Here is a 53,358-nt window from a genome sequence, read left to right as displayed (position 1 = left end):
TCGGCGCAGAGCGACAGCCTACCTCTGACTGCCGCCAATCTTTGCAACAGAGCCAGCCGGTCTTCCGGGAGAGGCCTGGGGTCTGCTTCGTCCGAGAACGGCCGGTACCCGAATAGGGCGATTTCGTCGAGAAGATGGGCGGTGGGAGAGGCTTCGTGATCGGGTTCGCAGGGATAGGGGCTATGCATTGTGACGGTCCTTGTGGATGTGCGCCGGGCACCGTGCCCGGCCTTCCGCGATCCCTCTGACCGGCAGGGCGGCGGGCGCATCTGCAGATGGTGAGGTTGTCCTTGTCGGACCAACCGGCTCTGCATGGACCGGAGCGAAGCGGAGAATGGCGAAGCGGCGGCTATTTTGCTTCGCGATGGAAAGGCGCAAGGCGCCACCTGGCCACAGGTGCGACAATCCTTGCGCCGCCGGAAAATAGCCGCCGCGCAGCCATTGCGCCTCGAGCCGCCTTGGCGGTCACTCGGATCGCACCCAAGAAGGCCGGGTGGTCCTGGCTTCCGTTCCAGCGGCCGGGCAGACAATTGCGTCCACCCAGCTGACCTGAACGCTCTTGCTATTCGCCCCGTTCGAAACGCAGCCGGTCATCAGGGTGGGTCTGGGCGAGCAGCTGCCGTGCCAGGTGCACCCTGCCAGCGTCGAGAAGGTCATCATTGAAGTCTCCGAGCCTTGGCGTGAGCCCAATCAGTTCGATTGCGGCCGCCTGTGCCCGCAAGGTCAGCCTCTCAAAGGCTGCATCGCCCGCGGCGTCCGCATCGCGTGCGACATAAAGGCGGACCAGGCCTGGCGGAAAGGCGATGGCGGCAAGGTGCGAGGACGACGTGGCGGCAGCTACGGGCATTCCGGGGAGTGCCTCGCGCAACGAAAGCATGGTCTCGAGCCCTTCGCCTGCCACCAGCACTCCATCAGAATCGCCAAAGCGGATGGCATGTCCCAGAATGTTGCCAAGGGCGCGGCGGGGCGATGTGACCTGCGCCTTGCACCTGCCCCCCGGATCGAGCCAGGTGCGGTGGATCCCGGTCTGAAGGCCGTCCAGGTCGGTCACCGATGCAATCAGCGCGGGAAAGGTCCGAGCGGTATCTGGCGCATCATCGTCAGACAGGCGGTAGTGGCAGCGCGGATGAAAGCGCAGAGCAGAAAGGCCGTGCAGCCGGGTGATGCCGCGCAGCGCAAGATAGCGTGTGCCAAGAGATCCAGGGACAGGCCGCGCGGCTTCGAACATTCGCCGTGCGGCAACCGACAAGCCAGTCGATGGCTTGTGGCTAGATACCCTGCTCCACTGCGGCAGCGGGTTTGATGGCGGCAGCAGCAGGAACCGGCGGGCTTCTTCGATGGCCTCACCCAGTCCGGCACACCGCTGGTTCAGCCGGATCAGATCAAGCAGGTCGCCATGTTCGCCGGTGGCAGCATCCACCCAGTTGCCAATGCTTCCGCTATCGGTCTGGTACAGGCGGACATACAGGCTGCGTCCGGGTTCGCCTGCGACATTCCCCACGATCCAGTAACGCCCCTCGCGTCTGCCGGCAGGCAGATAATGCCGGCACACTGCCAGTGCGCTGCCGGCAAGCTTCTGGGATATCTCAGCAGCCATGCTGTAATTGCGGGACATGTCGAAATTCCTTTCATTTCGTTGGATATGATCCTGCTCAAGGCACGGCCCTGGACGAAACCGGCATGCATTCGCCTCGGGCGAGCAGCTGCTGCGTTCGATAAAAGCCAGGGCAGGCGCCACAGAGCGGTCAGTTCGATCGGGCAGGGCAAGGTCGTTCTCCTCGACCCTCGTCCGTCCCCAGGCACTTGCGCTGCCCCTTCCGACGGGAAAGGGCAGCGCCATGCCGGTTTCACGCGATGCGGCTCAGGGTCAATGCACCCTGTCGAACAGCCGCTTGGCCCGGGTTTCCAGGTCGAGCCTCGCGTCCTGGTGCGGCTTGCTGCGCGCGAGCGCGGTTATGCCCTGCACGAAGTCGAAAACCGATTCCGGAGGCCGGCCTTCCTCGCAGAGAACCGTCTCGATGATCTTGCCGGTCTCGGACCTGGAAAAGCCGCGGGTCCGCAGGAACTGGCTGCGATCCTCATCGGTGCGCGCAACAATGCGCTCGCGCGCCGCTCGGATCCCGTTGATGAAGGGCTGAGGCGAGGAATTTGCGAAATTGAGCAGCGCCGGTGTTGCCTCATGCGCGAAGCGGTTCGCGGCATACTTGCTGTGGCGGATACTGATCTCCTGGAAGTCCTCGACACCCCACAGGTTCCGGTTCTGGCAGACTGCGCGCAGGTAGAAGCTGGCAATGCCGAGCGTTCGCGCACCCACTTCCGAGTTCCAGCAGTAAAAGCCGCGGAAGAACAGGTCGGGGGAGCCATCGGGCAGGCGTCCTGCTTCGATCGGGTTGAGGTCATCGACCAGAAACATGAAAACGTCGCGATCGGAGGCGTACAGGGTGGTGGTGTCGCGGCGGATGTCGACATGAGGGTTGTACATGCCGGTGGACCAGTCGAGTACGCCCGGTACCTTCCATCGCGTATCGCCGGTGCCATTGCCTGCGATGCGTTGCACCGCCTCGACCAGCTCGTGGTCGAATATGCGGCCATAGTCGGGCCCTGTGACGGCGCGAAGATCGATGCGGCTGCCAGAGACGCCATCGTCGGTCTCCAGTGTCTTGATCTGCTCGGTCCGGTTCGAGCTCAGGCCGTATTGCAGGTTGATCGCGGCAAGCGGGGCGGGAAGCTGGCGCAGATATGTGGCAGGGGCGCCCACCTGGGCTGCCAGCTGGCCAAAGCTCCAGTGGGTTGGCGTCACCGGGGCATCGGCACCTGGAAGCATGAGGACAAGGCGCTCGGGATCATCCCGGTTTGCCTCGACACGGATCGCGGCGGTCTCGACGACGCGGGTGCGACTGCGGTCCGTGCGGCGCCGCACGCTGGCGGCCAGGTCGTCGAGCGACAGAAACCTTTGGTCATCGGGCCTGGAAAACCATTCCGATGACACCCGGCCAACCCGCTCACCGCGCGACACATCGACTTTGTACCCAGCGCCTGGACGGGACTGCGAAGCTGTAAGATCTAAGTTCATGGCGATAACCTCCATGACGGGCAACCGAGAGCCTCTCTCTCGATCCTCAACCCGTCACGGCGAAGCCCCCACCTCTCACTCTATCTGAGCGATAGGCATGTCCCGCGCGACCAGCGCGGCAGGCTAAAAACAAAAGACCGCACCCTGAACATCAGGCGGCAATGCAAAAACCTGACCCGAGCAGGCGTAAAAGCCGGGGCCTGTCGGCTTTCAACGCCTGCGCTCGAAGCAGTGGCCACCGGTTCAGTGTGCAGGCGGGGCCCTTTGCATCACAAGGCCGCGCCCTCAGGAGCAGGCTGGTCAGCCTGCGGGAAAGAGCGCGCCCTCAGCCCCGCTCATCCGCAACCCCCTACCTCTTGTGACCCGACCGGATACGGACCAGTTCATCCCACTGGCCCGGTGCAGCTTGTGCCAAGCAGACGAGGCAGCGTGCTGCAGCCGGATCAGACCGCAGCGATCTGCTCGCGCAGGGCGTCGACCCAGTCGCTCACCGCCCTGAATGCCTGGTCGGTGATGCGAAGGTTGATCTTGCGATTATCGATTGGGTCCCGCTCGCGCTGCAACAGGCCCTCCTGGAGCATGCGGTCGATATAGCGCAGCGAAGTTGTAGAAGGGCGCCGTGCGGCGAGGCATGCACTGGTAACAGTGATGTTTTTCCCCTTCACATGTCCGACAAACAGCTCGAGCAGGATATCCCAGGCCGGATCCGACCATAGATGCGCCTCGGCAATCGCAGACCGCTTTGCCCGGAGCTTGAGATACCGGCTGGCGACCTCTGCGCGTTCCTGCCAGTCGCCGCTGGCCTGGGGATCGCTCTGGCCGGGTTGCGCCTCGCTCTCAGGCAGGAGGATCATGCAATAGAACTGGGTCATTGTTTTTTACCAAGCGTGTAAGGGCCCGATGATCGAGATAGACACCCGACACCATGCTGAGCAGCAGTGGCACGACCCAGAATGTCGCGATCGCTGAATACATCGTCGGGACAAAGTCGGGTGCGACCATGGTTGCCAGATGAGAAGTAACAGTCAGGAGCTGGAAAGCTGCGATCCACAAGGGCCAGAACCGGTCGCTGCGAAGCGCAAAAGCGTAGGCAGCGATCAGATACCCGGTATCGACTGTTAGCAGCGGCCAGTGTGTCTGGCGCCATTGGGTGTCGAAGCTCTGTGCAATCCAGGTAAAGAGCACCGCGACCACGAAAAGTCCCGCAGCCTTTTTGCCCTCAGCATCGCCGTACAGCCAGACGAAGCCGCAGCTCGATGATGCGAGCAGCCAGAAGATCATGGATATCATGGTCGCTGATCATCGCATCGACTGCGGCGAGGTCAATCTCGCACCGCCAGCTCTTGCGGCACCGCTGGCACCAGAGATCCGGCAAGCGGGGTTTCACCGGGGCAGCCGACATTCATCGGCGCCTGGTCACTGCGCAGCTTGATCGCGTTAAGGTGACCGACAAGCCTGACCATGCTGGCACGCGCCGAAATCAGGTGGCCGGTGCTTTCGTGAATGGCACGAAGCGCGATCTGAGAATCCCTGGCGGGTACCTCTGACAGCGCGTTGGCCTCAAGCATTGTCACCGAAAGCTTTGCCGCATCCAGGATGGCTAGGTCATAGCTAGCGAAAGACGAACGGGTATCCTCCGCGACGACGCGGACGGCATTGGCATCGATATGCATGATGTGTCTCCTGAAGGCACCCGAAAGGCGCCATGCGTGCGATCAGGGCATCAGGTCAGCTGAACACCTTGAGCGACCCACCCAGCACCAGCACGAATGCCAGGATATAGATCAGGGACAGCCCTGCGATACGCAGGATGACCATGGTCTTCTGGGGAGCATCCAGGTCTGACCTGATGCCGCCAAGCGGAGGGTAACCCAGTCTGGCCTGCCACTGACTGGCAGCGGCGGTGTCCTGAGGTCCTTCACTCGGCGCTCCAGGAAGTGACATGACTTTGGACTGCTCGGCAACGGCTGGCGTTTTGAGTTCAAACGGTTTGAATGCCCGTCCGGATTGTGGATCGAACACCCGTCGGGCAGCGGCCCTTCGATCCGGCGCCCCTACGATCGTCTTGGCACGGTGCAGATACTGATCGACAGTCATTGGCGTAAGCCCAAGCCGCTTGGCAATCTCCTTTGAGGTGTAGCCTTCGGCCACCAGGCGCAGGCAGTTGACCTGAGCTTCGGTCAGCTGTGCGCGCCAGTCTTCCAAGAAAATCCCCCGAACGCTGCCAAACCATCCGGTTTGGGAATCATTAACCTTCAATTCGGACATATCCGATTTGCGCTGCGTTGGGAATCGGCACGTGTTGGGCAGGATATACAGCTGCCGGATCAAGCCGGGCAGTCCAACTCGTTCCCACGGCACATGGGCACTCCAACAAAGATGAAAAAAGGTGCGAACCCCGAATCTCTCATATGCAATGGCACAGATCAGGCAGTGCAGGGCAAGTTGCCGCCAGATCAGTCGGCCCCAAGCCTGCGTTCGCAGACAGTGCGAACCAGCTGCTGAAGCAATGCGACGCGCTCGCTCAGCCAGTGCAATTCCTCGTCACTGATCTTGTAGTGCGGCGAGTAGCGTGCGTTGACATATGCCTGCCGGAGCAACTCGAAGCAGCGGCGACTGAAGCGATCATCGCGAGGCCAAGCTTCGATAAGCTCCGGCGCGATCTCCTCGGCATGGCCGCGCAGAAAACCGAGCTTGTGAGACTTCGGGCTGTAGAGAGTAAAAACGAGCATTACGCAGTGATACAGGCGCTCCGTGGCCTGATGCATTAAGAACGCGGTGTCCCGGGATTTGCCCTCTTGGACGAAAAACATAGCTCCTGATTTGGCGCTGTCTGCTTGCTCAAACCAGAAGTCAAAATGCTTCTCCGCCTCAGCACGCGCCGCGGCGGGCGCGAGTTTCGTCGGCCTTGCGAACGGAAAGCCCTCAGCCTCGTAAAGCGCGATGCCCTGCAAGGCGATGTCGGTGAAAAACGGCCGCCCCTGCTCGAGCTGTTTGTTCACATCCTTGAGGCTGTGGACGATGAAGCTGACCGGCGCGCTCAATGTGTGCGTGATCGACATCTCGCGCATCAGCCGGTCATCGGCAGTGGCCCAGTAGTCAACGACATCGGTCAGGCGCTCGTCGTTGACGACGACCAGCAGATCGTAATCGGACTTGTAGCCGCCGACCGGATCGTCGACCCAGTCGCCGCGGGCATAGCTGCCGTAGAGGATGACCTTGAGGATCCGGCCCTGCTTCTTCCACGGCGCAGTCGTGTTGCCGATTGCGGCGGCAAACTCCTCGAACAGGATGCGCACGGCGTCCTGCAGCTCCTGCTGCTTCTGACCGGGCAAATGATCGATATCGGTGCGCATAACTTCACCCTGTAGTCGATAGGCTGCGAACGCAAGGGGAGCGGCCGCCAAAGCCGGCAACTTCATCCAACTTGGATCAGTCTCGCACTGTGCCTTCTCACCATCTCCAGACAATTTTCTGAGGTACGAAGGTTTGCAGCTGCATGAAAAGTAGTGCCTTTTTCCCGTGGTGATTACCCGGTGATTGTCTACACCTAACAAGATGATCTCTAGGCTACGAAAGTCTTTCTAAATCAACCGTCTGCTTGCAAACATAGAAAAATGTGGTACTTTAGGTACTGCTTCGCTAGCTGAATTTTCGAGTATTTTTTGGCTAGCCGTTTTTGGCCTTCGATTGCCTTGGCTGGCCAAACAGGTTTGGCGTGAAAGCACTAAAGTTCACGGACGCGCAGAAGGCGTTCGTTATCACGCAGGAATAGAACTGAGGGCCGATTGCGGAAATCTGCCGCAAGGCAGGGATTAGCCAAGCTAACTTCTGCAATCGGAACAGGAAGAAGGTAAGCCTGCGGTGAGTACCGCGGCTCAGGCAGCTTGGCGCTGAACTTGGTGAGAGCGCCAGTTCCAAGGGAGCAGATGGCGAGTTGGCGCTGCGGGATATCGGCGATGCGGCCGAGCACATCGGTAAGCCAGGCCTGGGGATCAATATCGTTGAGCTTTGCGGTGGCGATCAGGCTGAGCATAAAGGCGGTGCGCTGGCCGCCGCGATCTGAGCCGGCAAACAGCCATGACTTTCTACCTTGGGCGATCCCTCTGGGTGCCCGTTCTGCTGAATTGTTCGAAAAGCATATACGGCCATCAACGAGAAAGGCGGTGAAGGCAGGCCATGCCTTGAGGATGTAGACGATGGGCTCGGCGACGGGTCTACTCTTGGAGAGCTTCGACCGGTTGTCGCGGAGCCATGCTTCGAGCCCGGCGAGGGTGCGCTGTGTTCCTGCCGGGCGGCGAGCCGCTCGGCCATTGATCGCGCGCTCGATATCAAGGATCGCATCGATCCTGCGGACTGCCTCGACGGCGATCGGCGAGATGACAGGTGCCTTCTTGCGGCGCTTTTTGAGCTGCGTGTCGAGATACACGAGCTCGAAGAAATAGCGGCGCGGATGGCTCCAACACATCGCAAGGAAACCGGGACCGAACAGTCCGCGCGGCGTGACATGGAACGGTGCTGGTGGTTGAGTGATCTTCTCGCAATCTCGGCACGAGAACTTCTCTCTGATGGTCTGAACCACCTTCCACTGGCGGGGGATGACTTCGAGCGTCTCGGTTACATCCTCATCCAGCTTGCTCAAGCGATCGGAACCACTGAATAGCCCCTAGATTTCTAGACGCCTTCTATCCTAATTTTGAGGACAGGAGGCAAAAATGGAGAAGCCCAATTTCAGTGATGAGTTCAAGCGTGATGCGGTAGCCCAAATAACCGAGCTTGGTTATCTGGCGGTGGAGGTTTCGCAGCGTCTCGGCGTCAGCCCGCATTCGCTGTATACTTGGAAGAAGCGGTTCGCCCGGCCAGCGTCTGGCGATACCAGCAAGGATGCCGAGATCCGGCAGTTGAAGCGCGAGTTGGCCAGGGTGACTGAGGAGCGCAACATCCGAAAAAAGACACCGCGTATTTCGTCAGGGATGCCAAGTGAGATACGCGTTTGTTGCAGAGCAACGTGACCAGTTCCCGGTTCGGTCGATGTGTTGTTGTCTGCGCATCCAGCCCAGTGGCTTTTATGCCTGGCAAAAGAGCCCGCTGAGCCAGCGGGCTCGAGACGGTGCCCGGCAAACGGAGATGATCCGTCACGCCTGGAACGACAGCGGCAAGGTTTATGGCTATCGCAAGCTGCATGATGACCTGCTGGATCAGGGCGAGAGGTGCTGCCCGAACCGCGTTGCTCGGTTGACAAGGCTTGCGGGCATCAAGGCGCAAATCGGCTACAAGCGCAGGCCTGGCACGCATGGAGGAAGACCGTCCTTGGCGGTCGACAATACTCTGGATCGTCAGTTCAACGTGGCGAAGCCCAACCGGGCATGGGTGACAGATATCACGTACATTCGCACCCTGGAGGGTTTTGCCTATCTGGCCGTCGTGATCGATCTTTATTCCCGCCGTGTGGTGGGTTGGTCGATGCAGAGCCGACAGACCACCGATGGGGTGCTGCAGGCACTGCACATGGCAGCAGGGCGGCGCAAACCCACGCATCGGGTGCTGATTCACTCGGATCAAGGCTCGCAGTTCATCAGCATGGACTGAGCTGCCTTCGTCCGCGCCCACAATCTTGAACACTCGATGAGCCCACGCGGCAACTGCCACGACAATGCCGTTGCCGAGAGCTTCTGGGGCAGGTGTGCATTCTCAACGTAGCATCGCACAGCAAATGTCAGGAGATGCGCGCAATAAGCTCCGCCCAAGCTTGCATCACCCGGGCCTTGCTAGCGTTGGCATCGATCTCCTTCCTTGCGTTGGTGCCAAGTCGGCCGAGCCGGGCTGGATCATCTGCAAGTTGGAGGACCGCATCGGCAAAGCCCTGCCCATCGCCCGGGGTAACCTGCAGTCCTGTCTGGGCCCGGTCGATGATCTGCGCCATTTCTCCTGTCGGCGCACACACCGCGATCATCGGGCGGCCAGCCGCCATGATCCCGTAGATCTTGCTCGGCACGATCAGGCCTTCCATCTCGGGGAGCAGCGATACCCAGTGGACGTCAGGCAGCGCCAGTGACAGGTTGAGCTGTTCGCGCGGCTGATAACTTTCAAACCGCACATTCGTGACGCTGGCCTCCGCAAGCCTCGCGCGCAGCATGTCGACGAAATGCCCCCCGCCAATAAACAGGAAGACGATGTCCTCCCGATCACGCAGCAGGATCGCCATCTCGATAAACGTCTCGATGTCATGCGCGCGGCCAAGATTTCCCGAATAGCCTATGACGAACTTGCCCTGCAGCCCCCACTGCTCGCGCAATGGATTGATGCCCTCAAGCGGTATGATGTGGCTGTCGTCGACAAAGTTGGTGAGGATCGCGATCTTGTTATCGGCGACGCCCTGGTCGCGCAGCAATTGCGCCATGCACTCGCCAATAGCGATATTGAAGACCGCCACCTTGAGGGACCAGTTGCGCAAACGCGTCAACAGCCAGCCGACCGTGCCGGGAAGGCCGACGCCGAGCGAGTTTGCCACCTCTGGATACAAATCTTGAAGCCAGTTGACGAGCTTGGCACCCCGGATCCTGGCGACCACCGCCAGCGGAATCGACAAGAGCGGAGGATCGGTCTTGCAGACGACGACATCGCCGCGCCGCATACGGATCAGCAGGAGCCAGGCTGCGCCGAGGTACATTCCCAGATACCGCCCCAACCGGGCCAGCATGCCCCGGCCCGATGGACCCAGGCTGGGCAGGCGGGTAACATGGATGCCGTCGATAACTTCCGAAGCAGGATATTGCGAACCACCGTCATAGCTGCGCTGGCCGGTGATGATCCGCACCGTGTGGCCCGAAGCCGACAGCTCGAATGCGACGTCGCTCAGAATCTGGCTGGTGGCGGAATGATCGGGATGGAAGTAGCTGTTGACGAACCAGATCGTCGGCTGGTCGCTGGTGCTGCGCATAGTGGATCAGACCGGCTTTCTGGCGACCATCACCATGCTCTTCCACAGATAGGGCATGCGGCCCACCCCGGAAAAACCTTCGATCAGGAAGCCACCCTGCTCCAGCAGTGTGCCGAGCGTCTTGCGGCTCCAGAACTTGATGTGCCCGCCATGCCACAACGGCGTATGGTGCGCGTCCCAGTGATCGGTCACAGAAAGCGCAAGGTTCTTGAGATATCCGTGATAGGGCGTCGTGACCACAAACCGCCCGCCTGGGCGCAGCGCATCCATGGCAAAGCGCACCAGATCTTGCGGTGTGTAAAGGTGTTCGACCACCTCGGTGCTGATCACCATGTCGAACAGACCGTCTGGCGCATCGGATGTCACAGGCGCCAGCGCGAAGTCCGCGGTCGCAAACCGAACTGCAGGGAAGTTCTTGCTCGCCAGCTTGATGCCCTCTTCATCGCCGTCCACGCCGACGATTGAGAAGCCGTGTCGTGCAATGTATTCCGTGACACTGCCATTCCCGCAGCCGGCATCCAGAATTTGTCCGGGTTTATGGGCGCGCACGATGTCGAGCACCGCGGGGCCTAGATACCCCGTGGAGTTGGGAACATCCTCGGTCCAGCCATAATCTTCGGTCTTTGCCATGGTTTCCCCAGTCTTCGCTTCTAGCCCGGCACGTTCTGCGAGGACAGATACCACTGATATGTTGATGCAATGCCGTCGCGCAGGCCGATGCGCGGGGCCCATCCAAACGACCGGAGCCGATCGACGCTCATCAGCTTGCGCGGAGTTCCATCCGGCTTGCTGTCGTCGCAGACGATGGTTCCTGAAAACCCGACCACATCGCACACCATCTGCGCCAGGTCGTAAATCGAGATATCTTCGCCCGACCCAACGTTGACGTGAACGGCGTCAGAGTAGTTCGCCAGCAGATGGACGCATGCATCCGCGCAGTCGTCGGCGTGCAGAAACTCTCGCAGCGGGGTGCCGGTGCCCCAGATCGTGATGTTCCGCGCCCCGGCCCGCTTGGCTTCGTGCGCCTTGCGAATGAGGGCGGGCAGGACATGGCTGCTGGTGAGGTCGAAATTGTCGCCCGGACCATACAGGTTGGTGGGCATCGCGGAAATATAATCGCGGCCATGCTGGCGCCGATAGGCCTGGCACAGCTTGATGCCGGCGATCTTCGCGATCGCATACCACTCGTTGGTCGATTCAAGCGGTCCGGTCAGCAGGGCCTCTTCGACGATCGGCTGGTCGGCAAGTTTTGGATAGATGCAGCTGGATCCCAGAAACAGCAGGCGGTTGACATCCGCTCGGTGGGCCCCCTCGATCACATTCGCGGCAATTGCCAGGTTGTCGTAAAGGAAATCGGCCGGATAGGTATTGTTGGCCAGAATGCCGCCAACCTTGGCTGCTGCCACGACAATGGCGTCAGGTCGGTGCATTTCGATCCAGCGCCGGGTCGCGGCCTGATCCATAAGATCAAGCTCAGAGCGACTGGCCGTCAGGATTTCGCAATCCCGCTCGTTGAGCTGACGCACGATTGCGCTCCCGACCATCCCGCGATGGCCGGCAACAAAAATCCGCTTCCCAGCCAGATCGAAATGCATCAGGCGCCCTTCATCACCTGGGCGTCCGCCATGATCTTGAGATCTGCCTGCACCATCTCGCGCGCCAGATCGCGCACCGATGTCTCGTGCTTCCAGCCCAGCTTGGCATGGGCCTTGGCTGGGTCACCAATGAGCAGTTCCACTTCCGTGGGGCGGAAGTACCGGGGGTCGACTTCAACCAGGCATGCGCCGGTTTCCTTGCAATAGCCCTTTTCGTCGACGCCTGTCCCGCGCCATTCGAGCACGATTCCGACATCCTCAAAGGCCCATTCGACGAACTTGCGCACTTCGGTGGTCTCGCCGGTCGCCAGAACATAGTCATCGGGCGTGTCCTGCTGCAGCATCAGCCACATGCCGCGCACATATTCGCGGGCATGGCCCCAGTCGCGCTTGGCGTCGAGGTTGCCGAGGTACAATTTGTCCTGCTTGCCCAGCTTGATGGCGGCGGCAGCGCGGGTGATCTTGCGGGTGACGAAGGTTTCGCCGCGCAGAGGACTTTCGTGGTTGAACAGAATGCCGTTCGAGGCATGCATGCCATAGGCTTCGCGGTAGTTCACCACGATCCAGTAGGAATAGAGCTTGGCGGCGGCATAAGGCGAACGCGGATAGAACGGCGTGGTCTCGCGCTGCGGCACTTCCTGCACCAGGCCGTAAAGCTCGGATGTCGATGCCTGATAGAAGCGGCAGGTCTTTTCCATGCCGAGGATGCGGATGGCCTCGAGCAGGCGCAGGGTGCCGATGCCATCGGCGTTGGCCGTGTACTCGGGCGTCTCGAAGCTCACCTGGACATGGCTTTGTGCGGCCAGGTTGTAGATTTCGTCGGGCCGGGTTTCCTGAACGATGCGGATCAGGTTGGTGCTGTCGGTCATGTCACCATAATGCAGGTGAAACCGCGAGTTTTCGATATGCGGATCTTGATAGATATCTTCGATCCGGCTGGTGTTGAACGAGGATGAGCGGCGCTTGACGCCGTGAACAATATAGCCCTGCTCCAGCAGAAGCTGAGCGAGATAGGCACCATCCTGGCCGGTGACACCGGTGACGAGAGCAGTTTTTGTCATTGGATTCCCATGAAAGACTGGAAGATCGCCCATGCGCAGAATGGAGAGGCAGGAGTTAGCGCGCGGGTGCTCTTAGCGGCTGGATTTTACGGTTTCAAGCACTTGTGAGACTGGGGTCAGGCGGCAAATGGTCGCACTGACACTTAGCAGGAGATGGCCTCCCGAAGGCAGGGGGCATCTATTTCGCTCCGAAACCATTGAGCATGACCATCACGGTCCTGAAGACGATCAACAGATCCAGCCAGTACGAAAAATTCTTGATGTAATAAAAATCATATTGGAGCTTGGCGCTGATATCATCCAGATTGGTCACGTGCCCCTGGTTAACTTGCGCCCATCCGGTAATGCCAGGCCGAACGATGTGGCGGTAAGAATAGAAGGGAAGCTCGCTTTCGTACCATTCGGACAGCGCGATCGCCTCTGGACGCGGGCCGATCCAGCTCATCTCGCCTTTCAGCACATTGATGAACTGAGGGAGTTCGTCAATCCGCGAGCGGCGCAGGAAACGACCCAGCGGTGTAATGCGGTCATCGTCTTTCTTGGTCATGGCAGCGTCGCGCGCATCTGTCGGTTGATTGGGGTCGGGGCACCGCATCGTGCGAAATTTGACGACGCTAAACGGCTTTCCGCCATAGCCCATGCGCGCCTGGCGAAAGAGTGCAGGGCCGGACGATTCCATCCGGATCGCAATGCCGACCAGCAGCATCGGCAAGGCCAGCAGCGGAATCAGCAGCAGGGTCACAAGCACGTCTGCAGCCCGCTTGGTCCGGGCATAATTGAGGCTGGGCAGAAGCGAGCCGAACATGTTCTCGGACATGTGCTCGATTCGCACGCGGCCGGTGAGGCTCTCGATCACCTGCTTGTAATGGTAGACGGGGATACCCCGCAGGGTGGCCTCCGCGATTGCGCGTTCCCACTCGTTGCTGTGATCGTAATGCAGGTCTGCAACCAGGATGGCGCGCTTGCCCGCTGGCACCGCGGGCGTGCTCAGGGCGATGGTAGGCAGGTGGCGGACGGAGCCAATCTGACTGATCCGCCCGCCCGGGACGATATGGACCTCGTAGGGAACCTGTCGCTCGGCCAGGATGGAGGCAAGGATCTGGACGCTCATTGTCGCGACAAAGTTAATGGTCAGGATGCTTGCGCTGTAGGGAAGGCGGGTCAACAGGATCACCGTCGCGATGACGCCGTAGCTCACGACATAGGTTGGCAGAACGTAGCTCAACTGGCTGGTGCCGGGAAATGCCGTCACCCGGCTCGCCATGAAATAGGCGACAAACGTTGCCACGCCAGCGCCGACGAGCGTGTTGAACGCCGTCGTGCTGTTGATAATCTGGAACGGATTGTCGTTGAAGTACACAATGCCCGGAAGCAGCACGGCCAGCGCTAGTGCGGCGATCGTCTGGACTCTCAGCGAGCGTATAGGCGAGATGCCGATTGTGGATTGCTGTGCCTGCCTGGCCATCAACATATCTTGATCTTTCAGTGCATTCGTGTGTCGCTTCGAGGCTGGTCGAAGGAGGCGATGCGACCCGCTTTACGCATAATCCTCGCAACCCTTGCCACCTTCTTTGGTGCAATGCAACATTACACCGCCGACCGGTTGCGCAGATCGGTCCAAAGGGGAGTGGCAACAGGCGCATAGCCGCGTTCCGGCTTGCCGCTGACCCGACTGCGGATCGGTTCACAGATATTCGGTTGAAACTCAATCCATGCCGTCATATGGCGCCTGCGTCTCACGCTGCAGTGCCCTGCGCGCTGGGTTTATGAAAGAGCTGAGTTATCCCCTTGAGCCAAGCGTTGAATAAGAACCACGGCCAGGTTGCGAGCGCTGGGTTGATCCTTTTGTGCTGCACCCTGGCATCCTTGAGCCTGTTCGGGGGCAGTTCACGTGTGGACGAGCCGTTGCTTCTGTTCGCTCGGGTCGGTGCGATCATCGGTGTGTGCGTAGCTTGGGTCCTGTTGAGCCGGGACCAGTTGCGCGTCGTGCGTACGCCGTTGCTGTTCATGTTGGCGCTCGCGATCATGATCACCGCGCAGTTGGTTCCGCTGCCTCCTGCGATCTGGCAGGCGCTGCCGGGCATGGATGAAGTGGTTGCGGCCAGCCGACTGGCCGGAACGATGGAAAACTGGCGTCCGCTCAGCCTTGCGCCTGCAGCGACCTTCAACAGCTTGATGAGTCTGTTGCCCGCCACGGCCATGATCTTGTGCTATGCATTGCTGGAAGAGCGCCACCGCAAGTCGTTGCCGATTATAATCGTGGTCATCGCCGCTCTCAGCGTGGTTGTGGCAGGTCTGCAGGTCGGCGGCATTTCGCAGCTCTATCATTATCGCATTACCAATATGTCGGTGCCGACAGGTCTCATGGCAAACCGCAACCATCAGGCGCTTCTCCTCGCCTTCAGTATCCCGGCGATCGCAGCCATCGCGATGAATCGCACCCGCGGCGCGGTCCCGCAGATGAGCGACTTGCTGGTCAGCGGACTTGCCTTCGTTGTGGTGCTGGCGATGATGGTGTCCACCGGATCGCGTGCCGGGCTCCTGCTCGCGGTGGTCGCCACTGGCTTGGCCGCGTTTTATGTCTGGTCGTTGCTCAAGGGCGGGGCCAAGCGCCAAGGTTCGCCGTCGCGCCTGGTCAATATCGGAGGAGCAGCGGTCCTGTTGGGGGCATTTGCGATCATCGCGGCCGCCATGGGGAGCGGCGGGAACTCGTTCACGCGGCTTGGCGAGGTGGAAGTAGAGGGCGATCAGCGCATGCAGGTGATCCCGCAGCTGATCGAACTTTCGCAGAAGTTCTTCCCGTTCGGCTCCGGGTTCGGATCGTTTCCTGACGTGTTCCAGATCATCGAGCCGGATGACCAGCTCAACACCGCCTATTTCAACAATGCGCACAACGATTTTGCCCAGGTGATCATCGAGGGCGGTGTGGTTGGCGCTGCGATAGTGATCGTCGGTCTGGTGATCGGCGTGCGTGCGAGCCTCCGTCTCGTTAGGGTGATCCGCACGCGCAGCCGCAAGACTTCTGGTGCCGAGGTTGGGCTTCTGCTAGTGGCGGTCGGGACCTTTATAACATCGGTGATTGCCAGCCTGTTCGACTATCCGTTGCGGACGCCGCTGATCGGGGGTCTGCTGGCGCTTGCGGGTTGTATTGTGTGTGACCGGCGGCTAAACGCCGGGCCTGTTGTTAAAGACATTGTGAGGTAACGTGCAGACATTCGGTTTTATGTTTCTGCGGAAGCCTCGGATAAGGGCGGGGCTTTGGCGTTGTGCGGTTTTAACCGCCGCCAGCCTGGCAATCGCCGGCTGTTCAGGGCCGCGCGTCTTCGGTGGTTCGCCGAATGTTTCGATCATGCCGGGCTCGGTGGCGCTTCCGGCACCATCGGCCGAAGATATCGCCTTTCAGCCAAGGCTGTATGCGATCGGCCCGTTTGACATGCTCGATATCTCGGTCTTCGGTTCCGACGAGTTCGACCTGGAAATCCAGGCCGACGCCGGCGGCAATATCGCGGTGCCGTTGCTCGGCAACATCCAGGCCGCAGGTATGACACCTAGCGAACTGGCCCGGTTCATTGAGACCGGATTGAGGGGACGGTATTTTCGCGACCCACAGGTGTCCGTCAACTTGAAGGAAACGCAAAGTCAGGTCGTGACGGTCGACGGGTCCGTAAGGCGCCCAGGCATTTTCCCTGTCACAGGCAGGATGACGCTGATTCAAGCGATCGCGCGGGCCGAAGGAACAACCGAGTTCGCGCGGGTTGAGGACGTGGTCATTTTTCGCACCGTCGGCCAGCAGAAGCTGGCAGGAATCTACAATCTGGGTGCAATTCGCTTGGGACGGTATGACGATCCCGAAGTTTTTGCCAATGATGTTGTTGTAGTGGGTGACTCTCCGCGTCGTCGCTTCCTCAAGGACGTCCTGACACTTGGCCCTGCGCTGCTGAGCCCCGTGATCCTGTTGTTGACACAGACAAGTAACAATTGAGCAAGCCGCTTGCTCACGTAGCAGCATAGCGCACGGATATCTTGATATGGCATCGACTGATTCACAAATCGCGCTCATGAAGCATGGCGACCCGGCGTTCGAGCCGCGTGCGACGAGCCCGATTAATCTTGTCGGATTGTGGCGCACCGTTATCCGGCGGCGCATCCTGATTGTCAGCATCGTGGCGGCGGCGATCGCTCTGGGGGCGATGATCACATTGCTCACCCCGAAGCAGTACACCGCGTCGGTTACGCTGGAAATCTCGAGACAGGAAAACCAGATCGTCGACGTTCAGTCGCTGCGCCCGGAAAGCGCGGGAACAGACCTGGAATTCTACCAGACGCAATATGCCTTGCTTGAAGCCCGCTCATTGGCTGTGCGGGTCGCCAACAAGCTGCGCTTGGCCAGCGATGCCTCCTTCATCGAACTGTTTGGTGTCGACGAAGCCGAACTTCTGTCCGATTTCGACAGCAAGTCGGTCGGCGAGATAAACCAGGTCAGGCGTGATCAGGCGGTGGAGCTATTGCTGGAGCATGTCGAAATTTCGCCGGTGCGCGGCTCGGCACTGGTCTCGATCAGGTTCACCAGTCGGGACGCGACGGTGTCCCAGCGGGTGGCAAACACCTGGGCGGAACAGTTTATCGCGGCATCACTGGCGCGCAAGTTTGACGCGACCTCCTATGCGCGTGAATTCCTGGAACGCCGACTGGCCGAATTGCGCGACCGACTTGAAGAGTCGGAGCGTCTGGCAGTGAATTATGCCCGCCGGGAGCAGATTATCCGCCTTCCGGGCGGAGGAAACACCGAGGGCGCAAGCAGCGGAGCGCCGACGCGTTCGCTGCTGGCGGACGAGCTTGAGCGCATCAACTCTGAACTGGCGCGCGCGACCGGCGAACGGGTCCAACTCCAGAGCCGGGCAGGCAGCAATGTGTCGCCGGCCGGGGATAACGCTTCGGCCGCTTTGGCCCAGTTGCGCTCCAAGCGGGCTGAACTTGCCGCGGAGTATGCCAATCTTCTGACCACCTTCGCGCCTGAATATCCGAAGGTGAAGGCCATTGCCTCGCAACTGAGCGAGCTCGATAATGGAATTGCGCGCGAGGAACGGCGGATTGGGTCTCAGAACTCGACCAGCTATCAGCAGGCTGTGGCGCGTGAGGCAAATCTGAAGGAGATGGTGTCCGGGCTGAAGGCCGAGTTGCTCGAGCAAGAGGTGCGGAGCATTCAGTACAACATCTTCCAGCGAGATGCAGACACCAACCGTGAACTCTACAACGGGCTTCTGCAGCGCTACAAGGAAATCGGAGTTGCCGGCGGCGTCGGTACCAACAACATTTCTGTGGTTGACGAAGCCAAGTTGCCGGAAATTCCATCCAGCCCCAACCTCCTGAACAACCTTCTGCTGGCATTGCTGATGGGTGGCGTCATTGCCGCAGGCGCCGTGTTCGCTGCAGAACAGATCGCCGACCATATCAGCGATCCCGATCAGGTGGAGGCTCGCCTCGGGCTGCCGCTGCTTGGCATTGTGCCATCCACCGAAAAGGAGTTCCTGGAGGTCATCCGCGATCGCAAGTCGGAGCAGGCGGAAGCCTATATTGCGATCATCACCAGGCTCGCGTTTGCGACCGTGCACGGTACTCCGCGTTCCCTTTGCGTTATCAGTACGCGTCCGGCCGAAGGTAAGTCGAGCAGCGCCATCGGCGTGGCCATGGCCCTCAGCAAGGTCGGCAAGCGTGTTTTGCTGATCGATGGCGATATGCGGTCACCCAGCATAGGCAAGGCTGCAAGCGTGTCGGAGCGTCAGGGACTGAGCAATTATCTGGCGGGGATGGACGATTTCAGCCAGTTGGTTATCCGGTCGGAATTCCTGGATCTCGACATCATGCCCGCCGGGCCTTCGCCGTTGAACGCCGCCGAGCTGTTGACGGGCAACAGGCTGGCCAAGCTGTTGGAAGAGCTGCTCAAAGGCTATGACCATGTGGTCATCGACAGCCCGCCGGTCCTGGGCCTGGCCGACGCGCCGCTGATCGCGTCCAATGTCGAGGCGTGTCTGTACACCGTGGAATCGGCGACCGTGCGCGTTGCGCAAATCCGGTCTGCGATCAAGCGTCTCCCCTCCCAGGTCAACCTTGTCGGCGTGATGCTGACCAAGGTGGATACCCTTCGCGCCAAGCAGCTCTACGGCTATGATTACGGCTATGGATACGGCAAGGACACGGCGTCCAATGCCCGTCTGGGCGCCGGCCGGGATATTGCCGGCGAAGGCGTCTGAGGCCGTCATGGCAAGGGTATTTTCCGGGCGCCTTTCGCCGTTGCGCCTGACGATAGCCGTGGTGGTGGGTCTGGTGCTCATCGCTGTGAACGGCTTGTTTCTTATCGCCGAACGGATTCCCTCGAGCCAGGCCGAGCGCAGCATCGCGATGGCGCCCTGGCGCGGGGCCGGGTTCAGCGACCAGGCTCTTGCGCTGCTTTCCGATCCGTCGGCCGAAGTCGACGTGCCCCAGGTTCGCGCGCTTGCGTTTCGTGCTCTCAAGACCGGGCCTTTGGATACCGGTGGCTATTTTGCCATCGCACGGGCGCTCGCGGCATCGGGCCAGACCGCGCAGGGTAATGCCTTGATGGACGCTTCCGCCGCTATCTCGCGACGGGACCCAAATGTTCAGATGTATCTGACCCGCCGCGCGGCCGAACAGAATGATCTCAACGGTGTCATGAAGCACCTCAACATCGTGCTGCGGACGTCCCGATCAGGCCGTGAGGTCGCTTTCCCGATCCTGTGCGGAGCGCTGACCGACGAGCGCAGCATCAAGATCGTTGCTGCGGACATGGCTGCAAATGCCAACTGGGTCGAACCCTTTGTCGACCAGTGCTCCGGTAACGCGGCCACGGTTGGCAATTTGGCGCAGACGTTGATCGAGGTCCCGCAGATTGCCCGGTCGGTGCAAGACCGTGTGCACGTCAACATCCTCGCCAATCTGGTCGATCAGCAGAAGTTCGCCCTGGCCGGCACGTATTACACGGTGGTGACGCGTCTTTCGGCAGGGTCCAGCCGTTCGGCGGATCGCTTCGAACGGTTTGAGACCTTGCCGCATTTTGATTGGGTTCCTGCCACCGATGGCGCAATTTATATCGACAGGCTGTCCAAAGACGGAGGCTTGGCCGTTTCCACAGAAACCTCGGCGATACCGCTGATGGAGCGCTTGCTGGTGCTGCCACCCGGGCGATACAGTCTGACGTCGAGCGTTTCGGCAATCGAACTGCCTGAACGGGCAGCCCTGTTCTGGACCGTTCAGTGCCAGAATCGGGATGAGCGTCTGGGCACGCTGGATCTACGGACCCAAGGCAAGCCGACGGCCATCGGATTTACCGTGCCTGCACAAGGCTGCCCGGCGCAGCAGGTCCGGTTGCGGGCATCGGGTGCCGGCCAAGCGCGGGAGATCACCGCGGAAATTCCGTTCATCCGTATCGCTGCCGCGCAATCTGGGCGCAGCGCCGGGCCGGGGGGCGACTGATGTGCCGGATCAGCGCATCTTTCGGTGCAGGGCAGCCCCGTGATTTCTGAAGGCGGTCACGACCTGCCATCCCGAACCGCAGTGATCGTTGGCATCTCCGGGCAAGACGGCGGCTATCTTGCGCGCAAGCTGCTGATGCATGGGTATCGCGTGATTGGAACCTCCCGCTCGGTCGAGGGCGGCGCCTTTCTTTCGCTCGACTATTTCGGCCTGCGCAATTCGGTGGAACTGTGCGCGCTCGATCCGTGCGATCCAGCGGCCGTGCATGCCTTGATCGCACGCTTCCAGCCGGACGAGATCTACAATCTTTCGGGACAGAGCTCGGTCGGGGTTTCCTTTGCCGAGCCCGCCAGCACCTTCAACAGCATCGTCACCAGCACCATCGTGATGTTGGAAGAGCTGCGCCTGAACTTTCCGCATGTCCGCTTCTACAATGCCGGGTCGAGTGAGATGTTTGGTGGCGTGGTCGGCGAACCGTTCACCGAAACCAGCCGATTTTCGCCACGCAGCCCCTATGGAGCGGCCAAGTCCAGCGCCTATTGGGTCGTATCGACCTATCGCGAATCTTTCGGACTGTTTGCCGTGACCGGCATTCTGTTCAACCATGAATCGCCGTTTCGCGGCCCGAACTTCGTGACCCGCAAGGTGGTGGAAACCGCTTATGCCATCTCCCGCAACCAAGCCGGACACCTGACCCTGGGTGATCTCAGCATCTGGCGGGACTGGGGTTGGGCCGAAGACTATGTGGATGCGATGTTTCGGATGGTCCAGCACGACCAGCCGGGCGACTATGTCATCGCCACGGGCGAAGCCATGCAACTGCGCGACTTCGTTGCCTATGTCTTTGCCTATTTCGACCTTGACTGGAAAGCCTATGTCCAGCACTCGTCAGCCCTGGCGCGGCCCAACGAGCTGCCATACAGCTGTGGCGACGCCAGCAAGGCACGCGAAGATCTGGGCTGGGAGCCCGTCTATCGCGGCAAGAGCCTGATCGACAAGCTGTGCGCGGAATACACCGCCATTTTGAGCCTCGGGGACAAGTGATGACAAGCGCACTGCGATGGGCCAAGGGCAAGGCGAGCGTCATACTGAAAGTCCCTTATGTAAATTACGCGTTGCGCGGCGTTCCATTGCCAACACTTTCCCATGAAGAGACGCAGATAGCGATTGCTACGGCAATCAAAAATGGTGCCCAGATGATTGCTCGAGTTGGTTCAAACGAAGGTGATGCCCTAAGCCAGTATAAATACAACCGGCTTTGCAAAATTAATCCTCGGCCATACACTGAAATAATCAAAATTCAGATGAAAACGGGTGCGGGATTTTTCCCGATCGACGATTCATCACTTGACAGATTTGCAGAATTATACATGCGGTCTATTGAACAAATTGATATATATGCTGCTTGGTCCAAATTTGACCGATTTATTTATAAGAGGTCTGCGCAAATTTGTCGGCTAGTGGATTTAGATCCATTTTTCACAGTCAACCGCTGGCCCTTAGCTATGGCTGGTAAGCGGGTTACGGTCATTCATCCCTTCACATCGACAATTGCCAAGCAGTTTCCTAAGCGCGAGGCGTTGTTTGATCGCCCGACCCTACCCGATTGCACGTTGACTCTGGTTCAGGCGCCGCAGACCCAAGCCGATGCTTCTACTCGGGGACAAGACTGGTTTTCTAACCTTGAAAAGATGGAAGACCTAATTACGGAATCAAAGCCTGATGTTTGTATCGTCGGAGCCGGTGCTTACGGCTTGCCGCTTGCCGCTCATGCAAAATCTCTGGGAGCGACCGCGTTGATGTTGGGGGGGGCGACCCAGTTACTGTTCGGTATTATCGGAAATCGATGGTTGAATGATCGGCAATACAGGGCACTGGTTAACGAGCACTGGACGCGGCCGGGTGACGACGAGAAACCGCAAGGGTTTCAGAAGATGGAAATTGCCGGCGGAGCTTATTGGTGAACACGCTCTATTGCTTCGAGAACCGCTCCGCCCCGTTTGTCGACGTGTTCCGCCAGACGGCGGAGCGCAACGGTTTCAAGGTGGTGCTGCAGGCGCCGGATGCGAATGACGCCGATTTCATGCGGTTTCGCGAGGTCTATCAGCATCTTTCGGTCAATCCGGAAGGCTTCGAGCTCGCCTGCTTCCATCGGTACTTTGCGATGCGGTCGCTGCTCTCGCTGGGTGAGCGGGCCATCATGGCTGACAGCGATCTGTTCATCCAGTGCGCTCCTGAGAGCATTCCAGCCGAGTTGACGGCAAACCCGGATGGCTTTGTCGGCAGCATTGGCATTGCCGACGGTGTTTCCGAGGAGGACATCAGTCCGCATTTCTCGTTCTGGACGAGAGCGCTGCTGGATGACTTCTGCGACTTTATGATCGAGCAATATGTGGGCAATGTTGAGCGCCTGCGGGAAATCTATACGCACCGCTGCCAGAAAACCAGCCGTGCCTCGGTGTCCGACATGACCCTGCTGTACCTCTGGGTCCAGGACCGCAAAATTGCGTTCACCAATTCCAATCAGCTGTTTGGCGCTCGCTATATTGACCACAATGTGTCCAGCACGGATTGCGCCAACGCCCGCTTTGAAACGAGCTTTGGCCGGAAGAAAATGCTGTTGGGGGCCGATGGCGTTCGCTTGCGCACGATTGACGGGAAAACCGTGGAGCCGCTCGCGCTCCATCTCCAGGGCCGCTATAAACTGGCAGCGATGCCTCTGCTGACCGGCAACCGGGTCAAGCTCTGGCAGGGCTCGGCCTATATCGCTGGGGGAAGGATTGCGCGGCAGGCAATGTCGCGCCTGCGATGAAGGTCTTTGCAATTCCGACGATATGCGGCGCGTTCAACGCCGTGGGCTCGCTCGTGTTCTTCGGCTTTTTCGCGTATTTCTACGGCGATCCGGCCCTGGCGAGGCTCGCACTGGTGCAGGCCGTCATTGCCATGGCGCAGATGGTCATGGTGCCGCAATGCTGGCTGTATGTGCTGAGCGGTGTAAACAACGACGAGCTGGAACAGCGCTATTGGGCGGCGGTGGTGCTCGAGGTCATCTGCTATCTGTCCGGCCTGGTCGTGCTGCTGGGGTTCGCTTGCCTGCCTCTGGCGCTGGTCGTCGAGCATCGCATGGAGGCGCTGTTCTTCTACTGTGCGCTGGGCCTGTCCGCGATGACCTCGCATCAGGGCTTCTTCCGGGCGCGGCATGACTGGTTCTCGCTGGCTGCCTGGATGCTTCTGCCCACGGCGACGCGTCTGGTGCTGCTTACGCTCAGTGCGCTTGATGTGGTGCAGCCCATGGCGGGACTGCAGCCCGCCGCTTGGTTTGTCCTGCTCTATTTCCTGGTGCCCGAAGCCTTGCGCTTCCTGGTCATCAACCTGCCGCGCATCCTGCCCAGGATCTCCCGGATCAGGGTTGCAAACATCAAGGCGGCCGCGCGGTCCGTCGCGCACAACTGGCTGTACGATATGGGGTCGGGGTTCTGCGAGAACATCGACAAGGTGTTCGTCGGTCTGCTGGTCAATCCGGCGATCTTCGTGGTCTATTTCTTCGCCCGCCGCATCGGCAATGGCATCTCCATCGTCATGGAGCCTTATTTTGCCGAGATGTACCGGAGGCTGGTGACCCGGTCGGTGACCAACGCCCGCAATTATATGCAAAAAACCCTGTTTCTGGGTAACGTCATTGGTTTGGGCGTGGCTGTGCTTGGATCCGCGCTGATCTTGATACTGCGCGACATTGAGTTCATTCGCACCTACATCCCGCCTTCGGTAGCCGGCAACTGGTGGATATTTTTCATCATCGTGATCGGCGATGGCGGGGTCGCGGGGAGCCGGTGGTCGCGTTTCGTCTTCCAGGGCGGGCGCATCAGCGTGACGTTCCTGCTCGTGCGCATCGCGTTGAAATTCCTGTTTGCGGCCGGTCTGCTGCTAAACGACCTGCTTGGCGGATATGCGGTGGCGATCATGTTCATACTGATCTGGCTGCTCGAATACGCTTATGTTGCGGCGCGGGCGAGAGGTTTGGACCGGTACGCGGAAACTCAGGTGAACCGGGCCGCCTGACTGCCGAAAGCTACTTTGCAGCGGCTCTTTTTCTGCTAGACGCATAGCGGCTTTTGGAGGCTACCAAAAATGAACCAGCGCGTTTCAACCGATTTTTCCCGTCACCGGTCAACTTTTCAAAAGATTTGGCAGGGCGGCTATTACGGTGGAGATCCTCTCGATCCGGTCCTGGCAAGAGAATATGGTGACCTCTCGCTCATTTCGGTAAACCACGCGGTGTATCAGGCGTTGGTTCGTCCCAATGTCAATAGTGAAACTAAAGTACTGGAAATTGGTCCTGGGCGTGGAGCTTGGACCAAGTCAATGTTGAATGCCAAGGAAATTTGGTGTTTCGATGCATTGAGTGCCGAGCACAATAATTTTTGGGAATATGTTGGTCCAGGAAACAAATCCAAGATCAATTATTTTGAAGTTAGCGACGCCTCGCTGACGCAAGCGCCTGATGATCATTTTGATTTCATATTTTCGTTCGGCGCATTCTGTCATATCCCGGTGGATATCCAGAGAGCTTATCAGGAAAACTTGTTCAAGAAGGCAAAGTCGGGCGCCAAGGGTGTCATCATGTTTGCTGACTTCGATAAATTCAATCACGCGTTTTCGAATCTTTCGAAGCTTCGGACCGTGCCGGTAAATGCTCATGGCCTTTCGACCACCCTTCGCTTCAATGTCGCGCGGATGCTGGCTCGCATAAAGAGGCAGCCGTTCTTTCTCGAGAAGGACGATCACACAGAAAAGCCAGGGCGCTTTTACCATGGAAACATCAAGCAGACTGCCGAGCACCTTGAGGCCGTTGGTTGGCGCGTAATCGTGGACGACATCAACCTGAATTTTCGAGACCCTATAGTTTACTTTGAAAAGCCGTAAATTTTAGAGGCTGAAATATTGATGGAGTGTTCTGTGGCTGTTGACCTAACCTGCAAGCTTTGCGGAAACCCAGACGTCGAATTTCTGTTCTCAGAGCAGCGAAACGGAATATCTCCCATGGGAGCATGTGTTTTATTACACTCCTGACTCGCTTGCGCGCGTGTTCAAAGACAATGGATGTTCCCCGCTGAAAGTTACAGGCGTGGTTCCGTATGTGCACGAAATGTCAGGTCATGAATTTATCAGGCGGACGGTTCAGGCTGTATTGCGACCCACGCCATATGCGTTTCAGATCTGTGCATTTGCAAAACCTGATGTTTCCTAAAAGAATGTTTCAAAGAAAACTAATCATTACGATGGCAATCGGCTTTGTTAGATAATTTACCACTTGTACTAGCGATTTTATTGGTCGCCTTGGGCGTTCGGTTGACTGAAGCGAAGAGCTTTCAGGCAATGCTGTTTCTTACCGCAAATCTTGGGTTTTTCTTTTGGTATTGGATGCCATCGATTCAGGTGGTCAACTTTCCTCCACGAAGTCTCCTCAGTTCATTTACGATTCGTGACGATATCGTCGCGGATGCCGCATGGGTAGTTTTGCTTTACCATTTCCTCACGGTGGTTACTATCATCCTGGCTAGGCCGCTGTTGACGAGGCCGCTCAAAAAGCAAAGCATCGAGCTTTCAGTCGGTGTGATGGCCTGGTCAATCGTGGCGTCGACATTCGGTGTATTCGTCGTACGCTTTGCAACCGAAGGTTCGGGCGTGTTGCTCGATATTCTCGCAGGCCGTTCGACATCACGCGAGTTCCTGACCTATTACAACATTTCGGAGGGTGCCACGCAGTCGTTGCTGGCGCTCTGGGATATCGTGAACATTGCGATCTCGGTCTTTCTGATCGCCTTTGCGGTCAACCGGTCGAAGCTGCTGTCGTTTCACGGGGCGCTGGTGTCGTTTGCGCTGGTGTTGAGCTTCCTGGGTTCCGGCACCCGCTCGATCCTCGTGCTGGGCATCTTTGCCGTGATGGCCGGATTCCTGTTCCGGCCCGCCGAGGAAAACGGGGGCGGCCCAAAGAAGAGCGGGCTGCGCTATATCTATCTGACCTTTCTGGGTGGGGTGGTCGGGCTCGCCTCGACGGGCATCGTCGCGCGCTTCACCGTCTTTCGGAACGAAGAAGGCGATTTCATCTCGAATACCCTGTTCAACAACAACGACATGTTTCGCGAGCTTGTTTTCATCAAGACCTATATGATGAACTACGCCCCGCATGACGTCGGCCGCGAAGTCTACAATTTTCTGCAGACCCCGTTCTCCTTCATCCTTCCGCGGTTTCTGGGATTCGACAAGGAAATTCCCGATCACCTGATCTCGTTCAACCAGTTGCGCGCGAACATCAATCTGCTCTCCGGTCAGGGCAACGTCTTCCCCGGCCTGGTGGGCGATTTCGACATGCTGTTCGGGGTTGCGGGGCCCGTGGTCTTTGCGGCCTTCATTCTGGCGTTTGGCGTGGCAATCCGTTCGGTTTCGTCCTGGATACCGTCGCAGTCGGCGATGATGGCCTTCTGGATCACCATGTGCGCCAATTTGCTGATTTCGTTCCGCAACATCTCCGGCTCGCTCGCGCTGATCGCGTTGCTGCTGTTGGCCGTGATCGCGCTGTGGAGCTATGTCGTGCCGCGACCTCGCCAGGCGGTGGCCTGATCGCATGGCCGTCTCACTCGACAGCATCATCTTCGGTCTGCAGCGCTTTGGCGGGATCAGCACCTATTGGCATCAGTTGCTGATGCATTGGGGCAGCGATTTCGGACATGACTGCGAGGTGGTCCTCCCCGATCCGGTGATCTCCGGGCTGGATCTGGCTCCAGAGCTGGCGCGCCTGCCCGTGGTGCACGATCGCCGCAAAACCGCGATCGCGCGCTATCTGCGTGCGGCGCCGACGGCCTGCACGATCCAGCACAGCTCCTATTACCGCGCGCCTGCCTCGGCGCGCACCGCCAGTGTGATGACGGTCTATGATTTCATCTATGAGCGCTATCGCACGGGCCTGGCCCGGCACGTCCATGGCGTGCAGAAAAGCCGCGCACTCCACCGTGCGGATGCGATCTTGTCGATTTCGCACAGCACACGCGATGATCTGCTGGCCCGTTATCCCAGGATCGACCCGTCGCGGGTTATCGTGACTCACCTGGCCCATGATGCGCAGGTCTTTCGGCCGCTGGAACAAGGCGCTCCGCGCGACCAGACGCTGGCACGGCAGGTCCTGTTCGTCGGGCAGCGCGCTGGCTACAAGCAGTTTGCGCTGGCGATCGATGCGCTCAGGGGACTTCCAGATCTGGCGCTGCTCATTGTCGGGCCGCCGCTCACGCCGGACGAAGAGCTCAGACTGAATACGACCCTGCCGGGGCGGTGGAGCTATCGCGACGGGGTGCACAACGATGCGTTGCGGCTGATTTACGCGCAGTGTTTCGCGTTGCTGTATCCATCGGATTATGAGGGCTTCGGCCTGCCGGTCCTGGAGGCGATGGCCTGCGGCGCGCCGGTCGTGTGTTCCCGGGTGTCGTCCATTCCAGAGGTGGGCGGCAGTGCGGCGCTCTATGCAGAGCGGCAGGACGGCGCCGCTTATGCGGCGCAGCTCGAAGCGCTTTTTGACAGCGCTTTCAATGGCGACATTCGCAGCAAAAGCCTTGCCAATGCAGAGCAATTCAGCTGGCAACGCTGCTTTGCTGAAACAGAGGCGGTGTATCGTCAACTCTCCACCTAAAAGCCGGCAGCGCTGACGGGTTCCGAGACACGCGTCTCTGTTTGAGCACGCCCCCTTTGACGCGTATTGTGCCGACATGCTTTGGGCCTGTCGCCCAATCAGCAGGCGCGTGGCAACGTCTCTCCGCGTTCGGTCAGCTCTTGTCCCGGGCTTTCAGTGCCTCGGCGATGGCCTTGACGTCCTGCGAACGGCCCTTGGGCACGATCATGACGTGCGAGCTGTTGGCGATGATGATGAGATCGTGGATGCCAGATGTCGTGACGGTGATGCCATCGGCGTGGATGTGGTTGTTGCGGCTGTCGAGCGCGATGACTTCGCCCGACACGGTGTTGCCATCGGCATCGGGCGCGCCGATCTCGGCCAGCGCATCCCAGCTGCCGACATCGGACCAGCCGCAGGAGACCGGAACGATGCCGACACGGGTGGCGCGCTCCATCACCGCATAGTCGATCGAATCGGATGGGCAGGCCGCGAACCGCTCGGGCTGCGGCCGGATCCGCCGGGCTGCCAGATCGACGCCGTCGAGCGCGCTGTGCGCGGCGCGGTGCATGTCGGGCGCATGCGCTGCCAGCTCTTCCAGATAGCGGTCGGCGCGCATCAGGAAGATGCCGGCGTTCCACGCGTGGTCGCCCTGTGCCAGCATCGCCTCGGCCTTGTCGCGCGGCGGCTTTTCGATGAAGCGCGCAACCTTGCGGACATCGGGCGTGTCCGCCAGCGGCTCTGCCATGTGGATATAGCCAAAACCGGTCTCGGGCCCGGTGGGGTTGATGCCGAAGGTCACCAGCCAGCCTTCCTGCGCGGCGGGCAAGGCGGTGTCGATGGCGCCAAGAAAGGCGGGGAGGTCGGCGATCACATGATCGCTGGGCATCACCAGCATCACGGCATCGCCGCTGCCTGCTGCGATCGCGGCCAGCGCGATCGCCGGCGCGGTGTTGCGCGCGCTGGGCTCGAGGATGATCCGCGCATCGGCGAAGGCGGCATCGCCCAGCTCGGTTTCCATCAGCGCATCATGCCGCTCGGCGCCGATGATCAGCGCCGGGCCGAACCGCGAGGCATCGCAGGCGCGCGCCAGCGTTTCGGCAAACATCGACCTGTCCGATGCCAGCGCGAGAAACTGCTTGGGCCGGTCGGCGACCGAAAGCGGCCACAGCCGGGTGCCCGACCCGCCGGACAGAATGACAGGAGTGATCTTGGTCATGCGTATCAATGCCGTTCCTAGCGCGCGCGGGCGAGAAGCAGGCGTGCGCCGCTGCTCGCCTCGAAGGGGGCGTGGGGATCGATGGCGAGGCACTCGCCTGCTGCCACGGTCAGGACGGTGTCACCGACCTTGGTGGTGACCTGGCCTTCGACGGGGACCACGATCAGCGGGCCGCTGCCGGTCAGGGTGTCCTGGGGATTGCCGGTCAGCCGCACCGTGAACAGCGGGCCATCGACCAGCGTCTGGTCTGCCCCGAAATCGACCCGCTTTTGCAGGGGGTGGCTGTAAGGCGCCGCCTTTGCGACCGCGACACCGTCTTCCAGATGCAGTTCGCGCGGGCGGCCATAGTCATACAGCCGATAGGTGATGTCGGCGTTCTGCTGGATCTCGATCAGGCTGACGCCCGCACCGATGGCGTGCACGGTGCCTGCGGGAATGTAGAAGAAATCGCCGCGCTGCACCGGCTTCCAGTCGATCAGCGCTTCGATGCTGCCGTCCAAAGCGGCGGCGTCAAGCGCGGAGCTCGACAGTGCGCGCGAGGTTCCGATGCCCAGCGTCGCGCCCGGCTCGGCATCGAGCACCAGCCAGCATTCCTCCTTGCCGCCGGGAAGCCCCATCGCCTTGGCCTGCGCATCGCTGGGATGCACCTGGATGGAGAGCTTTTCGCTGGTGAACAGATACTTGACCATCAGCGGCAGTGCAGGTCCGTCTTGTGCCTCGAACCAGATCTCGCCGATCCGGTCTGTGCCGGGATTGCGGAATGGCGGCGGCAGTTGCGCCTTGCCCCACGGCTTGGCCACATTGCGCGTGGCGAGCTTTTCTGCGTAATTCCCGGATTCCATCGCATTCATTTCCATGGATCAGATGATTTCGTCAAGCGTGACGCGACGAGGTGCACCACGCGACGCGAGGCTTGGCCGGTTGGCAAGGGAAAAGGAGAATGCAAGGGAGCAAGTCTTCCGGACAGGTCAGGCATGTTAGCCATGGGCATCGTGGGGCGCGAACCGTGGCGGTGCCACTAGCGGCAAAATGTGACAAACTCAATCGGGCTGGCGGCGATTGTCGGCGCTCCCCTGAAATCAGCCTGATCGCGGCCGCGGTCGCCAGGCCTGCGAAATTGCCGGCCTGGCAAGCGCCGCCTGATGCGGGATTGTCGAACCATTCCTCACCCCCTATCGGAACTTCCTTACCAGCTTTGAAAGGCACCCTCCTGCATGTGCGGTATCGTTGGAATTCTGGCCCGTCGCGATGTCGTGGGCGATCTGGTCGATGGCCTGAAGCGGATGGAATACCGCGGCTATGATTCGGCGGGGGTGTGCACCGTGCACGAGGGGCAGCTGGTGCGCCGGCGCGCCGAGGGCAAATTGCGCAATCTGGTCGATGTGCTCGCCAAGGACCCCGCGCCCGGCCATGTCGGCATCGCGCACACCCGCTGGGCGACGCACGGCGCGCCGACCACGTCGAACGCGCACCCGCATGCCACCGGCGAGGTCGCTTTGGTGCACAACGGCATCATCGAGAACTTCAAGTCCCTGCGCGATGCGCTGATCGCGCGCGGTCGCACCTTCGAGAGCGAGACCGATTCGGAAGTCGTCGCGCATCTGCTCAGCGAGCGGGTCGAGGCCGGTGACGCGCCTGAGGACGCGGTGAAAACGGTGCTGCCGCAGCTGCGCGGCGCGTTCGCGCTCGCGATCGCGTTTCGCCAGCATCCCGATCTGCTGATCGGCGCACGATTGGGCTCGCCCTTGGTGCTCGGCTATGGTGACGGCGAGACCTATCTCGGGTCCGACGCGCTCGCGCTCGCGCCGCTGACCCAGCGCATCGCCTATCTCGAAGAAGGCGACTGGGTGGTGCTGACCCGCGAGGGCGCGCAGATCTATGACGCCGACAACGCACCGGTCGAGCGCGAGGTGACGCTGTCGGGGGTCACCGGCGCGCTGATCGACAAGGGCAACCACCGCCACTTCATGCAGAAGGAGATTTTCGAGCAGCCCGTGGTGGTGGCGCAGACGCTGCAGAGCTATATCCGTTCGGTCGAGCAGAAGGTGGCGCTGCCGCAGATGGACTTCGAGCTGTCCGCCATCGACCGGGTGACAATCATCGCCTGCGGCACCGCGTCCTATGTCGGGATGATCGGCAAATACTGGATCGAGCAATTGGTCCGCGTTCCGGTCGAGGTCGATGTCGCGTCCGAATACCGCTACCGCGACCCGGTGCTGGCGCCGAACATGCTGGGCGTGGTCGTCTCGCAATCGGGCGAGACCGCCGATACGCTGGCGGCCTTGCGCCACATGAAGGCGGGCGGGGTGACCACCGCAGGGATCATCAACGTGCCGACCAGCTCGATGGCGCGCGAGGTCGACCTGCTGCTGCCGACGCATGCCGGGCCCGAGATCGGCGTCGCCTCGACCAAGGCGTTCACCTGCCAGCTGGCGGTGATGGCGGCGCTGGCGGTCAATCTGGCGCGCGCCAAGGGCAGGCTCAGCGAGGCCGAAGAGGCCGAGATCGTGCGCCATCTGATCGAGGCGCCCGCCGCGATCAACGAGGCTTTGGGCCATGACGCCGACATCGAGGCGATGGCGCACACCATCGCGCAGGCGCGCGACGTGTTGTATCTGGGCCGCGGGCCGGACTATGCGCTGGCGCTCGAAGGCGCACTCAAGCTCAAGGAAATCAGCTACATCCACGCCGAGGGCTATGCCGCAGGCGAGATGAAGCACGGTCCGATCGCGCTGATCGACGAGGCGGTGCCGATCATCGTCATCGCGCCATCGGGGCCATTGTTCGAAAAGACGGTGAGCAACATGCAGGAGGTGCGCGCGCGCGGCGGCAAGGTGGTGCTGATCTCGGATGCCGAAGGGCTCGAGGAGGCGGGTGAGGGGTGTCTCGCGACGATCGAGATGCCACGCGTCCACCCGCTGATCGCGCCGCTGGTGTATGCGGTGCCGGTGCAGTTGCTCGCCTATCATGTCGCCGTCGCCAAGGGCACCGATGTCGACCAGCCGCGCAATCTCGCCAAGTCGGTGACGGTGGAATAGCAGCGAAACCAAACACGCAGACATGCAGGTGCCACGGTCTCAGCGCGGCGTTGAATCCTGCGCCACCGTCGCCGATTGCGGTGCGAACAGAGCGGGAGCGATCGGTTCGCCCACGCGCACCTCGCGCCAGAAGACGGTGTTGGCCTTCACGCCGTTGTAGAACAATGTTACCTCGCGCGCTTGGACCCAGCCCGATGGCAGGGTGATGAAATCGTCATAATGGCGTTCGTGGAAGCCGCGCGGAGTCGTGAAACCCATATAGCGGATGTAGTGGCTTTGTGTGTCGATACCGAACAGCGTGGCTCCGCCATCGGGGGATATGACGCGGATCAGCGCGATGGGGTGGCCGCCCACGTTGCGGTCGGGTGCGCGCTCTAGCCTGAAGCCCTCGCCAAGCGCCTCGCGGATAATGCCGAAGCCGAAATTGCTCGCCCAATAGGCATCGGCCTGGTCCTTGGGCATCACGCCTTGCTCGGTCCAGGTCGTGCTCCCGTCATAACCGACCTCGAACATCAGCCTGCCGCCCGATTTGGCGGTAATCCGGACCTTGCCGTCGGCGCCGTGTGCGGTGGTGCGGTCGGGGTTCATCGCGCGCCACATCCGGTAATCGTCGGCGGTGGCGCGCGGTTCGGCGCTGTCGGGGGCATAGAAAACCGCGCTGCCCGCCAGATACAGCGTCGTGGGGTTGAGCCAGGCCTCGCCGCCGGCGGCCTCCACCGCGCGCTCGAGAATGCTGCGTGCGCTGTTTTCAGACGCCGCGTGCGCGGGAACGCACGCCATCATCAGCGCAGCGATTGCCATGACGAGCCGGACCATCAGACTGTTCTCCCTTTGCCTTGCAGGCCAGCCTAGCAAATTTTCGGGCACGCGCAATTTGTCCGGACATTTAGATTGACGCTGATGCACGCCGCCGCTGTAATGGCGCGATGATACCGCTCCTTCCATTGCTGTTGATCAGCCCGCCGGGCGCACCAGCGACGCACCCCGCGCCGCTGGCCAGCGGGATCTTCACCAACGAGGAGCAGGTCTATTTCGATGGCGAAGCTGGGCGCACCCCGCCGCCATGGACCGGAGTGCGGATCGAGCCGGGCGAGGCGACCGGACTGGTCTGGCGGACCATCGACCGGTTCGGCGCGGTGCTGGCGAGCGAACCGGTGGCCGCCGTGCCTGACGGCTGGCGGATCGGAGCGTGCTCGCTCGGCGTCACCCACGCTGCGGGTACGATGCATCTCGTGCCACAGGACAAAGCTTGCAATGGCCGAGCAATTCCGCTGCGGATCGATGCTGCGGGCATGACGCTGCGGCTGCCCGATGGCCGCGAGACCATGCTGCGCCGCGCGCGGCCGTTCGTCTGCTGGCTGACGGTCAAGCGCGATGCCCCCAAGACCGATGGCCCAAAATCCGACGGCCCGAAGTCGGACGACAACGAGGATTGGCTGTTCGAGCCAAACATGCTCACGCACGATCAGGGCGGGCGTCTGCGGCTGGGCGGTGGCGATACCGGCGCGCCGGAAGCGATCATCCGTATCCGCAATGTGGTCTGGCCGCAGCCGACGCGCAACCGGCCGAGCCTTGTGCTCTATGTCTTCACCCCCGATGACACCGACCGGGCGGTCGCCTATGGCTGGGCCGATCCTGGTGCGGTGCGGGTCGGAATCAACCAGCGCTGGATGCAGGCCAGTTGTACTTTGCAGGGAGCAGAATGATGCAGGCACGTCACGCGATTTTCACCAGCACCGGCGGCCCCGAGGTGATCGAATGGCAGACCGTCGATGTGGGGGCGCCGGGCTTCGGTGAGGTGACGCTTAGGCAGACCGCGGTCGGGCTCAACTACATCGACACCTATCATCGCCGCGGAATCTATCCGGTCGATCTGCCCAGTGGCCTCGGGCTGGAAGCGGCCGGCGTGATCGAAGCGGTGGGCGAAGGGGTCGAGGGCCTGGCTGTGGGCGACCGGGTCGCGACTTTCGGCCCGGCGCGTGGCGCCTATGCGGACCTCCGCAACGTCGCCGCCGCCAGCCTATTCAAGCTCCCCGACGATATCTCGGACGAGGTCGCTGCTGCTGCGTTGCTCAAGGGCTGCACCACCGAGTTTCTGGTCGAGCGCTGCGCCAAGGTTCAGCCAGGCCAGGCGGTACTGGTCCATGCCGCTGCCGGAGGGGTTGGCCTGCTGCTGGTGCAATGGCTAAAGGCCGTCGGCGCGATGGTGATCGGCACGGTGAGCAGCGAGGCCAAGGCCGCGCTCGCGCGCGAGGCCGGCGCCGACCATATCGTGTTCTACACCCGCGAGGACACCGCCAAACGCGTGCGTGAACTGACCGACGGCGCTGGCGTGCGGGTGGTGTTCGACGGCGTCGGGCTCGACACTTGGGAGGCCTCGCTCGACAGCACGGGCAAGCGCGGGCTGATCGTGTCCTATGGCAATGCCAGCGCGCCGGTCACCGGGATCAGCCTGGGCGTGCTCGCCACCAAGGGCTCGCTGTTCAACACCCGCCCGACGCTGTTCGATTATTATACTGATCCTGCCGAGCGCGCAGCCCGCGCAGCACGGTTGTGGGAGATGATCGGCTCGGGCAAGGTCAAGGTCACCATCGGCCAGACCTATCCGCTCGAACAGGCGGCCCAGGCGCACCGCGATCTGGAATCACGCGCCACCAGCGGGTCGACCTTGCTGCTGCCGTATGCGAGTTGAGAAATCCTCGCCTGCAAGGGGAGGGGGACCGTCCGCGCAGCGGAAGGTGGAGGGGTGTCACCCTCTCGCTGTAGGGGACACCCCTCCGTCTGCGCTGTGCGCAGCCACCTCCCCTTGCAGGGGAGGATTGGGTCTGGTTGCTGCCAATGTGTAGCTGACTCAATCCGAAATTGTTTGATGCGGCTAGGGCAGGAGATGGGCCCCTGCCTTCGCAGGGGAGCGGGGAGGGTCGATGAACCAGCTTCAGCTCAGCCTGAGTCTGTCGAAGGCCTCGCGCGTTGTCGGCGGTCAAGCGCTACACCGCCGAAGCGATGCACACCGGGCAGTCTTCGGCGGGTTCGCCCGCCACCGCATCCACCATCGCGCGCAGCAGCTCGGCGCGGCCTTCGCGCAGCGTCGGTGCGGCGGACAGCCGCGGTGCGGCGTGCGCGGCGCGGACCCCTGCTGCCAGCGGGTTGATGATAGGCACGGCAGCGGCATTGGCGATCGTATCAGCCATGCCCGACATGCAGGTGCAGCCCAGTATCACCGCCTCGGCGCCCTGCGCTGCCAGATCGGCCACCGCTGCCAGCACCCTGGCGACCACCGCCGCGCGGCCCTCGCGCACCTGCGCCAGATATCCCTCCGGCCCGGCCAGCGATTGGGTGTCGGCCTCCTCGCCGACGTTGACGATGCCGACGCAGCCATCGTGCACGCCGCATGCCTGCAACCGTTCGGCCAGGATGAAGTTCATCGATTCGGGCCACACCGTGACGATCCCGAAGCGGCGACCATCGCGCGCGGCTTCGGCCAGCCCTGCCTCGCCCGATCCGATCGCCGGGATGGCCAGCATCGCGCGCATCGCGGCCAGGCCATAATCGCCGACGCTGTCGATCACCACCGCAGTGCAGCCTTGTTCGGCCGCGCTCAATGCCGCCTCGGCATGGCCCAGCGCCTGCATCGCCTGTTCAAGCGGGGTGTAGGGGAAGGCGGGAACGCGCGAGGGAAAAGCGATCAGCTCGGCATCGGGGAACAGCGTGGCCAATTCGGGCGCTGGGCCGGCGCGAGCCAGTGGATTGATAGTCGTGCCGATCAGCCCGATCCGCATCAGGACAGCCCGGTCTCGACCAGCTCGACCAGCTCGCCTGAAGGCCCACGCACCGCCGCGGCCATGTTGCCCATATACAGGTCACCATGGCGCAGCACCGGCGGCGTCACGAATTCGACGTCGAGGTCCTCGAAGCGCTCGACCGCCAGCGTCACCAGCGCATTGCCCGGCGGCAGCATGTCCGGATGCGCCGGACGCACCGTCGCCTCGGGCGGATAATCGTCGATCTCCAGGATCGGCAGCCGCTCGTTCTGCACCATGGTGATGACGGTCTGGGTGCCCGCCGGTTTGCCGAAGGCGGTGTTGATCATCGAATAGTCCAGCGTGTAGCTGTCGCCTTCGTCGAGCCGCAGCGCATGGCGGTACCAGTCGACCGAGGCCATCCGGTCCTTTGCAGCCAGGATGACGATGAAGATCTGGTCGGTGAGGCTGTGCGCCTTGGGCAGGTCCGACGAGGGCGTATCCATCGCCACCTCGTTGAGATAGATCATCTCGTCGCCGCGCCCCAACACCTGCATGGGAATGAAATAGGGCAGCCCCGCGATTTCCTTGGGCGGGCCGATGACGCGAAAGCCGCTGCCCTCGAGCCGTTCGGGCCAGCCGAACACATCCTTCACGGTCAGCTCATAGGCGGCCCAGCCATAGGTTCGGGTCGGCCGGAAATCGGCGTGATCAGGCTGCTCGACCAGCCGGATGAAGCAGTGCGCGCCGCTTTGCGGGCGCAGCATCGCGTAAGGCGCACCCGCGCTTGCAGGACAGCCCCAGCTCGCGGCGAGATCGGGCGCCAGCGGGCCGTTCTCGACCAGGTCGAGCCCCAGCCGCCCCTGATAGTCGGCCAGTGCCGCGTCCAGATCGGGGGTGACGACAACGCCGCCCAATATGCTGCCATGCTTGATATGCCGGGTCATGGAATCAGAACTCCGCCGTGCGCTTGCCGAGGAATGCTGCGACCCCCTCGGCGAAATCGGGGCCGTCGAACGCGTCGGCGAACTGGGCCAGCGTCTCGGCGTCGTCCTCCGCCTGGCCGTGGAGGATACGGCCGATCATCGCCTTGCTGGCGCGCACACTATGCGGCGAAACGCCGGCGATGTGAACCGCCAGTGCGTGCGCGGCGCTGCCTGCATCCTCGGCGCGCTCGTCGATCAGCCCGATGCGCAGCGCTTCATCCGCGCCGATCAGCTGCGCGGTGAACAGGATGCGCTTGGCGGCGGAGGGCCCCACCAGATCGACCAGCAGCTTGGTATCGTGCAGCGAATAGACAAGGCCGAGCTTGGCAGGCGTGATGCCGAACCGCGCCGAGGGCGTGGCGATCCGGAAATCGCAGGCCAGCGACAGCCCGCAGCCACCGCCGATGCAATCGCCCTCGATCTGCGCGATCACCGGCTTGGGCGCGCGCGCAAGCGTCTCCATCGCGCGGCGGATCGCGGCCTGGTTGCGGATACGCCATTGCGGATCTGGCGCGCCCGATCCGAACTCGGCGATGTCCGCGCCTGCGCTGAATGCGCCGGGCCTGCTCGCGCGCAGGATCATCACGCGAACTTGCGGATTGATCATCGCCTGCTCGATCAGCGGTGGCAGCGCCTCCCACATGCTTTGCGTGAACGCGTTGCGCTTGTCGGGCCGGTCGATGATCAGATGCGCGATGCGGTTATCGAGGGTGAGGGAGAGCGACATTAAAATCCTCCCCGGAACGGGGAGGGGGACCGCGACGCGAAGCGCCGGGGTGGAGGGGGAGCGTCCGGGCGCTGTGCCATCCCGCTGCCCCTCCACCACCCGCTGCGCGGGCGGTCCCCCTCCCCCAGCAAGCCGGGGGAGGATTTGAAGATCGCCACCCCCATCATGCCGGCACCGTATCGGCGAAGTGGCTGGCGATCGCGCGGCGGGTGGTCACCCAGACGTCTTGCTTGCTGCGGACATGGCGGAAGAATTCCTCGAGCGCCCAGATCCGTCCCGGCCGGCCGATGATGCGCAGGTGGAGGCCCAGCGACATCATCTTGGGGTTGCCTTCCTGCCCTTCCGAATAGACCTGATCGAAGCAGCGCACCGCGTAATCGAGCCACTGGTTCGGGGTCATCGCCGGATCGGTCCACATCTTCATGTCGTTGGTGTCGAGCTGATAGGGCATGATCACCATCGGCTTGCCCGGAACGGTGTCGCGGTCCCAGTAGGGAATATCGCCCGAGTAATCGTCCATATGGTACTCGAATCCGGCCTCGCTCAGTAGGCGGCGGGTGGCATCGGTGTGCAGATAGCGCGACAGCCAGCCATAGGGCCGCGTGCCGGTCGTCTTCTCGATCGAGCTCACCGCCTTCTGAATGAAGTCGCGCTCGGCGGCCTCGTCCATCTTGAACTGGTGCACCCAGCGCCAGCCATGGCTGACCGGCTCGTGGCCCAATTCGACAATGGCCTCGGCGATCTCGGGATGGTTCTCCAGCGCCATCGCTGCCACCGTCCAGCTTGCCATGATGTCGTAGCGCTTGAGCAGCTTGACCACGCGCGGCGCGCCGGCCTTGATGCCGTAGAGATAGTTGCTCTCGTTACCATAGTTGCGGATGGCCGATTTGACATGCACGCCCAGCTCATCGACCGGTTCCATCCCCCGGTCGCCGCGTGCGATGGTCATCTCGCTGCCTTCCTCGACATTGACGACGACGCTCAGCGCCATCTTCGCGCCGTTCGGCCAGTCGATGCGTTCTTCGATCATTCAAATCTCCCTCTCCCCTTCAAGGGGCAGACCGAGTCACGTGCCTCGGTCAGCGGCCGGGGAGAGGGGGCTGTCTCACCCGGCCCTTTTTGTTCAACACTGCGGGATATGCCCCTCTCCCAACCCTCTCCCCTGAAGGGGAGAGGGCTTTAATGCATCTCCTCGCCGCCGCTCACGTTGAGCGCCTCGCCGGTCACGTAGACCGCATCCTCGCTCGCCAGCCAGGCGCAGGCGGATGCGGTGTCGCTGGCCAGCCCCGGGCGGCCCATCGGGTTCTTCGCCTTCATGTTGGCAAGATACGCCTCGACGCTGGCAAAGCCGAGCAGCTTCGAGAAATATTCGTTCTGCTGCGCGCCGAGCCCGGTGGTGACATGGTTGGGGCAGACGGCATTGACGGTGATAGCGTGCGCGCCCAGTTCCACCGCGCTCGCCCGGGTCAGCCCGACCATGCCGTGCTTGGAGCTGACATAGGCGGGCAGATGCGGAAATCCGGTCTTGGCGGCCTGGCTGGCGATGTTGATGATCCGCCCGCCGCGTGCTCCGGCGATCATCGCCCGCGCCGCCGCCTGGGTGCAATAGAAAGCGCCCGACAGGTTGACGGCGAGCACCTGGTCCCAGTCCGCCGGATCGACATCGAGCAAGGGCTTCATCATGAAGCCGATCCCGGCGTTGTTGACGAAGATATCGACCGATCCGAACGCCTTGACCGCACCATCGACCAGCGCGCGGCACTCGTCGACCCTGGCGACGTTGCAGGCGATCGCCTCGACCTTCGCGCCGCGTCCGCGCAGCTCGTCTGCGACCTCCTGCGCCTCCGCATCGATGACGAGGTCGGACAGCACGCAGTTCGCACCTTCATCGGCAAAGCGCTGCAGGATCGCCTGGCCCAGCCCCTTGTGCTTGCCCGACCCGGTGACGACGATCGTCCTGCCTTCGAAGCGGCGCATCACAGGTCCTCGGTCAGGATGAACTGCGGGTTGTCGGCATAATCCTGGAAGGGGGCGGCCATCGCCTGGAACTCGGGCGTGCTGATGTCGGCGACGAACGGGTCCATCGCGCTGATGTCGATGATCTCGACATATTCGTAGGGCGACGCCGCGTCCGATCCGAACAGGCCGGTCGCGCGGTGGACGGTGAAGCTGCTGACCGAGGCGAGCGCGTTGACGCCGGGAATGTCGCGGGTCCGCGCCCATTGCTCGTAATCGGACACCGATACGCCGGGCTTCAGGTTGAACAGCACGATGATCTTCATGGAACGGGCTCCTTGGCTAGAGAGGGCGGGCGATAGGCGGCGAGCGCAGCATCCAGTGCGCGCGCGCGGGCGAACAGCGCGGACTCCTGGCCGGGCAGGCCAAGCAACTGGACTCCCACCGGCAGGCCATCGGCGCTGAACCCTGCTGGCAGGCCGAGCGCGGGCAGCCCAGCGATGTTGGCGAGGCAGGTAAAATCGGCCTGGTTGGCAGGAATGGTGTCCGTGTGCGCAAAGGCGGTCTGCGGCGCGGTGGGCAGCAGCAATGTGCCGTGCCGCGCAAGCGCGTGGTGCAGCGCCTCGGCGGTCTCGTCGAGCACCTTGCAATCTTCCGCCCAGTCGGCCTCCGACCTGCGCGGGCCATAAGCGATCAGCCGCCTGAGGTGATCGGACAGCAAGACGGGGTCGGCATCGGAAAAATGCCCGGCCATGAACCGCACGGTCTTGATGAACCCGGCAAAACGGATGCGCGACAGCGGGTGGGGCAGGGTGATCTCGGTGCTCTCGCCCATCGCCGACCGCGCCGCGCCGTAGCCGTGCAGCACAGCAGCATCGCACGCGACGCCGCCAAGGCCCGCCAGCGTGGCGTATCCGCCCGCCGTGTCGTCGTCACCCACGTTCGAGATCACGCGTGCGACCCGTTCGAGCAGGTCGAGCGAGCGCGCGATCGGCCCGATCGCATCGAGCGAAGGTTCGGCGAGTTCCAGCCCGTCCTGACTGACGCGGCCTTGCGCAGGCTTGAAGCCATAGACCCCGCAATAGGCTGCCGGGATGCGGACCGATCCCATGGTGTCGGTGCCCAGCGCGGCATCGCACAGCCCTGCGGCCACCGCTGCCCCGCTGCCGCCCGACGACCCGCCGGGGGTGTGGCCCATCCGGTGCGGATTGTGCGTCGGGCCGAACCACGGGTTGTCGGTCTTGGCGCCGAGCGCGGCCTCTTCCATGTTGAGCATGCCGGTGATGCTTGCGCCTGCAGCGCGCAGCCGGGCAACGACCTCGGCGTCGCGCTCGGCGATCCGGTCGCGGAACAGCGCCATGCCCGCGGTCCAGTGCAGGCTTGCGACGGCGATGTTGGCCTTCACGCCGATGGTTATGCCGGCGAGCGGGCCGGTGCGTGCCGGCGCATCGGGTGCATGTTCGACGAACGCGTTGAAGGGGTCGAGGGTCACGCCAATCCTCCCCGGGACGGGGAGGGGGACCGCGAAGCGGTGGAGGGGAAGCGGGATTGCGCTTCCCTCAGGTATTCTATGCGCACGCTGCCCCTCCACCGTTCGCTTCGCGAACGGTCCCCCTCCCCGTGCCGGGGAGGATTTGAGGCTGTCGCTTTTCTCATACCCCCCGCTCGTCGATCAGCCGGATCGGCTTTTGCCGCACCTCGATCTGGGTGAGCGCTGCGGTGCCGCCCGGAGCGACGAGGTCGATGCTGACCTCGACCCCCAGTCCCCGGCGCAGCAGTTCGCCAAGCGCGCCCTTGTCGGTGCCGCCGCGGCTTTCGAGAGTCACCGTCATGTCGTCGCGCTGGCTGGCGGGGTCGCGCACCAGCCGGCAGACGAATTCGCCGGTGAGATCGGCGCGGTTCTCGATCAGCGCGCCGATGGCGTGCGGGAAGACGTTGATGCCGCGCAGTTTGACCATGTTGTCGCTGCGCCCCTTGAATCCCGCGATGCGCTTGAACGCCATGCCGGTGGCGTTGGTCCCGGTCAGTTCGTGCGTGATGTCGTGGGTGTTGAAGCGAATGCACGGCGCGACATCGTCCTTGAACAGGCAGGTCACCACCATGTCGCCGGTCTCGCCGGGCGCGACCGGCTGGCCGGTGTCGATGTCGAGCAGTTCGAGATACTGTGCGTCTTCCCAGACATACAGGCCATTGCGCTCGGGCCCTTCGCCCGCGATCGATCCGGTGTCGCCGACGCCATACCAGTCGAACGCCTTGGCCCCGCCCCAGGCGGCTTCCACCGAGGCGCGGTCCTCGGTGCCCAGGTGCCCGCAGATCATGCGGATGGTGATCTGGTCGAGCAATTTTTCAGCTGCGGCAGTGTCGGCGAGCTTGCGGATATAGTCGACGAAGCCGACCAGCACGGTGACCCCGAAATCGGCCATCAGACCCACCTGTTGGAGCGAGCGCGTCTCGATCCCGGTGCCGGCCGAGAGGAACAGCGAGTTGGTAAAATGCGTGACGGCCTCGCGGATGTAGTGCCCGCCGTTGATCATGCCATGGCCATAGACCGACTGGATGACGTCCGACGGCTCGAGCCCCTGCCAGCGGTACATGCGTCCGACCAGCAGATTGGTGATCTCGCGCCCCTTGGGCCCGAACAGCAGCGCCTGCGGGCGGCCCGTGGTGCCCGAGGTGGTGTGGAAGATCGACGGCGCGCGGCCGGGATCGCTCCGGTCGATCCCGGCGAAATCGCCGAACGGCGGGTGGTCGGCGATCGAGGCCATCAGATCCGATTTGTCGTACACCGGGAGTTTGGTGATATCGGCGAGGCCATTGATATCGCCCGGTTCGACGCCCGCATTGCCCCACAGCCTCTGATAGAACGGGATCTGCCAGCCGCGCTGCATCAGGCGGCGGAACTGCCTGTCCTGGATCGCGAAGAGCTCGTCACGGCTCATCCCGGTATAACGCTGCGTGAACGCATCGCCGACCGGATAGTCGGCGAGCATCTGCTTGGCATCAAAGGCTTCGAAATAGCTGGGGAAGGTCATGGAAGGGGATCGCCTCCTATTCCGTTTGTCCCGAGCGAAGTCGAGGGACGTGCGCGTACGTCCCTCGACTTCGCTCGGGACAAACGGGTGGGGTTTGTGAAATAGACAAGCGGTTCGCCAAACAGCCGCGGATCGGGCACATTGCCCGCCAATTCGCGGGCAAGCGCGCGCTTGGCGGCGGTGGCGTCGGGCGACAAAGGCGCGTCGGGACTGCCCAGCGTGTGCGGGATCGCGCGTTCGATCACGCTGCCATCGCTCAGGCGGACGATCAGACGTTGCGGAAACAGAGCGTTGAAATCGGGATTGCCATCCACGGTGATGACGAGCTTGTCCGCCAGCGCCTGCAGTGCCGGATCCGCCAGCGTTTCGGCCGAAAACCGCCGCGGGTCGATACGGCCATCGGTGAGCATCAGCGCGGCGAGCATCGGCAGGCACAGCCGCGCATAAGCGGGCGTCATCGCGTCGGTCACCGGGCGCCCGACGAGCCGCGCGATCAGCGGCGGGACGTGCGCCTCGATGGCGTCGACCGAAGCGGGATCGAGCGCCAGCTCGGCGAGCGTGCCGAGCACCGCATGGCTGGCGCGGCCCGAAGGATAGGGCTTCACGCTGATCCCGGCGATGCGCCAGATGCGGCCGAGATCGCGGGTATAGGCGGCAAGGTCGCCCTGGTCGAACAGCGCGAAATAGCCGAACGGCCCCTCGAGCGCATCGTGTGGCCCGGTGAGCCCCGCTTTGACCAGATCGACCGCCGCGATCGCCGCGCGCGCGGCATTGGCGATCTGCAAGGGCAGCGCGATCGACCCTTCGACATGCGCCTGCATCGTGCCTGCCAGCGAGGAATAGGCGAGGCCGAGGACATCCTCGAGCGGCTCGACGCCTTCGATCCGCGCGACGGCCAGCGCCGCGCCGATACAGCCTGCGGTGGCGGGGCGGAAGAAGGTGAGCGGGCTGGTCGCGGCAATCCCCAGCCCTGCGGCGATATCGACACCGATGGCGAGCGCCTCCAGCGCGTCGTCGCGATCGCACCCGCCCATCCGGTCGATGCTCGCCCCCAAAGCCGCGGTTACTACCGACAGCGCGTGCACCACCGCGGGCTCGTGCACCGCGTCCCATTCGAGGCAGTGGATCCGGAAACCGTTGACGAACGCAGCCGAAGCAGCGGGCAGGCGCTCGGCGGAGCCAAGCAACCGGGCGTCTTCGCCTGCACCCCAGCCGCGCGCGGCCTTTAGCACCCCGTCGGCGCCGGGCGCGGTGCTCCCCGCCGCGCCCACCGCGAGTGTGTCCCCCAGCAGATGCAGCGCGGCATCGCGCACTTCGACCGGCAGCTTATGGTCGGCGCGCACGAACGCGAGCAGATCGCCGGTCGCGCTCATGCCAGCCAGTCCTCGAGCAGCGCCAGCAGCGGGCCAACCTCTTGCCCATGCAGCGCAATTTCCTGCGCGCGGTCGGCTTCAACCAGCTTGAGGCTACCCCAGCGCACCAGGCTGTCGAGCTTGGCGCGCAGCATCGCGGCGCTTGCCGGGCGCTCGGGGTCGCCGCGCGTGTCGGCGAGCGTCACCTGTGCGCCGGTCAAGGCGGAAATCACCCGCGCGCCGAAATGCTGGGGATAGGCCTGGGTAAACTCCGCCGATTCGCGCACCGTCACCTGCGCCCTGCTGTCCGCCAGCGCAGCCATCGCCTCGGGCGTGAAGTCCTCGGGCCCCGCCTTGCGCCCATCGGCGATGACGGCGACTGCGTGCTGGATCGAGAACTTGGCGTCGAGCTCGGTTACCGGGTGTGGCCGGTCGCAGAACGTCACCGCATCGGCATAGGTTTCGACCGTGACCGGCAGCACCAGCGCGCCTTTCGCCCGCAGCTCCAGAGCACAATCGATCGCGGCATGCGCATGGCGGCACGCGGCCCAGGGCTTGAAGCTCACCGCATGGATCAGCCAGTCCGGGCCCAGCTCCATCGGCCGGGGGTGCTCGACCATCGCGGCGTACAGCCCCTGTTTGCCCTCGAGCGCTTCTACCGGCCCGGTAAATCCCTGCCGGGCCAGCCGTGCCAGCCACAGCCCTTCGAGCGCGGCGCGCGCGGCATGCATCGCCTTGGTCATCACATCCTCGTGGCGCATCCGCCATAGCCCGCCCGCAACCGAGGCGGCATTGCCCAGCGCCCAGCCTGTCGCCGCCTCATCCAATGCAAAGATCGAGGCCGCCGCCGCCGCGCCGCCAAAGCCGCCCGCGGTCGAGGTCGGGTGGAAATGCGCATAATGGTGCGCATCGAAGGTCGCGCCAATCGCGATCATCGCCTCATAGCCGCGCACCGCGCCATCGAGCGCCACGTCCATCGCGCACTTTTCCTCGCGCGCCGCCGACAGCGCCGCGGGCCAGATTACCGGGCCGGGATGGAGCAAGGCGGCGCGGTGGACATCGTCCATTTCGAGCACATTGCCGAGCAGCGCGGCGCGGGTGAGGATATCGGGTTCGGCCCTCCGCGCGACGGCGGCGACCGGTGACTGCCGCGCGCCTGCGATACAGGCCAGCCAGTCGAGCAGGTGCAGCCTGGCGCGCGCACGATCGCTTTCATTTGGCGAACGGGCCAATTGTGCGCTAAGCCGCTGGGTGAGGCTCGCGGCGGTCATGTGCCGTATCCCCGGGTCCGACACTGGAGCAGGAGCACGCGTTGAACAGCCCCGCCGAGGCGCCCGATACCCTCATGGAAAAAGCGCCTGACAAAGCGGGCGACAAGCCCCGCTATCAGCAGCTCGCCGATGAACTGCGCGCGCTGATCCTCTCGGGCAAGCTCGCCGGAAGCAGCGGTTTCCCGACCGAAAGCGTGTTGTGCGCGGAATATGGCGTCAGCCGCTTCACGGTGCGCGAAGCCCTGCGCCGTCTGCAGAACGAAGGCCTGATCGCGCGCAGGCGCGGTTCGGGCACCGTGGTGCAACCGGCGGCCGCGCGCGGCGGCGCGCTGCACCAGCCGCTGTCGAACGTCGGCGAAATCCTGCAATACGCGCGCGATACCCGTATCGCCTACGACCATCTGGGCCTGCAATCGCTGCCCAAGTCGATCGCGGTGCAGGTGGCGATGCCGACCAGCGGCAAATGGTTCCGCTTTCGCGGTGTGCGTCGCCAGGTCTCCGACGGCCAGCCGATCGCGCTGACCGAGGCCTATGTCATCGGCGAACTCGAGCGTGCGGTGGCCGAAATCCTGCCCGCGCCCGATGCCGCCGACCAGACGATCAACCCCGGCAGCAACACGCTGTTCCAGTTCATCAGCAACGCCGCAGGGCTTTCCATGTCGCGCGTGACGCAGGACATCCAGGCGGTTTCGGCCAGCGCCGAGGTTGCCACCGCGCTCGATATCCCGCGCCGCGCTGCGTGCCTGCGCATCCTGCGCTGCTATCACGACCAGGACGGGCGGATGTTCGAAATGTCGGTCAGCCACCACCCGGGCGACCGCTTCGCCTATTCGATGCATATCGACGTCGAGGGATGAGCCCGCCTTAATCCTCCCCGGAACGGGGAGGGGGACCAGCCACAGGCTGGTGGAGGGGAAGCGGGATTGCGAACCGGATCGTAAATAGCGCCAGGACGCTGCCCCTCCACCACCCGCTGCGCGGGCGGTCCCCCTCCCCCGGTGGGGGAGGATCTGGAGCGCGCCATCACTCACCCGTCCGCTCCCAGCCCCGGAGCATCCGCCGGCTGCCATTCGCTCTCGCCGGCAAAGCGGATGGCAGGGGCGATGTGGTGCGCGCCGTCCGCTTGGACCAGCAGCCCTGTCGCCCGCACATGCTTGCTCGCCAATGCCTCGGCAAAGTCGAGTACCGGCGAAAACGCGACATCCTTGTCCTCGAACCACGCCACCCATTCGTCGCGGGTGCGCGTCGCGAAGGTTTCGCGCAGGAACGCGATCAGCGGGGCTTGGGCCGGGCCTGCATCGGCCTCGCCCAGCGCGATGAGATCTTCGCGGTCCAGAGCGGTGAGCAGGGTGCGTACAAACTTTATTTCGCGCCCGCCCAGCGCAATGTGGCGACCGTCACTGGTCGCATAGACCTGGTAGAATCCCGCGCCGCCCAAGGAGCGCTGGGTCGCGGATCGCGGCGCTTCGCCGCCTGCGATCGCGCTTCCGGCGATATGCGCGCACCACGGCAGCAGGCTGTCGAACATCGCGATGTCGACATAATCGCCCTTGCCGGTGCGCTGGCGTCCGATCAGCGCCATCAGCACCGCCGATAGCCCCGTCAGCCCCGCGGCCATGTCGGCAGACGGCACGCCGGGGACAACGGGCGTGCCATCGGGTCCGTCGTTCACCGCAAGAAACCCCGACAGCGCCTGCACCGCAAGGTCGTGCGCGGGGTGGTGCGCCAGGGGCCCTGACTGACCGAAGGCGGAGACCGAGCAATAGACGATCCTGGGGTTGAGCGCGCTCGCCGAGGCATAATCGAACCCCAGGCGTTGCATCACGCCGGGACGGAAGCCTTCGACGAACACATCGGCGGTCCGGATCAGCTCGGTCAGCCGCGCGCGGCCCGCATCGCTCTTGAGGTCGAGCACCTGCGTACGCTTACCGCGGTTGAGGTTGCGGAACCACACCGACTGGCCTTGCTCGAACGGCGCCATTGCGCGTGCGGGGTCTCCCGCCGGTGGCTCGATCTTGATCACATCGGCGCCCTGGTCGGCCATCATCACGGTCAGCATCGGGCCCGGCAGGAACTGCGACAGGTCGATCACGGTGATGCCGGAAAGCTTGCCCATGAGTCAGACGATGCCGTCGCGTTTGAGTGTGGCGATGTCATCCGCCGACAGGCCAATGCCGGCGAGCACATCGTCATTGTCGGCGCCCAGCAGCGGCCCGGCGCGTGCGGGCAGGCGCTGGCCGTCGACCCGGATCGGGCTGGCGAGCACGCGCAGCGAGCCTCGGTCGGGATGCTCGACCTGCTGCATCATCCCCGTCTCGGCGAGGAAGGGATTGTCCATCGCGCTGGCCAGGTCGTGCACCGGCGCCACTGGCACCTTGCCCGAGAGCAGGTCCACCCAGTGCTGGGTCGGCTGCGTGCCGAACACCGCATCGAGCACCTGCGTCAGCGTATCGCGGTTGGCGAGCCGGTCGGCGGGCTTGCGGAAGCGCGGATCGTCCTTGAGTTCGCTGCGGCCAATGGCATCGACCAGGATCGCCCAGAACTTGGGCAACTGCGCCATCACGAACATCCAGCCATCGGCCGAGCGGAACATCTGGGATGGCGTGACCGACGGATGCGCCGAGCGCGGCGCGCGCGGGGTGACATCGGCCTCGTTGAGATACCAGACGGCGGGATAGCTCATCTGGTGCGCGGCGGTCGAGAGCAGGTCGACATCGATGTCACAACCGGTGCCCGAGCGCTGTGCATCGAGCATCGCTGCAAGCAGGCCCACGGTCATCTGCGTACCGGTCATGAAGTCGACGATCGACAGGCCAAAGCGCACCGGCGGCCCATCGGGCTCTCCGGTCAGCGACAGGAAACCCGCCTCGGCCTGCATCAGATAGTCATAGCCCGGCCATTTGGCGCGCGGGTTGTCGCGGCCATACGCCGACAGGTGCGCGCAGACGATTCCCGGGTTGATGTCGGACAGTGACGCATAATCCAGCCCCAGCCGTGCTGGCAGATCGCCGCGCAGATTGTTGACCATCGCGTGCGAGGTCGCCGCCAGCGCGCGCAGGATCTCGCGGCCACGCTCGCTCTGTAGGTCTAACGTCAGCGATTTCTTGTTGAGGTTGAAGGTCTGGAAATACAGGCTTTCATTCTCGCGCAGGAAATGCGGTCCCACCGCGCGCGCGGTGTCCCCGCCGGGCTGCCCCGGCTTGTTGGGCGGCTCGATCTTGATGACCTCTGCGCCCATCTGCGCCAGAAACATCGTGCCATAGGGCCCCGCACCATATTGCTCGGCGGACAGCACGCGATAGCCGGTGAGCGGCAGCCTCATGGCAGGGACCTCGCTCACACCGGGTTCCGCTTCACCCATTGTTTGGAAATGATCATGCGCTGCATCTCGTTGGTGCCCTCGCCGATGCACATCAGCAGGGCGTCGCGATAGTAACGCTCGATCTCGTATTCCTTGGAATAGGCATAGCCGCCATGGATCCGCATCGCCTCTTCGGAGTTGCGCACGGCGGCCTCGGAGGCGAAATATTTCGCCATCCCCGCTTCCATGTCGCAGCGTTCGCCGCGGTCATAGGCTTCGGCCGCATCCAGCGTCAGCAGCCGGGCGGCGCGCGCGCGGGTCACCATTTCGCCAATCTTGAGCTGGATCGCCTGATGGTCGGCGATAGGTCTGCCCATGGTCTGGCGCAGCTGCGCATATTCGGTGGCGAGCCTGAGCGAGCCATCGGCCAGCCCGACGCCGCGTGCAGCAACGTTGATGCGGCCAAGCTCGAGGCCGCCGGTGGCCTGGAAAAAGCCCTCGCCCTCGACGCCGCCGATCAGGTTTTCTGCTGGCAGGCGGTAGTTGTCGAACATCAGTTCGGCGCTGTCGATCGCCTTGTAGCCCAATTTGTCGAACTTCTTGCCGACGGTGAAACCGTCCTGTTTGGGCGCGATGAACAGACTCATCCCCTTGTAGCGCGGGTCCGCCTTGGGGTCGGTCTTGACCAGCAGCGCAAAGCAGCTGCCCTTTATCGCATTCGAGATCCACGTCTTGGTGCCGTTGATGACGTAATCATCGCCGTCGCGGACCGCAGTGGTGCGGATCGCCTGCAGATCGGTGCCCGCATTGGGCTCGGTCAGCGCAAGACCGCCGCGGATCTCGCCGCTGGCGAATTTGGGCAGCCATTTGGCCTTTTGCGCCGGCGTGCCGAAACGCTCGACCGCACAGGCCATGATCAGGTGCGAGTTGAAGATGCCGGTGATCGCCATCCAGTGCGACGAAATGCGCGCGACGATCTTGGCGTATGTGGTCGCAGGCAGGCCCAGGCCGCCATACTCCTGGCCGATGGTGGCGCCGAACAGGCCCATCTCCGCCATCTGGCCGACCAGTTCCTCGGGCCAGATATCGCCGTGATCGTGGTGCATCACCACCGGCTTGACCTCGCGCGCGATCCACCGGTCGATCGCGTCGAGAAACGCTGCTTCCTCGTCGGCGTCGATCGTGCGCTGCTCTTCTTTTGGCAGGCTTGCCATCTTTCATGCTCCGTCGTTCATTCTGCTCGCCGCCAACCATATGGCAGCGAGGGTGATCTTGTCCTGGCCCCGGCTGCTCAGTCGTCCGAAGGACCAAACCCGCGCTTCCAGATCAGCATCGTCCGGCTGAACGTGCAGACCACATCGCCATGCTGGTTCTTGCCGATCGTCTTGACCGTGACGATGCCCTGTTCGGGACGCGAGGAGGACTCGCGCTTGTCGAGTACCTCGCTTTCGGCATACAGCGTGTCGCCGGGAAACAGAGGGTTCGTCAGGCGGATATTGTCCCAGCCCAGGTTCGCGACCGCCTTCTGGCTGACATCCGAGACGCTCATCCCGACCATCAAGGCGACGGTCAGCGGCGAACAGACGAGCGGTTTTCCGAACTCGGTCTTCTTGGCATATTCATAGTCGAAATGCGCCGGATGGGTGTTCATCGTCAGCAGCGTGAACCACACATTGTCGGCATCGGTGATCGTGCGGCCGGGCCGGTGTTCATAGATATGGCCGACGACAAAATCCTCGAACGCGCGTCCGAAGGTTTCGCGATAGCGCCCCTGTGAAACCTCGATTGCCCCGTTACGCATGTGCATTCTTCCTTTCGCTAGCCGTCATGTCCCTGGCCAGCATCGCGCGCATCCGCGCCACGATGGGGGCCTCGAGCATTTTCCCGTTGTGGCGGATCGCCATGCCGCCGGCCGCTTCATAGGCAGCGATGGCCTCGCGCGCTTCGGCGATCGCGGCTTCGTCCGCACCGAAGGCGGCGTTGATCGCATCGACCTGGGCCGGGTGGATCGCGGCCTTGGCGGAAAAGCCCAGGGCGCGGACCTTGCGGCACTCGACTGCCAGGCCTTCGGCATCGTCGAGCCGCACATAGGGCACATCGATCGCGGGGACGCCTGCGTCCGCGCATGCCATGATGAACTGCCCGCGCGCCACCAGCAGCGGATCGAAGGCGAGATCGACGCCCAGCTGCGCGGAAAAATCGCCGCCGCCGAACATCATCGCGGCCACGCCGGGCTGGGCCGCGATGATATGCGCGCGCCGCATTCCGGCGACAGTCTCGACCAGCGGCACCAGCCGTGCGGCATCGCCAAGCACGCGGCCAAGCTGCACGATCTCGCTTTCATGCTCGACCATCGGCACCAGGATCAAGGCGGGAGCGTGGTCCGATTCGGCGAGCGCGATCATGTCCTTGATCCCGGCGCGCGTCATTGTGCCGTTGATCCGCACTGCGACGCGGGCGCGGTCGAGGCCGGGCAGCTCGGACAATACATGCGCACGCGCGGAGTCCTTGTCGGCCGGTGCGACCGCGTCCTCAAGATCGATACACACACAATCGGCGGCGCTTCCCAGCGCCTTGGCGATGCGCTCCGGGCGCGAGCCCGGCACGAACAGGATGCTGTTTGCAGCGAACATGAATTTTCCCGAGACCCCTTTCCCGACGTTGATTTACCCCTTCACAATTTGTCCGGACAAATCTAAAGTCAAGAACAAATGGCAACAATCATGGAGGGACTCGGACATTATGCGTATCGGCACACTCATCTTGGCAGGCCTGCTCGCCGCCACTACCCTTGCCACACCAGTGCTCGCGCGGACGCTCGACCCCGCAAAACCCGAGGATGCCCTGGAGATCATGAAGCGCACGCAGTGCGGCGTAAAGGACAACGTGCCTGCGGTGTATCGCTGGGCCGGTAAAATTTTCAGCCGCCGCCAGGGCGAGCCCGACAAGCATCTGTTCAACATGGAAGGCATGAACATCCGCCAGTGCGTGACGGTGACCGATGCCGAGCGCGGCACCGGTTATCGCATGGTCAGCCGCGAGATTACCTTGTATCTCGACCCCAAGACCGGCGAGGTGCTGCGCAGCTGGGAAAACCCCTATACCGGCAAGACGGTCGAGGTGATGCACATCGCCAACGACCCGGTGAACTCTCGGCCCAGCTTCCCCAAGGGAGCGGACGGCAAGCCCTATTCGATCGCGCTGACCCGGATGGGCGACATGCTGCTGATGGGATTCGAGGCGCCGCTCTATTACGTGAATCCGCTGGCGGGCGATTATCAGGACTATGTCGGCAACAAGTACCACGCGATGGAGATCTTCGATTTCTCGATGCCCGCATCCGCGCTCGACACCAAGGTGGCCTCGGTCAACCCGACGGTTGCCTGGGTGCGCATCTCCGACTGGATGCCGTGGATGATGATGGAGGGCCGCCAGGGCCAGATGGTATTCAATGCGATGGGGGTAAAGCTCAACAGCTTCGATGAACTTCCGGACGTGATGAAGACCGAGATCGCCACCAACTACCCCGATTACACCGCCGCCCCCCCGGTCGACGACACCCGCCCCAACGAAACGACCTGGACGGTGTTCAAGAAAAAGATCGACGCCCAGCGAACGAAGGGCGGCCAGAAGGCCGACTGACGGTCAAGCACCCGGCCCGCCATTTGCGTGCTTTTGGCCTGCGCAAGCGACATCGATCTTTCGAGTTGGAATTGCGCCAGCCACCGTCCGATCGATCGCATGGGTGCTGCAAAATGGCTGGCTGGGTCTCCATGGTGCCCAAGGGTATCGTCGCGCCTCTTTGGGCCTGTCGATCGAAGGGTTTTGGCTGGGCTGCTGATGGGCGTCGCGCATTCAGCGGGGCATGTGTGCAAACCGCTTCCAGCAAGCCGGGATTGATGTCCTGTGACGCGGACTTGTCGCGGTTTGCGCAGCCAGCATTGGTGGCTGGTCCGGGTCTATGACGGTTGTAATCTCATGCTACAGCAGGGGGCGATCGGCCGCTGGATCCTTGCGGTGTTGGCTGAGGTTGAGGCCATGCGCAGCAAAACGCAAAGCTGCCGATACTATTTAAAGGCGTGCCGCCCTACCCAATTGCGTGTGCACAAGATCAGAAAGAGTGCTTTGGCTGTTTATTAGGCTGCGCATGTCCCTGAGCCAGTCCTCGAATGCTTCTTCGCCTGGGATATCAATACCTTCGAGGAACTCGGGCCGTATTGCCGGTCCCATATCGGGACGAGAGTCGATCATCACGTGAACATGTTCGTTAACGAGCCATACATTTCGCGTGTCCGCCGCAATCAATTCCATGTTTCGGTATCGAGTGATTTTTCTCAGATTCGAAAGTTCACGCCTGAGGCTACCTTGACTGTGGAAGTTTTCGCGGGAACCCCACAGCTTTTCCTGCAGCCATACGCGCGAGCGCTCATAGTCGTTCGAGATCGCTAGTATACCCAACAAGGCTATTGATCGCTTACTTCTTATGGGAATGCGAGTTCCATCAGGATCACATAGCTTGAACGTACCAATTAAGCTCAGCGAGAACCTCATTTACACTACCCACCATTTGTAAAATCCGTGAATCAGTGCGCTGATATCGTTTATCATGCGACTGCAAAGCTGCAACCATTTGTACTAACTGGTGATTATCGCGAGATAATGCAACACACGAAGTGTCGTTAAGCATTTTTTCACGCTTCATGGACGCCCCGATCGCGAATTTCCGATGTCCGTATGGCAGAACGCCAGCCGGAATGTGATCTCGAGGACGAGCTACAGTCCTGAGATGATCCAAAAGGATTATGGCTCGAAATTTAAAGCCATTTTGAAGGGGATATTGAATGCGTTTTTCTCAGAAAACTGGACACCTCGAAGAACGCGTTATTTTTGGGCTGACGATGGTGCGAGGGGTCTGA

47 protein-coding genes and 4 pseudogenes are annotated in these 53,358 nt (G+C 62.3%); 19 read left to right on the top strand and 32 right to left on the bottom strand.

Annotated elements, in window-relative coordinates; all coding sequences use genetic code 11:
- The 8 genes and pseudogenes from QUV11_RS14180 to QUV11_RS14145 all read right to left on the bottom strand — a co-directional run.
- A pseudogene (locus QUV11_RS14180) lies at nt 1-188 on the bottom strand (hypothetical protein); the annotation flags it as partial.
- Between the two features lie 374 nt (nt 189-562).
- Entirely contained in the window at nt 563-1,615 is a 1,053-nt protein-coding gene (locus tag QUV11_RS14175; protein WP_300883543.1) for a toprim domain-containing protein, read from the bottom strand.
- Nucleotides 1,616-1,867: 252 nt separating this feature from the next.
- Entirely contained in the window at nt 1,868-3,073 is a 1,206-nt protein-coding gene (locus tag QUV11_RS14170; RefSeq protein WP_300883542.1) for a DUF932 domain-containing protein, read from the bottom strand.
- Between the two features lie 443 nt (nt 3,074-3,516).
- Nucleotides 3,517-3,945, bottom strand: a complete 429-nt coding sequence (locus QUV11_RS14165) for a MarR family winged helix-turn-helix transcriptional regulator (RefSeq protein ID WP_300883541.1) — start codon at nt 3,943-3,945, stop codon at nt 3,517-3,519.
- Nucleotides 3,911-4,363, bottom strand: coding sequence for a hypothetical protein (locus QUV11_RS14160; protein ID WP_300883540.1), 453 nt, complete (start codon nt 4,361-4,363; stop codon nt 3,911-3,913). Before QUV11_RS14160 ends, QUV11_RS14165 begins: the two co-directional genes overlap by 35 nt.
- A gap of 32 nt (nt 4,364-4,395) precedes the next feature.
- The gene (locus QUV11_RS14155; protein ID WP_300883539.1) at nt 4,396-4,746 is read right to left on the bottom strand and encodes a hypothetical protein; all 351 of its coding nucleotides are present in this window, start codon (nt 4,744-4,746) and stop codon (nt 4,396-4,398) included.
- A gap of 55 nt (nt 4,747-4,801) precedes the next feature.
- Nucleotides 4,802-5,404, bottom strand: a complete 603-nt coding sequence (locus tag QUV11_RS14150) for a helix-turn-helix transcriptional regulator (protein WP_300883538.1) — start codon at nt 5,402-5,404, stop codon at nt 4,802-4,804.
- A gap of 125 nt (nt 5,405-5,529) precedes the next feature.
- Nucleotides 5,530-6,429, bottom strand: coding sequence for a HEPN domain-containing protein (locus QUV11_RS14145; protein WP_300883537.1), 900 nt, complete (start codon nt 6,427-6,429; stop codon nt 5,530-5,532).
- A 362-nt stretch (nt 6,430-6,791) separates the two neighbouring features.
- On the opposite strand from QUV11_RS14145, the pseudogene QUV11_RS14140 reads away from it, so the two are divergent.
- A pseudogene (locus QUV11_RS14140) lies at nt 6,792-6,923 on the top strand (IS3 family transposase); the annotation flags it as partial.
- 28 nt (nt 6,924-6,951) lie between these two features.
- On the opposite strand, the pseudogene QUV11_RS14135 reads toward QUV11_RS14140, so the two are convergent.
- Nucleotides 6,952-7,727, bottom strand: a pseudogene (locus tag QUV11_RS14135) (transposase); the annotation flags it as partial.
- Between the two features lie 61 nt (nt 7,728-7,788).
- Here QUV11_RS14135 and QUV11_RS14130 point away from each other — a divergent pair.
- A pseudogene (locus QUV11_RS14130) lies at nt 7,789-8,749 on the top strand (IS3 family transposase); the annotation flags it as partial.
- A 40-nt stretch (nt 8,750-8,789) separates the two neighbouring features.
- On the opposite strand, the gene QUV11_RS14125 reads toward QUV11_RS14130, so the two are convergent.
- From QUV11_RS14125 to QUV11_RS14105, 5 genes are all read right to left on the bottom strand, one after another.
- Entirely contained in the window at nt 8,790-10,013 is a 1,224-nt protein-coding gene (locus QUV11_RS14125; protein WP_300883536.1) for a glycosyltransferase family 4 protein, read from the bottom strand.
- Between the two features lie 6 nt (nt 10,014-10,019).
- Complete coding sequence (locus QUV11_RS14120; protein WP_300883535.1) at nt 10,020-10,643, bottom strand: methyltransferase domain-containing protein; 624 nt, start codon at nt 10,641-10,643, stop codon at nt 10,020-10,022.
- 20 nt (nt 10,644-10,663) lie between these two features.
- A complete protein-coding gene (locus QUV11_RS14115) occupies nt 10,664-11,608 on the bottom strand; it encodes a GDP-L-fucose synthase (RefSeq protein WP_300883534.1) in 945 nt (314 codons plus the stop codon).
- The gene (gene gmd / locus QUV11_RS14110) at nt 11,608-12,669 is read right to left on the bottom strand and encodes a GDP-mannose 4,6-dehydratase (protein WP_300883533.1); all 1,062 of its coding nucleotides are present in this window, start codon (nt 12,667-12,669) and stop codon (nt 11,608-11,610) included. The genes QUV11_RS14115 and gmd overlap by 1 nt, the downstream gene beginning before the upstream one ends.
- Nucleotides 12,670-12,847: 178 nt before the next feature.
- Nucleotides 12,848-14,134, bottom strand: coding sequence for a sugar transferase (locus tag QUV11_RS14105; protein ID WP_300883532.1), 1,287 nt, complete (start codon nt 14,132-14,134; stop codon nt 12,848-12,850).
- Between the two features lie 323 nt (nt 14,135-14,457).
- On the opposite strand from QUV11_RS14105, the gene QUV11_RS14100 reads away from it, so the two are divergent.
- The 11 genes from QUV11_RS14100 to QUV11_RS14050 all read left to right on the top strand — a co-directional run bounded on the left by QUV11_RS14100 (nt 14,458) and on the right by QUV11_RS14050 (nt 27,841).
- Nucleotides 14,458-15,873 (top strand): O-antigen ligase, encoded by a 1,416-nt coding sequence (locus tag QUV11_RS14100; protein WP_300883531.1) that lies wholly within the window; start codon nt 14,458-14,460, stop codon nt 15,871-15,873.
- Between the two features lies 1 nt (nt 15,874).
- A complete protein-coding gene (locus tag QUV11_RS14095; protein WP_300883530.1) occupies nt 15,875-16,651 on the top strand; it encodes a polysaccharide biosynthesis/export family protein in 777 nt (258 codons plus the stop codon).
- 46 nt (nt 16,652-16,697) lie between these two features.
- The gene (locus tag QUV11_RS14090; protein ID WP_300883529.1) at nt 16,698-18,920 is read left to right on the top strand and encodes a polysaccharide biosynthesis tyrosine autokinase; all 2,223 of its coding nucleotides are present in this window, start codon (nt 16,698-16,700) and stop codon (nt 18,918-18,920) included.
- Nucleotides 18,874-20,160: a hypothetical protein gene (locus QUV11_RS14085; protein ID WP_300883528.1), complete on the top strand. Its 1,287-nt coding sequence runs from the start codon at nt 18,874-18,876 to the stop codon at nt 20,158-20,160. The genes QUV11_RS14090 and QUV11_RS14085 overlap by 47 nt, the downstream gene beginning before the upstream one ends.
- A 39-nt stretch (nt 20,161-20,199) precedes the next feature.
- Nucleotides 20,200-21,204: a GDP-mannose 4,6-dehydratase gene (locus QUV11_RS14080; RefSeq protein WP_300883527.1), complete on the top strand. Its 1,005-nt coding sequence runs from the start codon at nt 20,200-20,202 to the stop codon at nt 21,202-21,204.
- Complete coding sequence (locus tag QUV11_RS14075; protein ID WP_300883526.1) at nt 21,204-22,124, top strand: hypothetical protein; 921 nt, start codon at nt 21,204-21,206, stop codon at nt 22,122-22,124. The genes QUV11_RS14080 and QUV11_RS14075 overlap by 1 nt, the downstream gene beginning before the upstream one ends.
- A complete protein-coding gene (locus QUV11_RS14070) occupies nt 22,121-22,972 on the top strand; it encodes a hypothetical protein (protein ID WP_300883525.1) in 852 nt (283 codons plus the stop codon). The genes QUV11_RS14075 and QUV11_RS14070 overlap by 4 nt, the downstream gene beginning before the upstream one ends.
- Nucleotides 22,969-24,219, top strand: coding sequence for a hypothetical protein (locus tag QUV11_RS14065; RefSeq protein ID WP_300883524.1), 1,251 nt, complete (start codon nt 22,969-22,971; stop codon nt 24,217-24,219). The genes QUV11_RS14070 and QUV11_RS14065 overlap by 4 nt, the downstream gene beginning before the upstream one ends.
- 69 nt (nt 24,220-24,288) lie before the next feature.
- A complete protein-coding gene (locus QUV11_RS14060; RefSeq protein ID WP_300883523.1) occupies nt 24,289-25,083 on the top strand; it encodes a class I SAM-dependent methyltransferase in 795 nt (264 codons plus the stop codon).
- A gap of 369 nt (nt 25,084-25,452) precedes the next feature.
- Nucleotides 25,453-26,781 (top strand): hypothetical protein, encoded by a 1,329-nt coding sequence (locus tag QUV11_RS14055; protein WP_300883522.1) that lies wholly within the window; start codon nt 25,453-25,455, stop codon nt 26,779-26,781.
- Nucleotides 26,782-26,785: 4 nt separating this feature from the next.
- On the top strand, nt 26,786-27,841 hold the full coding sequence (locus QUV11_RS14050; protein WP_300883521.1) for a glycosyltransferase family 1 protein: 1,056 nt from the start codon (nt 26,786-26,788) through the stop codon (nt 27,839-27,841).
- A 133-nt stretch (nt 27,842-27,974) separates the two neighbouring features.
- On the opposite strand, the gene QUV11_RS14045 is transcribed toward QUV11_RS14050, so the two are convergent.
- A complete protein-coding gene (locus tag QUV11_RS14045) occupies nt 27,975-29,039 on the bottom strand; it encodes a mannose-1-phosphate guanylyltransferase/mannose-6-phosphate isomerase (RefSeq protein WP_300883520.1) in 1,065 nt (354 codons plus the stop codon).
- A 17-nt stretch (nt 29,040-29,056) separates the two neighbouring features.
- Nucleotides 29,057-29,881 carry a class I mannose-6-phosphate isomerase gene (locus QUV11_RS14040; RefSeq protein WP_300883519.1) on the bottom strand — a complete coding sequence of 275 codons (825 nt, stop codon included), beginning with the start codon at nt 29,879-29,881 and terminating at the stop codon, nt 29,057-29,059.
- Nucleotides 29,882-30,253: 372 nt separating this feature from the next.
- On the opposite strand from QUV11_RS14040, the gene glmS reads away from it, so the two are divergent.
- The gene (gene glmS, locus QUV11_RS14035) at nt 30,254-32,077 is read left to right on the top strand and encodes a glutamine--fructose-6-phosphate transaminase (isomerizing) (protein ID WP_300883518.1); all 1,824 of its coding nucleotides are present in this window, start codon (nt 30,254-30,256) and stop codon (nt 32,075-32,077) included.
- A gap of 39 nt (nt 32,078-32,116) precedes the next feature.
- Here glmS and QUV11_RS14030 read toward each other — a convergent pair whose 3' ends face one another.
- Nucleotides 32,117-32,893, bottom strand: a complete 777-nt coding sequence (locus QUV11_RS14030) for a hypothetical protein (RefSeq protein WP_300883517.1) — start codon at nt 32,891-32,893, stop codon at nt 32,117-32,119.
- Nucleotides 32,894-33,021: 128 nt separating this feature from the next.
- Here QUV11_RS14030 and QUV11_RS14025 point away from each other — a divergent pair, with 128 nt between their 5' ends.
- Nucleotides 33,022-33,783, top strand: coding sequence for a hypothetical protein (locus QUV11_RS14025; RefSeq protein ID WP_300883516.1), 762 nt, complete (start codon nt 33,022-33,024; stop codon nt 33,781-33,783).
- Complete coding sequence (locus tag QUV11_RS14020; protein ID WP_300883515.1) at nt 33,780-34,769, top strand: quinone oxidoreductase; 990 nt, start codon at nt 33,780-33,782, stop codon at nt 34,767-34,769. The genes QUV11_RS14025 and QUV11_RS14020 overlap by 4 nt, the downstream gene beginning before the upstream one ends.
- 295 nt (nt 34,770-35,064) lie before the next feature.
- Here QUV11_RS14020 and QUV11_RS14015 read toward each other — a convergent pair whose 3' ends face one another.
- The 10 genes from QUV11_RS14015 to QUV11_RS13970 form a co-directional block, all read right to left on the bottom strand.
- The gene (locus QUV11_RS14015; RefSeq protein ID WP_300883514.1) at nt 35,065-35,856 is read right to left on the bottom strand and encodes an aspartate/glutamate racemase family protein; all 792 of its coding nucleotides are present in this window, start codon (nt 35,854-35,856) and stop codon (nt 35,065-35,067) included.
- Nucleotides 35,856-36,764: a VOC family protein gene (locus QUV11_RS14010; protein WP_300883513.1), complete on the bottom strand. Its 909-nt coding sequence runs from the start codon at nt 36,762-36,764 to the stop codon at nt 35,856-35,858. The genes QUV11_RS14015 and QUV11_RS14010 overlap by 1 nt, the downstream gene beginning before the upstream one ends.
- A gap of 4 nt (nt 36,765-36,768) precedes the next feature.
- Entirely contained in the window at nt 36,769-37,530 is a 762-nt protein-coding gene (locus QUV11_RS14005; protein ID WP_300883512.1) for an enoyl-CoA hydratase-related protein, read from the bottom strand.
- A gap of 163 nt (nt 37,531-37,693) precedes the next feature.
- Nucleotides 37,694-38,560, bottom strand: a complete 867-nt coding sequence (locus tag QUV11_RS14000) for a polysaccharide deacetylase family protein (protein ID WP_300883511.1) — start codon at nt 38,558-38,560, stop codon at nt 37,694-37,696.
- A gap of 149 nt (nt 38,561-38,709) precedes the next feature.
- Nucleotides 38,710-39,507, bottom strand: coding sequence for an SDR family NAD(P)-dependent oxidoreductase (locus QUV11_RS13995; RefSeq protein ID WP_300883510.1), 798 nt, complete (start codon nt 39,505-39,507; stop codon nt 38,710-38,712).
- Nucleotides 39,507-39,812 (bottom strand): REDY-like protein HapK, encoded by a 306-nt coding sequence (locus QUV11_RS13990; protein ID WP_300883509.1) that lies wholly within the window; start codon nt 39,810-39,812, stop codon nt 39,507-39,509. The genes QUV11_RS13995 and QUV11_RS13990 overlap by 1 nt, the downstream gene beginning before the upstream one ends.
- Nucleotides 39,809-40,978 (bottom strand): amidase, encoded by a 1,170-nt coding sequence (locus tag QUV11_RS13985; protein ID WP_300883508.1) that lies wholly within the window; start codon nt 40,976-40,978, stop codon nt 39,809-39,811. The genes QUV11_RS13990 and QUV11_RS13985 overlap by 4 nt, the downstream gene beginning before the upstream one ends.
- A 160-nt stretch (nt 40,979-41,138) precedes the next feature.
- Nucleotides 41,139-42,518, bottom strand: a complete 1,380-nt coding sequence (locus QUV11_RS13980; protein ID WP_300883507.1) for a phenylacetate--CoA ligase family protein — start codon at nt 42,516-42,518, stop codon at nt 41,139-41,141.
- Nucleotides 42,515-43,891 (bottom strand): MmgE/PrpD family protein, encoded by a 1,377-nt coding sequence (locus QUV11_RS13975; RefSeq protein ID WP_300883506.1) that lies wholly within the window; start codon nt 43,889-43,891, stop codon nt 42,515-42,517. Before QUV11_RS13975 ends, QUV11_RS13980 begins: the two co-directional genes overlap by 4 nt.
- On the bottom strand, nt 43,888-45,141 hold the full coding sequence (locus tag QUV11_RS13970; protein WP_300883505.1) for an MmgE/PrpD family protein: 1,254 nt from the start codon (nt 45,139-45,141) through the stop codon (nt 43,888-43,890). The genes QUV11_RS13975 and QUV11_RS13970 overlap by 4 nt, the downstream gene beginning before the upstream one ends.
- 41 nt (nt 45,142-45,182) lie before the next feature.
- On the opposite strand from QUV11_RS13970, the gene QUV11_RS13965 reads away from it, so the two are divergent.
- Complete coding sequence (locus QUV11_RS13965; RefSeq protein WP_300883504.1) at nt 45,183-45,998, top strand: GntR family transcriptional regulator; 816 nt, start codon at nt 45,183-45,185, stop codon at nt 45,996-45,998.
- A 170-nt stretch (nt 45,999-46,168) separates the two neighbouring features.
- Here QUV11_RS13965 and QUV11_RS13960 read toward each other — a convergent pair whose 3' ends face one another.
- The 5 genes from QUV11_RS13960 to QUV11_RS13940 form a co-directional block, all read right to left on the bottom strand.
- Nucleotides 46,169-47,257, bottom strand: a complete 1,089-nt coding sequence (locus tag QUV11_RS13960; RefSeq protein ID WP_300883503.1) for a CaiB/BaiF CoA-transferase family protein — start codon at nt 47,255-47,257, stop codon at nt 46,169-46,171.
- A 3-nt stretch (nt 47,258-47,260) separates the two neighbouring features.
- Nucleotides 47,261-48,463 carry a CaiB/BaiF CoA-transferase family protein gene (locus tag QUV11_RS13955; protein WP_300883502.1) on the bottom strand — a complete coding sequence of 401 codons (1,203 nt, stop codon included), beginning with the start codon at nt 48,461-48,463 and terminating at the stop codon, nt 47,261-47,263.
- A 14-nt stretch (nt 48,464-48,477) separates the two neighbouring features.
- Complete coding sequence (locus QUV11_RS13950; protein ID WP_300883501.1) at nt 48,478-49,656, bottom strand: acyl-CoA dehydrogenase family protein; 1,179 nt, start codon at nt 49,654-49,656, stop codon at nt 48,478-48,480.
- A gap of 77 nt (nt 49,657-49,733) precedes the next feature.
- Complete coding sequence (locus QUV11_RS13945; protein ID WP_300883500.1) at nt 49,734-50,243, bottom strand: MaoC family dehydratase; 510 nt, start codon at nt 50,241-50,243, stop codon at nt 49,734-49,736.
- On the bottom strand, nt 50,236-51,075 hold the full coding sequence (locus QUV11_RS13940) for a CoA ester lyase (protein ID WP_300883499.1): 840 nt from the start codon (nt 51,073-51,075) through the stop codon (nt 50,236-50,238). Before QUV11_RS13940 ends, QUV11_RS13945 begins: the two co-directional genes overlap by 8 nt.
- Before the next feature lie 109 nt (nt 51,076-51,184).
- On the opposite strand from QUV11_RS13940, the gene QUV11_RS13935 reads away from it, so the two are divergent.
- Nucleotides 51,185-52,084, top strand: a complete 900-nt coding sequence (locus tag QUV11_RS13935) for a DUF1838 family protein (protein WP_300883498.1) — start codon at nt 51,185-51,187, stop codon at nt 52,082-52,084.
- Nucleotides 52,085-53,168: 1,084 nt separating this feature from the next.
- On the top strand, nt 53,169-53,358 hold a 190-nt coding region (locus QUV11_RS13930), incomplete at its 3' end, for a hypothetical protein (RefSeq protein ID WP_300883497.1).

It is taken from the genome of Blastomonas sp. (genome assembly GCF_030373265.1).
Lineage (GTDB): Bacteria > Pseudomonadota > Alphaproteobacteria > Sphingomonadales > Sphingomonadaceae > Blastomonas.
This window is presented reverse-complemented; position numbering and strand designations above follow the sequence as displayed.

Excerpts from the sequence above, each read along its gene's own strand:
- QUV11_RS14175 (WP_300883543.1), bottom strand. The coding sequence starts at position 1,615 with ATGTCCCGCAATTACAGCATGGCTGCTGAGATATCCCAGAAGCTTGCC.
- QUV11_RS14170 (WP_300883542.1), bottom strand. The coding sequence starts at position 3,073 with ATGAACTTAGATCTTACAGCTTCGCAGTCCCGTCCAGGCGCTGGGTAC.
- QUV11_RS14165 (WP_300883541.1), bottom strand. The coding sequence starts at position 3,945 with ATGACCCAGTTCTATTGCATGATCCTCCTGCCTGAGAGCGAGGCGCAA.
- QUV11_RS14160 (WP_300883540.1), bottom strand. The coding sequence starts at position 4,363 with ATGATATCCATGATCTTCTGGCTGCTCGCATCATCGAGCTGCGGCTTC.
- QUV11_RS14155 (WP_300883539.1), bottom strand. The coding sequence starts at position 4,746 with ATGCATATCGATGCCAATGCCGTCCGCGTCGTCGCGGAGGATACCCGT.
- QUV11_RS14145 (WP_300883537.1), bottom strand. The coding sequence starts at position 6,429 with ATGCGCACCGATATCGATCATTTGCCCGGTCAGAAGCAGCAGGAGCTG.
- QUV11_RS14125 (WP_300883536.1), bottom strand. The coding sequence starts at position 10,013 with ATGCGCAGCACCAGCGACCAGCCGACGATCTGGTTCGTCAACAGCTAC.
- QUV11_RS14120 (WP_300883535.1), bottom strand. The coding sequence starts at position 10,643 with ATGGCAAAGACCGAAGATTATGGCTGGACCGAGGATGTTCCCAACTCC.
- QUV11_RS14115 (WP_300883534.1), bottom strand. The coding sequence starts at position 11,608 with ATGCATTTCGATCTGGCTGGGAAGCGGATTTTTGTTGCCGGCCATCGC.
- gmd (WP_300883533.1), bottom strand. The coding sequence starts at position 12,669 with ATGACAAAAACTGCTCTCGTCACCGGTGTCACCGGCCAGGATGGTGCC.
- QUV11_RS14105 (WP_300883532.1), bottom strand. The coding sequence starts at position 14,134 with ATGGCCAGGCAGGCACAGCAATCCACAATCGGCATCTCGCCTATACGC.
- QUV11_RS14090 (WP_300883529.1), top strand. The coding sequence starts at position 16,698 with ATGGCATCGACTGATTCACAAATCGCGCTCATGAAGCATGGCGACCCG.
- QUV11_RS14085 (WP_300883528.1), top strand. The coding sequence starts at position 18,874 with ATGCCCGTCTGGGCGCCGGCCGGGATATTGCCGGCGAAGGCGTCTGAG.
- QUV11_RS14075 (WP_300883526.1), top strand. The coding sequence starts at position 21,204 with ATGACAAGCGCACTGCGATGGGCCAAGGGCAAGGCGAGCGTCATACTG.
- QUV11_RS14065 (WP_300883524.1), top strand. The coding sequence starts at position 22,969 with ATGAAGGTCTTTGCAATTCCGACGATATGCGGCGCGTTCAACGCCGTG.
- QUV11_RS14060 (WP_300883523.1), top strand. The coding sequence starts at position 24,289 with ATGAACCAGCGCGTTTCAACCGATTTTTCCCGTCACCGGTCAACTTTT.
- QUV11_RS14050 (WP_300883521.1), top strand. The coding sequence starts at position 26,786 with ATGGCCGTCTCACTCGACAGCATCATCTTCGGTCTGCAGCGCTTTGGC.
- QUV11_RS14045 (WP_300883520.1), bottom strand. The coding sequence starts at position 29,039 with ATGACCAAGATCACTCCTGTCATTCTGTCCGGCGGGTCGGGCACCCGG.
- QUV11_RS14040 (WP_300883519.1), bottom strand. The coding sequence starts at position 29,881 with ATGGAATCCGGGAATTACGCAGAAAAGCTCGCCACGCGCAATGTGGCC.
- glmS (WP_300883518.1), top strand. The coding sequence starts at position 30,254 with ATGTGCGGTATCGTTGGAATTCTGGCCCGTCGCGATGTCGTGGGCGAT.
- QUV11_RS14030 (WP_300883517.1), bottom strand. The coding sequence starts at position 32,893 with ATGGTCCGGCTCGTCATGGCAATCGCTGCGCTGATGATGGCGTGCGTT.
- QUV11_RS14020 (WP_300883515.1), top strand. The coding sequence starts at position 33,780 with ATGATGCAGGCACGTCACGCGATTTTCACCAGCACCGGCGGCCCCGAG.
- QUV11_RS14015 (WP_300883514.1), bottom strand. The coding sequence starts at position 35,856 with ATGCGGATCGGGCTGATCGGCACGACTATCAATCCACTGGCTCGCGCC.
- QUV11_RS14010 (WP_300883513.1), bottom strand. The coding sequence starts at position 36,764 with ATGACCCGGCATATCAAGCATGGCAGCATATTGGGCGGCGTTGTCGTC.
- QUV11_RS14005 (WP_300883512.1), bottom strand. The coding sequence starts at position 37,530 with ATGTCGCTCTCCCTCACCCTCGATAACCGCATCGCGCATCTGATCATC.
- QUV11_RS14000 (WP_300883511.1), bottom strand. The coding sequence starts at position 38,560 with ATGATCGAAGAACGCATCGACTGGCCGAACGGCGCGAAGATGGCGCTG.
- QUV11_RS13995 (WP_300883510.1), bottom strand. The coding sequence starts at position 39,507 with ATGCGCCGCTTCGAAGGCAGGACGATCGTCGTCACCGGGTCGGGCAAG.
- QUV11_RS13990 (WP_300883509.1), bottom strand. The coding sequence starts at position 39,812 with ATGAAGATCATCGTGCTGTTCAACCTGAAGCCCGGCGTATCGGTGTCC.
- QUV11_RS13980 (WP_300883507.1), bottom strand. The coding sequence starts at position 42,518 with ATGACCTTCCCCAGCTATTTCGAAGCCTTTGATGCCAAGCAGATGCTC.
- QUV11_RS13975 (WP_300883506.1), bottom strand. The coding sequence starts at position 43,891 with ATGAGCGCGACCGGCGATCTGCTCGCGTTCGTGCGCGCCGACCATAAG.
- QUV11_RS13970 (WP_300883505.1), bottom strand. The coding sequence starts at position 45,141 with ATGACCGCCGCGAGCCTCACCCAGCGGCTTAGCGCACAATTGGCCCGT.
- QUV11_RS13960 (WP_300883503.1), bottom strand. The coding sequence starts at position 47,257 with ATGGGCAAGCTTTCCGGCATCACCGTGATCGACCTGTCGCAGTTCCTG.
- QUV11_RS13955 (WP_300883502.1), bottom strand. The coding sequence starts at position 48,463 with ATGAGGCTGCCGCTCACCGGCTATCGCGTGCTGTCCGCCGAGCAATAT.
- QUV11_RS13950 (WP_300883501.1), bottom strand. The coding sequence starts at position 49,656 with ATGGCAAGCCTGCCAAAAGAAGAGCAGCGCACGATCGACGCCGACGAG.
- QUV11_RS13945 (WP_300883500.1), bottom strand. The coding sequence starts at position 50,243 with ATGCGTAACGGGGCAATCGAGGTTTCACAGGGGCGCTATCGCGAAACC.
- QUV11_RS13940 (WP_300883499.1), bottom strand. The coding sequence starts at position 51,075 with ATGTTCGCTGCAAACAGCATCCTGTTCGTGCCGGGCTCGCGCCCGGAG.
- QUV11_RS13935 (WP_300883498.1), top strand. The coding sequence starts at position 51,185 with ATGCGTATCGGCACACTCATCTTGGCAGGCCTGCTCGCCGCCACTACC.